Annotated in this window: 61 protein-coding genes and 2 pseudogenes (2 of these 63 cut by a window edge); 49 read left to right on the top strand and 14 right to left on the bottom strand. The window is 33.9% G+C overall.

Features of this window, described 5'->3' with window-relative positions; all coding sequences use genetic code 11:
• The 5 genes from rocR to yodN form a co-directional block, all read left to right on the top strand.
• A protein-coding gene (gene rocR / locus ACSG5Z_RS03855; RefSeq protein WP_435710707.1) for an arginine utilization transcriptional regulator RocR crosses the window boundary here: on the top strand, positions 1-710 show its 3' portion. 676 nt of this gene lie to the left of the window's left edge; the window shows 710 of its 1,386 coding nt (coding positions 677-1,386); its start codon lies beyond the left edge, outside the window; the stop codon is at positions 708-710.
• A 210-nt stretch (positions 711-920) separates the two neighbouring features.
• Complete coding sequence (kamA, locus tag ACSG5Z_RS03860; protein WP_000902134.1) at positions 921-2,342, top strand: lysine 2,3-aminomutase; 1,422 nt, start codon at positions 921-923, stop codon at positions 2,340-2,342.
• Positions 2,339-2,611 carry a YokU family protein gene (locus ACSG5Z_RS03865; RefSeq protein ID WP_000995761.1) on the top strand — a complete coding sequence of 91 codons (273 nt, stop codon included), beginning with the start codon at positions 2,339-2,341 and terminating at the stop codon, positions 2,609-2,611. The genes kamA and ACSG5Z_RS03865 overlap by 4 nt, the downstream gene beginning before the upstream one ends.
• Positions 2,612-2,683: 72 nt before the next feature.
• Positions 2,684-2,899, top strand: a complete 216-nt coding sequence (locus tag ACSG5Z_RS03870) for a YozE family protein (protein WP_000750728.1) — start codon at positions 2,684-2,686, stop codon at positions 2,897-2,899.
• 190 nt (positions 2,900-3,089) lie between these two features.
• Complete coding sequence (gene yodN / locus ACSG5Z_RS03875; protein WP_000101496.1) at positions 3,090-3,752, top strand: germination protein YodN; 663 nt, start codon at positions 3,090-3,092, stop codon at positions 3,750-3,752.
• A gap of 4 nt (positions 3,753-3,756) precedes the next feature.
• Here yodN and ACSG5Z_RS03880 read toward each other — a convergent pair whose 3' ends face one another.
• Complete coding sequence (locus tag ACSG5Z_RS03880; protein ID WP_000456535.1) at positions 3,757-3,924, bottom strand: DUF3930 family protein; 168 nt, start codon at positions 3,922-3,924, stop codon at positions 3,757-3,759.
• 150 nt (positions 3,925-4,074) lie between these two features.
• Here ACSG5Z_RS03880 and ACSG5Z_RS03885 point away from each other — a divergent pair, with 150 nt between their 5' ends.
• The 5 genes from ACSG5Z_RS03885 (at position 4,075) to ACSG5Z_RS03905 (ending at position 6,818) form a co-directional block, all read left to right on the top strand.
• Positions 4,075-4,254, top strand: coding sequence for a YozD family protein (locus tag ACSG5Z_RS03885; RefSeq protein ID WP_087982478.1), 180 nt, complete (start codon positions 4,075-4,077; stop codon positions 4,252-4,254).
• Between the two features lie 110 nt (positions 4,255-4,364).
• Positions 4,365-4,547, top strand: coding sequence for a hypothetical protein (locus tag ACSG5Z_RS03890; protein ID WP_000473373.1), 183 nt, complete (start codon positions 4,365-4,367; stop codon positions 4,545-4,547).
• Complete coding sequence (locus ACSG5Z_RS03895) at positions 4,547-5,368, top strand: serine/threonine protein kinase (protein ID WP_088063277.1); 822 nt, start codon at positions 4,547-4,549, stop codon at positions 5,366-5,368. The genes ACSG5Z_RS03890 and ACSG5Z_RS03895 overlap by 1 nt, the downstream gene beginning before the upstream one ends.
• On the top strand, positions 5,350-6,108 hold the full coding sequence (locus tag ACSG5Z_RS03900; protein ID WP_435710708.1) for a sporulation protein: 759 nt from the start codon (positions 5,350-5,352) through the stop codon (positions 6,106-6,108). Before ACSG5Z_RS03895 ends, ACSG5Z_RS03900 begins: the two co-directional genes overlap by 19 nt.
• Positions 6,109-6,182: 74 nt before the next feature.
• Positions 6,183-6,818, top strand: coding sequence for a phosphatase PAP2 family protein (locus tag ACSG5Z_RS03905; RefSeq protein WP_000833364.1), 636 nt, complete (start codon positions 6,183-6,185; stop codon positions 6,816-6,818).
• Here the strand turns inward: ACSG5Z_RS03905 and ACSG5Z_RS03910 are convergent.
• On the bottom strand, positions 6,808-7,689 hold the full coding sequence (locus ACSG5Z_RS03910) for a cation diffusion facilitator family transporter (protein ID WP_137014608.1): 882 nt from the start codon (positions 7,687-7,689) through the stop codon (positions 6,808-6,810). The genes ACSG5Z_RS03905 and ACSG5Z_RS03910 overlap by 11 nt on opposite strands.
• A 295-nt stretch (positions 7,690-7,984) precedes the next feature.
• Entirely contained in the window at positions 7,985-8,299 is a 315-nt protein-coding gene (locus tag ACSG5Z_RS03915; RefSeq protein ID WP_000658777.1) for a thioredoxin family protein, read from the bottom strand.
• A 586-nt stretch (positions 8,300-8,885) separates the two neighbouring features.
• Here ACSG5Z_RS03915 and ACSG5Z_RS03920 point away from each other — a divergent pair.
• The gene (locus tag ACSG5Z_RS03920; RefSeq protein WP_000922286.1) at positions 8,886-9,056 is read left to right on the top strand and encodes a hypothetical protein; all 171 of its coding nucleotides are present in this window, start codon (positions 8,886-8,888) and stop codon (positions 9,054-9,056) included.
• Here the strand turns inward: ACSG5Z_RS03920 and ACSG5Z_RS03925 are convergent.
• Positions 9,039-9,647: a hypothetical protein gene (locus tag ACSG5Z_RS03925; RefSeq protein ID WP_431070392.1), complete on the bottom strand. Its 609-nt coding sequence runs from the start codon at positions 9,645-9,647 to the stop codon at positions 9,039-9,041. The genes ACSG5Z_RS03920 and ACSG5Z_RS03925 overlap by 18 nt on opposite strands.
• Positions 9,648-9,812: 165 nt before the next feature.
• Between ACSG5Z_RS03925 and ACSG5Z_RS03930 the strand changes: the two genes are divergently transcribed.
• Together ACSG5Z_RS03930 and ACSG5Z_RS03935 are read left to right on the top strand one after the other, a co-directional pair.
• The gene (locus ACSG5Z_RS03930) at positions 9,813-9,938 is read left to right on the top strand and encodes a hypothetical protein (RefSeq protein WP_255288454.1); all 126 of its coding nucleotides are present in this window, start codon (positions 9,813-9,815) and stop codon (positions 9,936-9,938) included.
• A gap of 574 nt (positions 9,939-10,512) precedes the next feature.
• Positions 10,513-10,866, top strand: coding sequence for a hypothetical protein (locus ACSG5Z_RS03935; protein ID WP_048546623.1), 354 nt, complete (start codon positions 10,513-10,515; stop codon positions 10,864-10,866).
• A 220-nt stretch (positions 10,867-11,086) separates the two neighbouring features.
• Here the strand turns inward: ACSG5Z_RS03935 and ACSG5Z_RS03940 are convergent.
• Positions 11,087-12,541: pseudogene (locus tag ACSG5Z_RS03940) on the bottom strand (YVTN family beta-propeller repeat protein).
• A 407-nt stretch (positions 12,542-12,948) separates the two neighbouring features.
• Between ACSG5Z_RS03940 and ACSG5Z_RS03945 the strand changes: the two are divergent.
• Together ACSG5Z_RS03945 and ACSG5Z_RS03950 are read left to right on the top strand one after the other, a co-directional pair.
• On the top strand, positions 12,949-13,605 hold the full coding sequence (locus ACSG5Z_RS03945; RefSeq protein ID WP_435710709.1) for a DUF6944 family repetitive protein: 657 nt from the start codon (positions 12,949-12,951) through the stop codon (positions 13,603-13,605).
• A gap of 236 nt (positions 13,606-13,841) precedes the next feature.
• Positions 13,842-14,120, top strand: coding sequence for a hypothetical protein (locus tag ACSG5Z_RS03950; protein WP_000539238.1), 279 nt, complete (start codon positions 13,842-13,844; stop codon positions 14,118-14,120).
• Positions 14,121-14,241: 121 nt separating this feature from the next.
• Here ACSG5Z_RS03950 and ACSG5Z_RS03955 read toward each other — a convergent pair whose 3' ends face one another.
• Entirely contained in the window at positions 14,242-14,379 is a 138-nt protein-coding gene (locus ACSG5Z_RS03955; RefSeq protein WP_086408676.1) for a DUF3956 family protein, read from the bottom strand.
• A 201-nt stretch (positions 14,380-14,580) separates the two neighbouring features.
• On the opposite strand from ACSG5Z_RS03955, the gene ACSG5Z_RS03960 reads away from it, so the two are divergent.
• The 4 genes from ACSG5Z_RS03960 (at position 14,581) to ACSG5Z_RS03975 (ending at position 16,677) form a co-directional block, all read left to right on the top strand.
• Entirely contained in the window at positions 14,581-14,979 is a 399-nt protein-coding gene (locus ACSG5Z_RS03960) for a CHRD domain-containing protein (protein ID WP_000464548.1), read from the top strand.
• 341 nt (positions 14,980-15,320) lie between these two features.
• Positions 15,321-15,572, top strand: coding sequence for a DUF3947 family protein (locus ACSG5Z_RS03965; protein ID WP_033656336.1), 252 nt, complete (start codon positions 15,321-15,323; stop codon positions 15,570-15,572).
• 80 nt (positions 15,573-15,652) lie between these two features.
• Positions 15,653-15,907: a hypothetical protein gene (locus ACSG5Z_RS03970; RefSeq protein WP_435710710.1), complete on the top strand. Its 255-nt coding sequence runs from the start codon at positions 15,653-15,655 to the stop codon at positions 15,905-15,907.
• Positions 15,908-16,140: 233 nt separating this feature from the next.
• On the top strand, positions 16,141-16,677 hold the full coding sequence (locus ACSG5Z_RS03975; protein WP_435710711.1) for a C1q-like domain-containing protein: 537 nt from the start codon (positions 16,141-16,143) through the stop codon (positions 16,675-16,677).
• A gap of 905 nt (positions 16,678-17,582) precedes the next feature.
• Here ACSG5Z_RS03975 and ACSG5Z_RS03980 read toward each other — a convergent pair.
• The gene (locus ACSG5Z_RS03980; RefSeq protein ID WP_060488666.1) at positions 17,583-17,777 is read right to left on the bottom strand and encodes a hypothetical protein; all 195 of its coding nucleotides are present in this window, start codon (positions 17,775-17,777) and stop codon (positions 17,583-17,585) included.
• A gap of 275 nt (positions 17,778-18,052) precedes the next feature.
• Between ACSG5Z_RS03980 and ACSG5Z_RS03985 the strand changes: the two genes are divergently transcribed.
• The 6 genes from ACSG5Z_RS03985 to ACSG5Z_RS04010 all read left to right on the top strand — a co-directional run bounded on the left by ACSG5Z_RS03985 (position 18,053) and on the right by ACSG5Z_RS04010 (position 23,396).
• Positions 18,053-18,640 carry a hypothetical protein gene (locus ACSG5Z_RS03985; protein WP_435710712.1) on the top strand — a complete coding sequence of 196 codons (588 nt, stop codon included), beginning with the start codon at positions 18,053-18,055 and terminating at the stop codon, positions 18,638-18,640.
• A 555-nt stretch (positions 18,641-19,195) separates the two neighbouring features.
• Positions 19,196-20,209 carry a glycoside hydrolase family 25 protein gene (locus tag ACSG5Z_RS03990; RefSeq protein ID WP_435710713.1) on the top strand — a complete coding sequence of 338 codons (1,014 nt, stop codon included), beginning with the start codon at positions 19,196-19,198 and terminating at the stop codon, positions 20,207-20,209.
• 177 nt (positions 20,210-20,386) lie between these two features.
• Positions 20,387-21,238: a peptidylprolyl isomerase PrsA gene (locus ACSG5Z_RS03995; protein WP_431070398.1), complete on the top strand. Its 852-nt coding sequence runs from the start codon at positions 20,387-20,389 to the stop codon at positions 21,236-21,238.
• A gap of 461 nt (positions 21,239-21,699) precedes the next feature.
• On the top strand, positions 21,700-21,918 hold the full coding sequence (locus ACSG5Z_RS04000; RefSeq protein ID WP_087980343.1) for a hypothetical protein: 219 nt from the start codon (positions 21,700-21,702) through the stop codon (positions 21,916-21,918).
• Between the two features lie 277 nt (positions 21,919-22,195).
• Positions 22,196-22,603, top strand: a complete 408-nt coding sequence (locus ACSG5Z_RS04005; RefSeq protein WP_087980344.1) for a hypothetical protein — start codon at positions 22,196-22,198, stop codon at positions 22,601-22,603.
• A 457-nt stretch (positions 22,604-23,060) separates the two neighbouring features.
• The gene (locus tag ACSG5Z_RS04010; RefSeq protein ID WP_435710714.1) at positions 23,061-23,396 is read left to right on the top strand and encodes a YolD-like family protein; all 336 of its coding nucleotides are present in this window, start codon (positions 23,061-23,063) and stop codon (positions 23,394-23,396) included.
• Between the two features lie 217 nt (positions 23,397-23,613).
• Here ACSG5Z_RS04010 and gerPF read toward each other — a convergent pair whose 3' ends face one another.
• Entirely contained in the window at positions 23,614-23,829 is a 216-nt protein-coding gene (gene gerPF, locus ACSG5Z_RS04015; RefSeq protein ID WP_001141565.1) for a spore germination protein GerPF, read from the bottom strand.
• 209 nt (positions 23,830-24,038) lie between these two features.
• Between gerPF and ACSG5Z_RS04020 the strand changes: the two genes are divergently transcribed.
• The 5 genes and pseudogenes from ACSG5Z_RS04020 (at position 24,039) to ACSG5Z_RS04040 (ending at position 26,739) form a co-directional block, all read left to right on the top strand.
• On the top strand, positions 24,039-24,374 hold the full coding sequence (locus ACSG5Z_RS04020; RefSeq protein ID WP_435710715.1) for a hypothetical protein: 336 nt from the start codon (positions 24,039-24,041) through the stop codon (positions 24,372-24,374).
• Between the two features lie 41 nt (positions 24,375-24,415).
• A pseudogene (locus ACSG5Z_RS04025) lies at positions 24,416-24,609 on the top strand (hypothetical protein).
• A 132-nt stretch (positions 24,610-24,741) separates the two neighbouring features.
• Positions 24,742-25,449 (top strand): SDR family oxidoreductase, encoded by a 708-nt coding sequence (locus ACSG5Z_RS04030; protein ID WP_435710716.1) that lies wholly within the window; start codon positions 24,742-24,744, stop codon positions 25,447-25,449.
• A 209-nt stretch (positions 25,450-25,658) separates the two neighbouring features.
• Positions 25,659-26,318 (top strand): DUF6944 family repetitive protein, encoded by a 660-nt coding sequence (locus ACSG5Z_RS04035; protein ID WP_435710717.1) that lies wholly within the window; start codon positions 25,659-25,661, stop codon positions 26,316-26,318.
• 208 nt (positions 26,319-26,526) lie between these two features.
• Positions 26,527-26,739, top strand: a complete 213-nt coding sequence (locus ACSG5Z_RS04040; RefSeq protein ID WP_000990228.1) for a YqaE/Pmp3 family membrane protein — start codon at positions 26,527-26,529, stop codon at positions 26,737-26,739.
• Positions 26,740-26,807: 68 nt separating this feature from the next.
• Here the strand turns inward: ACSG5Z_RS04040 and ACSG5Z_RS04045 are convergent, their stop codons facing one another.
• On the bottom strand, positions 26,808-27,017 hold the full coding sequence (locus tag ACSG5Z_RS04045) for a KTSC domain-containing protein (RefSeq protein WP_131933606.1): 210 nt from the start codon (positions 27,015-27,017) through the stop codon (positions 26,808-26,810).
• Between the two features lie 466 nt (positions 27,018-27,483).
• On the opposite strand from ACSG5Z_RS04045, the gene ACSG5Z_RS04050 reads away from it, so the two are divergent.
• Positions 27,484-30,012: a PBP1A family penicillin-binding protein gene (locus ACSG5Z_RS04050; protein WP_087982450.1), complete on the top strand. Its 2,529-nt coding sequence runs from the start codon at positions 27,484-27,486 to the stop codon at positions 30,010-30,012.
• A gap of 79 nt (positions 30,013-30,091) precedes the next feature.
• Here ACSG5Z_RS04050 and ACSG5Z_RS04055 read toward each other — a convergent pair whose 3' ends face one another.
• Entirely contained in the window at positions 30,092-30,373 is a 282-nt protein-coding gene (locus ACSG5Z_RS04055; protein ID WP_060488674.1) for a hypothetical protein, read from the bottom strand.
• Positions 30,374-30,610: 237 nt separating this feature from the next.
• Between ACSG5Z_RS04055 and ACSG5Z_RS04060 the strand changes: the two genes are divergently transcribed.
• The 7 genes from ACSG5Z_RS04060 to ACSG5Z_RS04090 all read left to right on the top strand — a co-directional run bounded on the left by ACSG5Z_RS04060 (position 30,611) and on the right by ACSG5Z_RS04090 (position 40,241).
• Complete coding sequence (locus ACSG5Z_RS04060) at positions 30,611-31,756, top strand: MFS transporter (protein WP_435710718.1); 1,146 nt, start codon at positions 30,611-30,613, stop codon at positions 31,754-31,756.
• A gap of 633 nt (positions 31,757-32,389) precedes the next feature.
• Positions 32,390-33,511, top strand: a complete 1,122-nt coding sequence (gene mmgD / locus ACSG5Z_RS04065; RefSeq protein ID WP_137036222.1) for a citrate synthase — start codon at positions 32,390-32,392, stop codon at positions 33,509-33,511.
• A gap of 98 nt (positions 33,512-33,609) precedes the next feature.
• On the top strand, positions 33,610-35,046 hold the full coding sequence (prpD, locus tag ACSG5Z_RS04070; RefSeq protein WP_000598118.1) for a 2-methylcitrate dehydratase: 1,437 nt from the start codon (positions 33,610-33,612) through the stop codon (positions 35,044-35,046).
• 18 nt (positions 35,047-35,064) lie between these two features.
• Entirely contained in the window at positions 35,065-35,973 is a 909-nt protein-coding gene (gene prpB / locus ACSG5Z_RS04075) for a methylisocitrate lyase (protein ID WP_097857151.1), read from the top strand.
• A 154-nt stretch (positions 35,974-36,127) separates the two neighbouring features.
• Positions 36,128-37,837, top strand: a complete 1,710-nt coding sequence (locus ACSG5Z_RS04080) for an acyl-CoA dehydrogenase FadE (protein ID WP_088609407.1) — start codon at positions 36,128-36,130, stop codon at positions 37,835-37,837.
• A gap of 16 nt (positions 37,838-37,853) precedes the next feature.
• Positions 37,854-38,744 (top strand): NAD(P)-dependent oxidoreductase, encoded by an 891-nt coding sequence (locus tag ACSG5Z_RS04085; protein ID WP_435710719.1) that lies wholly within the window; start codon positions 37,854-37,856, stop codon positions 38,742-38,744.
• A gap of 36 nt (positions 38,745-38,780) precedes the next feature.
• Positions 38,781-40,241: a CoA-acylating methylmalonate-semialdehyde dehydrogenase gene (locus tag ACSG5Z_RS04090; protein WP_435710720.1), complete on the top strand. Its 1,461-nt coding sequence runs from the start codon at positions 38,781-38,783 to the stop codon at positions 40,239-40,241.
• 71 nt (positions 40,242-40,312) lie between these two features.
• On the opposite strand, the gene ACSG5Z_RS04095 is transcribed toward ACSG5Z_RS04090, so the two are convergent.
• Entirely contained in the window at positions 40,313-40,945 is a 633-nt protein-coding gene (locus ACSG5Z_RS04095) for a LysE family translocator (RefSeq protein ID WP_435710721.1), read from the bottom strand.
• A 227-nt stretch (positions 40,946-41,172) separates the two neighbouring features.
• A complete protein-coding gene (locus ACSG5Z_RS04100; protein ID WP_435710722.1) occupies positions 41,173-42,228 on the bottom strand; it encodes an enoyl-CoA hydratase/isomerase family protein in 1,056 nt (351 codons plus the stop codon).
• Positions 42,229-42,544: 316 nt separating this feature from the next.
• Here ACSG5Z_RS04100 and ACSG5Z_RS04105 point away from each other — a divergent pair, with 316 nt between their 5' ends.
• The 4 genes from ACSG5Z_RS04105 (at position 42,545) to ACSG5Z_RS04120 (ending at position 47,484) form a co-directional block, all read left to right on the top strand.
• Entirely contained in the window at positions 42,545-42,802 is a 258-nt protein-coding gene (locus ACSG5Z_RS04105; protein ID WP_046955733.1) for a hypothetical protein, read from the top strand.
• A gap of 183 nt (positions 42,803-42,985) precedes the next feature.
• Entirely contained in the window at positions 42,986-43,225 is a 240-nt protein-coding gene (locus tag ACSG5Z_RS04110) for a DUF2584 family protein (protein WP_000667347.1), read from the top strand.
• Between the two features lie 15 nt (positions 43,226-43,240).
• Positions 43,241-44,398, top strand: a complete 1,158-nt coding sequence (locus ACSG5Z_RS04115; protein ID WP_060488683.1) for an exonuclease SbcCD subunit D — start codon at positions 43,241-43,243, stop codon at positions 44,396-44,398.
• Positions 44,395-47,484: an AAA family ATPase gene (locus tag ACSG5Z_RS04120; RefSeq protein ID WP_435710723.1), complete on the top strand. Its 3,090-nt coding sequence runs from the start codon at positions 44,395-44,397 to the stop codon at positions 47,482-47,484. Before ACSG5Z_RS04115 ends, ACSG5Z_RS04120 begins: the two co-directional genes overlap by 4 nt.
• A 123-nt stretch (positions 47,485-47,607) precedes the next feature.
• On the opposite strand, the gene ACSG5Z_RS04125 is transcribed toward ACSG5Z_RS04120, so the two are convergent.
• The gene (locus ACSG5Z_RS04125; protein WP_001142749.1) at positions 47,608-47,781 is read right to left on the bottom strand and encodes a hypothetical protein; all 174 of its coding nucleotides are present in this window, start codon (positions 47,779-47,781) and stop codon (positions 47,608-47,610) included.
• Between the two features lie 330 nt (positions 47,782-48,111).
• Here ACSG5Z_RS04125 and ACSG5Z_RS04130 point away from each other — a divergent pair, with 330 nt between their 5' ends.
• Positions 48,112-48,411 carry an ArsR/SmtB family transcription factor gene (locus tag ACSG5Z_RS04130; protein ID WP_000214798.1) on the top strand — a complete coding sequence of 100 codons (300 nt, stop codon included), beginning with the start codon at positions 48,112-48,114 and terminating at the stop codon, positions 48,409-48,411.
• A gap of 58 nt (positions 48,412-48,469) precedes the next feature.
• Here the strand turns inward: ACSG5Z_RS04130 and ACSG5Z_RS04135 are convergent, their stop codons facing one another.
• Positions 48,470-48,655 carry a YkvS family protein gene (locus tag ACSG5Z_RS04135; protein WP_000646791.1) on the bottom strand — a complete coding sequence of 62 codons (186 nt, stop codon included), beginning with the start codon at positions 48,653-48,655 and terminating at the stop codon, positions 48,470-48,472.
• 478 nt (positions 48,656-49,133) lie between these two features.
• Between ACSG5Z_RS04135 and ACSG5Z_RS04140 the strand changes: the two genes are divergently transcribed.
• The 6 genes from ACSG5Z_RS04140 to ACSG5Z_RS04165 all read left to right on the top strand — a co-directional run.
• On the top strand, positions 49,134-50,336 hold the full coding sequence (locus ACSG5Z_RS04140; RefSeq protein WP_048546673.1) for an L-lactate MFS transporter: 1,203 nt from the start codon (positions 49,134-49,136) through the stop codon (positions 50,334-50,336).
• Between the two features lie 645 nt (positions 50,337-50,981).
• On the top strand, positions 50,982-51,767 hold the full coding sequence (gene dhbA / locus ACSG5Z_RS04145) for a 2,3-dihydro-2,3-dihydroxybenzoate dehydrogenase (protein ID WP_435710724.1): 786 nt from the start codon (positions 50,982-50,984) through the stop codon (positions 51,765-51,767).
• A gap of 26 nt (positions 51,768-51,793) precedes the next feature.
• On the top strand, positions 51,794-52,993 hold the full coding sequence (gene dhbC / locus ACSG5Z_RS04150; RefSeq protein ID WP_435710725.1) for an isochorismate synthase DhbC: 1,200 nt from the start codon (positions 51,794-51,796) through the stop codon (positions 52,991-52,993).
• Positions 52,994-53,005: 12 nt separating this feature from the next.
• A complete protein-coding gene (locus tag ACSG5Z_RS04155; protein WP_435710726.1) occupies positions 53,006-54,622 on the top strand; it encodes a (2,3-dihydroxybenzoyl)adenylate synthase in 1,617 nt (538 codons plus the stop codon).
• Between the two features lie 29 nt (positions 54,623-54,651).
• A complete protein-coding gene (locus tag ACSG5Z_RS04160; RefSeq protein ID WP_435710727.1) occupies positions 54,652-55,545 on the top strand; it encodes an isochorismatase family protein in 894 nt (297 codons plus the stop codon).
• Positions 55,546-55,578: 33 nt separating this feature from the next.
• Positions 55,579-57,671, top strand: partial view of a non-ribosomal peptide synthetase gene (locus ACSG5Z_RS04165; protein WP_435710728.1) — the start only. Its footprint extends 5,065 nt past the window's final position; the window shows 2,093 of its 7,158 coding nt (coding positions 1-2,093); its start codon is at positions 55,579-55,581; the stop codon falls past the right edge of the window.

Raw genomic sequence — 57,671 nt, forward strand, 5'->3', positions numbered from 1 at the left:
CGACGAAAGGTAGCTATACTGGGGCAATTGAACGAGCGGGATTATTTGAACTTGTAGATGGTGGGACATTGTTTTTAGACGAACTGAATTCAATGCCTCTCGATTTACAAGCGAAAATGCTACGTGTATTAGAAGATGGTGTTATTCGTCGAATTGGTGATAATAAGACGAGAAAAGTAGATGTTCGCGTTATTACTGCAATGAATCAGCCACCAGAAATATGTTTAAGAGAGAATAAAATTCGTACTGATTTATATTATCGATTAAATGTCTTTTCATTATATATTCCGCCGCTACGTGAAAGAACTGAGGATGTATTATTATTAGCGTCTTATTTTTTGAACGAATATAATAAAAGTTATAAAAAAGGTGTACTTCAAATGGATAAGGAAGCGAAAGAAAGACTACAAGCTTATCAATGGCCTGGCAATGTTCGTGAGCTAAAACATACGATTGAACATGCTGTCATTATTGCAGAAGGGGATACACTAACAGCCAGTTGTTTACCGCGTACATTTCGGAAAGAGAATCTGCCAAAGAATAAGAGTATATTGCCACTTAGAGAAGCACTTCATCAAACGGAAAAGGAATTAATAGATCAAGCGTTAATTGAAACGGAAGGGAATATATTACAAGCTGCAAAAATGTTAGGTATCCCTCGCCAAACGCTTCAATATAAATTGAGTAAGTACGACAAAACCGCCGAATAATTGGCGGTTTTTGTGTGTTTGCACCAATAAAAGAGCGTTTACATATATAAAAAGTAATGAATATGATAGTATGTATGGATTTTATACAGTGCTTACAAATATTTTTTCGTTTATGTAATAGCGTTCACCGTACATTTACTTATCAATAATGTAAAGTTGGCATAACTATTGCTTATATAAAGGATGAGCGTATAAAAAGGGGGAATAGCAATGTTACATGATGTATACAAACCAAATCGTCACTGGAAGGATATCGAGTTGTGGAAGGATGTTACTGAAGAGCAATGGAATGACTGGGTTTGGCAATTAACGAATACGATCAAAACTTTGGATGACTTAAAGAAAGTGATTAATTTAATACCTGAAGAAGAAGAAGGCGTTAAAATTTCAACAAAAACGATCCCGTTAAATATTACACCGTACTATGCTTGGCTAATGAATCCTGATGACCCACGCTGTCCGATTCGGATGCAATCTGTACCGATCTCGGAAGAGTTATATAAAACAAAATATGATTTAGAAGATCCGCTTCATGAAGATGAAGATTCACCAGTTCCAGGTCTAACACATCGTTACCCAGACCGCGTATTGTTCTTAGTAACGAATCAATGTTCTATGTATTGTCGTTACTGTACACGCCGTCGTTTTAGTGGACAAATTGGAATGGGTGTGCCGAAGAAACAATTAGATGATGCAATTGGTTACATTCGTGATACACCACAAGTACGAGATGTATTAATTTCTGGTGGAGACGGTCTTCTTATTAACGATAAAATTTTAGAATATGTATTAAAAAATTTACGAGAGATTCCGCATGTCGAGATTATTCGTATCGGAACGAGAGCGCCGGTAGTATTCCCGCAGCGTATTACAGAAAACTTATGTAACATTATTAAAAAATACCATCCAGTATGGTTAAATACACATTTCAATACTTCTATTGAAATTACAGAGGAATCGAAAAAAGCATGTGAAATGCTAGCGAATGCTGGTGTTCCAGTCGGAAACCAAGCAGTAATTTTAGCTGGTATTAACGACAGCGTTCCAATTATGAAAAAACTTATGCATGACTTAGTAAAAATCCGTGTACGTCCATACTACATTTATCAATGTGATCTATCTGAAGGTATTGGTCATTTCCGTGCACCAGTATCTAAAGGTCTTGAAATTATTGAAGGTTTACGCGGTCATACATCTGGTTATGCGGTTCCAACATTCGTTGTAGATGCACCAGGAGGCGGCGGGAAAATTGCGCTTCAACCAAACTATTTAATTTCGCAAAGTGCAGATAAAGTTGTGCTTCGTAACTTTGAAGGTGTTATTACAACGTATCCAGAGCCAGAGAGCTATATCCCAGGAAGAGCAGAAGGGTACTTTAAAGAAATCTATCCAAACTACGAAGAAAAACGTTCAGATGTTGGTATCGCAGGTCTTATGAGTGATAAGAAATTTAACCTTGTTCCAGACGACTTACAGCGTATGAGCCGTCGTAAAGACTATGAAGATAATGACACTCATGCATCACTAAAAGATAAACGTGATAAGCGTGATCAACTTAAAGATAAAAAGTATCAATCGCAAATGGCTAAATTAGAAGAAAACGACAAAAAAAATGAGGGTGATGCAGTATGAATTGTATGTGGTGTGACAGTACAGAAGCGAAAGAAAGCTTGAATACTGTATATTGGGAATTACCAGATGGTACGAAAGCCATTGAAATCCAAGAGACACCATGCATTTCTTGTTCCTCATGTGGTATGGACTATCAAGCAGATCAAACAGTGAAAGAAATAGAAGATCAATTGTTTCTAATTTATACGAAAGATTTACCAAAACAACTAACATATGAAGAATTAATGGGAAGACCACGTCTATTAAAAAGAAATTATTTCGACTTTTAACCAGCTTTTATGCTGGTTTTTTTCTTTTTTGCCTTGTATAATGTATCCAAGTTAGAAAGGCAGGGAATATTTTTGAAAAAGACATTTTACCACTATATGATGAAGCATCGTGCAGCTTTATTTAGTAATGAAGTATCGAATTTAGCAGAAGCAATGTATGATGATTTAAGCTTTCCAAAGCAATCTGAAGATTATGATGAAATTAGTTCATACTTAGAGTTAAGTGGATTGCTAGAAAGTATGTCTATATTTGATGAAGCTTGGGATTTATACATACAAGAGAGATAAGAACTATATGAATTTTTTGACGTGAAGCTAGTCTATTTGCTAGCTTTTTTTTACGTTGTAAATAATTTTTTTATACGGTGATATTTTTTATTGAAAAAATTTATGAATATACGCTTCTGTGATAAGCGTTTTTATGTAGGTTGCATATACTGTTATCAAAATCACGACGTCAAAAAAAGGAGAGATATAGATGGCGAGAAAAAAGCAACCTAAATATAACGTAGGGGACATAGTCGTGATTACGCTATATGGAACCGTTGGTAAAATCACAAATATGAAGGTTTTAGATGGAGTTTACGTTTACGAAGTCAATAATCACGATGGGTTTTACGTAGAGCAAACGTTGCAGCACGTTTCAGAGCAAGATATGAAAAAAGGTGAAACTGAGTGGATTGAATTAAATTATAATTTCACATTTGGTGATCTCGTGCAAGTAACAGGATACGATAAAGATGTGTTTCGAATTGTTGGTTTTCGTACAGAAGTATGGAGATATAAAAATGACGCATGGGAAGATACTATATACGAATTGTCACGAATTACGGATGGTGAATGGTTAGAAGCGGATGAGTCAGATTTAACGTTACTTGCTAATGCTCAAACGGCAAATGCAATTTTGAAGAAAATGAAACAAGATAAAGCTGGTATGAATAAATTAGATTTAGGAAAATTAAAGTCAATTAACAACTCAAAAAAAGTGAGTGTTAAGACAAATCGTCAAGAGATCATTGATGGATTACTTGATATTTATAACGATTATCAATTGTTATTCGATACATTTAAAGATGAAGAATACAAAATTGTTATGGATGTTGTTCATAATTATTTAGTTAAATTGACAGAGAAAAAATAGTTAACTAGAAAGAGAGAATGAATTGAACAACAACATATGCAGTATAAGGTATGCCTACAATTATTAAAAAAATAAAAAGCCATTTAATAAGAGAGTCTGCCCATTGATCTTCATGCATGAACTCTTCTTTTGTTTGCCCTACTTCTTGTTCTACCTCATATTGGTATTCCATAATTAAATCCCCCTTTTTGATAGCTTGTACTACCATCGTATGCATCTCGTCCAAAGGATATGACCTATAAAAAAAGAAAAACTATTTTTCTAATCTCATATACATAATTTTGAGATTTTTTCATAAAACAGAAATAAAGGAGTGATGCTCATGAAGGAAATTGAGGTCGTAATTGATACGGAAGAGATTGCGGAGTTTTTTTATGAGCAACTAATTGAAAGAGGGTACGTCCCAAAACGAGAAGAAATTGAAGATCTCGCAGATATTACATTTGAGTATTTATTAGAGAAATGTATGATTGATGAAGTTTTTGATGAAGATGACGAGTGAAAGTAACGGCGGGCTTAACTCGTCGTTTTTTACTCTTTACAAACTTGTCACAAATATAGTCGGAAATTATTGGTATAATTAAAAGAAAATTTTACTCAAGAGGTGAAGGGATGTTCAAAAAAATTATTGATTCTTTATTAGGTAGGAAAAAAAATCGTTCGTATTCTAGTAGTGATTATCGCCATAGAGGTCGCTCTTATTCAAGTAGCGATTATAAACGACGTTCATCTGGTTATGGGCATCAGCATTATAAAAGAAAACGTAAAAGTCGTAGCTTCTTTTCAAGTAGCTGATGAAATGGCGTCGTATACTAGCTTTATTTGATAGACCACTGCGAAAAAATACAATCGTTGCAGAACGTTATAAAATTGAATCAGTAATTGGAATGGGCAGTTATGGGGTTACATATGTCGTTAATGATTTACAAATAAATAGAAATAAAGTCTTAAAACAATTAAGACAGAGTAAACAAAGGTATGAGTCAGGTAGAAAATCATTTGAACAAGAGAAAATGATTTTACAAACATTAAATCATCATGCAATTCCTAGTTTATATGATCATTTCGTATGGGAGAAAAAAAGCTTTTTCGTGATGGAATATATGCCTGGTAAAAATTTCGAAGATTATATTTTCTTAGATGGGCATGTATATACAGAACGTGAAGTTTTAAAAATTTTATATGAAATATTAGAAATTGTATCGGTGTTTCATAATAAAGGTATAATTCACCGAGATTTACGCATTCCAAACATATTAATGAAAGAAAACCAAATTAGTATTATTGATTTTGGATTAGCTAAATTGAAGGGTGAGGGTGATGAACGAGCTACAGCTTATGAAGGTGAACAAGCTTTGATGCGAGAAGTTCACTTTCGTAGCGATTTTTATGCGCTTGGTCATTTCTCGTTATTTTTATTATATGCAGGCTATGAATCTAATGAAAAACATGAAAAACCATGGTATGACGAATTAACTTTGGAAAATTATAACCGTGAAATGCTTATGCGAATGTTACAAATAAAAACGCCGTACTATGAGAATGTACAAGATTTAAAAAAAGATATAGCTTTTGCTTTAGAAAGGATGGAGGTTCCGTGTTTCAAAAGTTTTTAGCAAGTGTTGGTATTGGTAATGCAAAAGTAGATACAGTTCTTGAAAAAGATGAGTATATTGTTGGAGAAGAGATACTAGGGAAGGTTCATATAACTGGTGGTTCAGTTAGCCAACAAATTGAAAGCATTTACTTAACATTATCGACGTCGTATGTACGAGAAGTGGATGATAAAAAAGTAACAGCAACATATGATTTAGAGCGAGTTCGTTTAACAGAACCTTTTTCTGTTGAGCCGAATGAAAAAATAGAAATTCCATTTTCATTTATAATGCCAGTTGAAACCCCGCTTACACTTGGAATGAAAACAGTTTGGGTGCATACAGGTCTTGATATTAAACGCAGTATAGATCCAAGTGATCGTGATTACATTCAGGTGTTGCCCAATGCACTATTAAATAGTGTGTTAGAGAGTGTAAATCAATTAGGTTTTAAAGCGCGTCATATAGAATGTGAAGAATTACCGTATCGATTACGTAAGCAAGTTCCGTTTGCACAAGAATTTGAGTTTGTTCCTGTTTCCGGAGAGTATTATGGGAAATTAGATGAACTAGAATTATTAATCTTACCAAGCGCTTACGATCGCCTAGAGATTATTATGGAAGTAGACAGAAAATCTCGCGGATTAGCAGGTTTATTTGCAGAAGCGCTTGATCTTGACGAGAAAGTGATTCGCTTTACAGTAACGAATGAAGATATTCCAATAATGCAAGAAAAAATTAACAATTATATTTTTAAATAAACTATGCATAAAAAAGAAATGGAGAGGAAAACTAAAACAACCGCTCCATTTTTTTGTATAGTGAGGTTATGTATGTGAAACGATATCGACATTTATACTTGTTAAGTTTTACGCTACTCATCTGTTTTGTCGTATTATCACTTTCGTATCATACCGCTTGTATTGAGAAATTTGACAATATAGTCGCGCATTTTATTCAAAGCTTTCGAAACGATTACTTGACAGCTTACTTTACTTGGGTGTCTTTTATCGGTTCCAAAAGAATATATTTTCCGTTACTCATCATTCTTGTAATGTATTTTCTCGTTAGAAAAAAGTTGCTTAGTGCATTACTTCTAACAATTAATTATTATGGATCTCGTTATTTAAACAGTATGCTTAAACTATGGTACGAACGAGCAAGACCTGATGTAACGCAGCTTGTTACGGCAACTGGATATAGTTTTCCGAGCGGTCATACGATGAATGCTACTGCTTTTTTAGGATTTATTGCATACGTCACAATTACTGAAGAACGTATTACATTGCATAAAAAATTGTTGATTATTTTTATAGCGAGCTTTGTTGTATTATCTATTTCAGTTAGCCGAATATATCTTGGCGTTCACTATCCATCTGACATATTAGCAGGATGGGCAGCTGGCGGTAGCTGGCTCGTTTTATGTGTTATATTTCATAAAGCGTTCATTAAAAAAGAACCTATGTCATAATAGGTTCTTTTTTCATTGGTTCAACATGAATGTGTGCATGGTAAATGCCAAACTTTTTCCGGAGCATAGCCTCGATGTTATCAGTAATACAATGACTTTCACCAACATCCATACGAGCATCTACTTCGATTGTAATATCAACGTACGTTTGATTCCCGTACATACGCGCGCGAATATCTACTATGTTTTCCACGCCACCAATATGTTCAATAGCACCAGCGTACTCTTCCATCTTATCTGGATCGATTCCATCCGTTAACATATGAGAAGCTTCAACGAAAATCTCCCATGCAGTTTTACAAATAATAAGGCCGACAATTAAAGCGGCAATAGGATCTAAAATAGGCATTTGGAACTGCGAACCGACAATACCTACTACTGTACCGATACTTACGAGAGCATCTGATAAATTATCCTTTGCAGCGGCTTCTAATGATTTACTTTTTGTTCGTGCTGCAATCTTTTTCGTATACAAATACACAAAGTACATAACGACAGCAGAAAATAAGGCTACCCATGCAGCAAGTACATTAGGCGCTACTTGTTTCGGATTTAAAAAAGATTGAATAGCACTAATAATAACTTCTAATCCGACCGTTGCCATAATAAAAGAAGCAACAAGTGATGCAATTTGTTCTGCGCGTGAATGCCCATAAGGATGATCTGGGTCACGAGGTTTACGAGAGATTTTTAGTCCAATTAATATTGCTAAAGAAGCACCGATATCCGTTAAGTTATTTAAACCGTCAGCACGTAATGCGCTAGAGAGGGTAATATAACTGATGATAATTTTCATAGAGGATAAAAATATGTAGGCCATAATGCTGACAATAGCACCTTTATCAGCTTCTTTATGAGAAAGAGTATCCATTTTAATCACTCACCTTTCTACAAGGAATTTCTTTCTATAAATAGAGTACCAAACGAAACTCGTGTGGGTCTATACAAACATTGTTGACGTTTTTTAGGTTTTTAAGAAGGGGATAACAAAGTTTCGTGAAGGAAAAATATGTTGTAAAGTGCAAAGTTAGGGTGTGAACGCGATTTGGATCGAGGGGATAGGGAAAAGGATAGATGTATTATGATGAATCCATATACTACACCGCTCAAAGGTGATTGGGCAAAATAAAAACCCTCTAGAAAATATATTTTAGAGGGTCTTCATCTTAGTATGCTTCTAAAAACTCAGTAACTTGCTCTTCAGTTTTTGCGTTAGCACTATGTAAGTGGCCTAGTTTCTCACCATTTTGATATACAAGTAAACTTGGAATACCCATTACTTGATACTCTTCAGCGATACTTGGGAATTCATCTTTGTTAATAGAATACCATTCAAACTTATTGAACTCTTCCATTACATCTCCGATAAAGTTGTCCATACGCACACAATCAGGGCACCATGTAGTAAAGAACTTAACAACTACTGGCTCCTCACTTGCGATAATGTCTTTGAATTCCTGTTCAGATTTGATTTCTTTCATGTTTTGTTTCTCCTTTTTCACTATTAATATTTTAGGTTGGAACCTCACTTTTCTTTATAAGCTTTTTCTAGGGTTGTGTCAAACTTCTGAATTGTAAGGTTACTATTATAAGTAGGGTAATTCAAATTGTATTCATGATAGCCATTGCTATAACGTTCTTTTCCTCACATATTTTTATGAGATGTTTATGAAGCGACTGAAATGTAATGTCGGATAAAACAAGCAATCTCTTTCTGGTACTTAGAGAAGGTAAACGGTGGATAATCATTACTCATAAATTTTATGAGTGAATTAAACAACAAGCAGGAAATTCAAAAAAAGATGTAGGGGATGCATGTATGAATTTAGAGGAATCGTTATAAGAACGTATTCGTGAAGTTGTGAGAGAAGAGATTAGGGCGGCGTTATATGAGTTCCAGCAATAATCACAACCCCAAAAAGTAATATGGGTGAAAGAAGCGTGACTAACAAGAGGGGAAATTGCTGCACTGTATAGAGTGAAAGAAAAAACATGATGTGGAACGCGAAAGGGATCATAAGAACATCTTAGGAATTATTTAGCGGTTAAGAAGTCAGGGGAATTAGGATGTTGAAATGGGTGAAGAAACAAAAACGCCCACCTTGCATTGTTTGTGAGAAACAAGAAGGTGAGCTTCAATTAAAAGAAACGAATTGGATTTGTGAAAATTGTGCCCAAATTACGCATGAACAAGGTATTGAAAGAGATACCTATACCCTTTTACACCTTATTCCATAAATAAGAAAGCTGGTGGGCTTCTGATTCAAGAGCTATTAAATGATCATTATTAATAGAGTTATTCGTATACATTCTGTTCTTTTGGATGTTAAGGACAGTATAATTCACATCGTTATATTCATTTGAAAATGTTGATTCATTTAATAATGTCAGTGTTGAGTTGATGTTATATTTATCAATTCGCTCTTTTTTTCCTTTGAAAAATAGTTTAATAAGATGCGGCTCATCATTAATGAGCAAACCGAGTTCAGGTGATGAGCGGACGATTAAATTATCTGATAACCAATGTGATTTACCTGGATCAAACCAAGAGACTTCTTTGTTTTTAATAAATTTTTTGTACTGCTTTATAACATCAATGTAGTTTTGCTTTTTCTTCTGATCAACAGTTTGTACTAATGTTTCAAAACAATCAAAAGGTAGTTCGTTTTTATGAAATTTAATAACAGTTTCTCGTAATTGTTTCCAGTAATCAAAAACCGGGTGATATTCAGGTTGAGATTTTAAATTCTTTACAAAATTTGTTTTAGCTGCACTACTTTTCAGTGTGAAGTCTAAAAATTGTGTAAGTCCCACTTTAATTTCCGCCATGTTACACCTCCTTTCCAAATGTTACTAATTCAATATTGGAAAGGGAAATCCTGCATTTTTAAGGAGGTGAACTAGATGCTAGAAAAACCGACGTTCATACACAATGGCTATTGTATTTCTTGAGCTTGGTATTCATGGAATACTTTCTAAGAGGAGGAAACTGGAATGGATCTACACCCACTAAATGATAATAATCCGAAAAAAGCATTGGAAGGGTTTTTAAAAGCAGTGGAGAAAGCCCAGAAAGAAGAGAATGAAAAATCAAAGAAAGCAAATAAAGAAGATGAGTGAAGCGCGCTATCGTTAAAATGACGAATAACGTGCTTTTTTATTTTTTTCATAAAGCGCATGCATATTCATGGATTTACAGATATTTGTTACGTGGGCATAGTGTTTTTGATAAATAACATTATGGAAATAAATGGAAATGTAATTATATGAAAAAAGGTCCTGTTGTTTCCAACAGGACCTTTCCTAAAATGGCAAAGAGTAACTCTTACCTTACTCTTCTCGTATATAATACATGAAAAAGATAGATGTGTATACAACAAGAAATTCCAATATAATTATTTGAATATAGTGTTTAAGAATAATAAGGTGGAATTTTAAATAAGGAATTAAATTACAAATGTTGATTTGTCAGGTGATTCAAATGAATTTCTATCAAATTGTAGTTAATAAAGTGATATTGAGATAATAAGATATGTAATTTTGCATACCAGATTTTTAAAGCGAACAAGGGTATGGAATATTTAAATAATACGGAAGTTGAGGGAGAGTAATACTAAAATTTCATTTGTTTTTTACTGTAATAAATAAATTCATTTGAATAGAAGCGAAAAATAGAGGTTTGCCTTAGTCATTTATGAAAGTCAAGAATATTTATAACCATAGGAGTAAATACACAGGTCCGATTTTTGTAATGATGGAGGGAATTGATGTGGACATAACTCAAAGTATGGCAAGAATAGTGGTAAATGGAAAGGATCTTCCGTTTATTTCAGTTAGAACTTCTGTATGGAATCAAGGACCTGTAAATGATTTAATTGTTTCGACAAACTTGAGAGCCGAGGAGCTTTATCAGTTTATGTGGTCACAAGTGCCAGTAATGCTTGCGATGTATTTTCTTCAAGGAGCGGACTTAATGCGGTTTGCTAGAATTAATGGGATTAATCAAAGTGTAACGGGAGAATATATATATCATTTCTCTTGGGGATAAAACGAATGTAAAGTAGCTTAACAGCTGCTTTTTTATTTTGTAAAAGAATTTTAGAAGATTAGAAAATATGATTAGAGCGTGATATAGATAATTTGTGACTGTTTTTCACGTTCGTAAAGTTAAGCAGTTACTTCATTTCATACAAGGGGGGACTTTGAATATGAAGTTTTTAAGGAACGAAAAAAACAGAGAGACATATATTTTTGTCTCTCTGTTTTTTTTATTCACAAATAGTTCCAGTTGCTATACCAGTTGGAGCAACGCCTACTGGAACAGTATCTATAACCATATTTGTAGCAGTATTGATAACAGAAACAGTATTGCTACCTTGGTTTATAACGTAGGCGAGAGTGCCATCTGGTATGATGGTTACTTGATCCGGGGATAAGGCAACAGGAATTGTATTAATTACAGTATTTGTCGCCACGCTTATTACTGATACATTATTACTAACTTTATTTACAACGTAAATACGTGTGCCATCTGGTGTAATATCTATACCAACCGGTTCAGTACCTACGTTAATTGTATTAATTACGGAATTAGTAGCGGTGTCAATAACAGAAACAGTATTGCTGTTTTGATTTGTGACATAGGCACGAGTGCCATCTAGTGTAAAGACGATTATTCTAGGACGAATGCCAACAGGAATAGTAGCGCTAACTGTGTTAGTAGCAGTATTAATAACAGAAATTGTGTTGCTTAATTCGTTTGCGACATATGCAAAGGTTCCATTTGGAGAAACAGTGATTCCTTGCGGAGCGTTGCCAACGGGAATGGTAGCAACAACTGTGTTAGTAGCAGCATTAATAACAGAAACTGTATTATTTCCATGATTTCCAACATAAACAGTTGTGTTATTTGGAGAAACAGCGACACCAATCGGGTCGCTTCCAACAGGAATGGTAGCGATAACGGAATTTGTAGAAGTGTTAATAACAGAGACGGTATCAGAAAAAATATTAGTAACATAAGCACGAGTCCCATTTGGTGAAACGGTTACTTCGAGAGGTGCATCATCTACAGTAATTGTAGCAACAACTGTATTTGTTCCGGTATTAATTACAGATACTGTATCATCTGTTGGATCATCTATGGCTCCTGCAAGTCCTTGAAGCCCTTGCACACCTTGAGGACCAGTAGCTCCTTTAGGTCCTGGAAATCCTCTAGGTCCTGTCGCTCCAGTAGGACCGGGTATTCCGATAATATTTAATAGAGAACTATTCAATATTCCTTGCAAAATTAAGTTGAATGTTTGTTGTAACAATGGGTCCGATATATTGGAACAACTAATGAGCGAAGATAAATTTTGGAATAGAAATTGGAATAACGCAGAGATTTGAGTAAGAGATGCAGTAGGCAAAGAATTGATTAATTGAGTGATAGTTCGTATAACTAAATTTTTATTTGGAGTATTTGGTTGTACTGCAATTATTAAATCATTTAACGCTTGTAATGATGATTGGAGTATTTGTATAGTTGTCGAATTTGGCGTGGTAAAGAAAGAAAGGATAGCTTAATTTAATTGGTTAATTAGGGATAATAATTCTTGTTGCTGAGAAAATGAGAAAAAAACAGGTGTACAACAATTACTTTGATCACAAGAGGATATAGAAATAAAACAGGGAAATTGGAATTTTTTGCACGGATCGTTTGAGTTTTGATTATTTTTCATAATTACCTCCTTTTTAAAATTTTATCATCGTTAAGTATGCTTTAAGAGTTTGTATTTTCTTCTGCATTTAAAGGGTTTGTAAGTATTTGTGTAATGTTCAGGAATATTTTTCTTCTAAGTATATGTTTAGAAAATCAAGACGTTCTTATGGGACGTATAATCAATATTTGGTTATTAACAAGAAGTGTAAGTAAGGCTAGAAAACAAAATGGAAATATATTTTTATTAACTTAAAACATAAAAGAGTAATTTATTAAGTGTTCTAGTGAAGAAATCATCTATTTGCAAAAACTACTTAGTTTAATAGGGAAAGTAATATAAATAGATATCTATGTTTGAATTTTTAACAGGTAGATGTGGGATTGAATAAGATGAAAGTAATTACTTAATGTTGGGATAGGTTATAAATGGAGAACCAACTAAAAGAAATATTTGGTGCATTGATAGCAGCTATAGGTACAATAACTGCCGCTATTGGAAGTACACCTTTTTATTTTATAAGCAGTAATGTAAGGAAAGATTTGAGTGTATACGGGAACGTATTACAAGCAGTTGGAAATGCTTTAGAGGCTGATGGACAAGGGGAAATATCTCTTGAAAAAATTGGGAATGAAATTCAATCAATTGGTAATGTAACTGTAATATCTGGATTGGTTATTGAGTTTAAAGATGAAACAAAAATTAAATTAGTGATTGCTGGGAATTGGACACAGGCTTTAGGAGGACTTACAGCATTAGCAGATGAATTTGAGGATACTTCAGATAAAGATGAATCTTTAAATATAGTAGGAAACTTAATGCAAGCTATAGGGAATTCATTGCAAGCAATTGGAGGTATTTATGAACTGAAAACTAATAGAGAAGAGAGACAGTATGGTAAAGGAAATCGATTAAATGATATTGAAAAAAATTCAAACATTCAAGTGAATAGCGAACCGAATGAAAAAAATAAAGAGGGACAACTGATAGAAATAACAGGAAGTTGGATACAAGCCGTAGGGTCCGTAATTTCATTAATTGGACAAATACGTGAAGAAAGTGAGGAGTTGGAAGGGAGCGATTGATAGACTAGTTTAAAAAATTAAAATGTAACTATTTTCTAAAATGAAAATGAGTAATTTTTACCTTGTTTTTTGATGAACCATTTTTATATGAAAATCATATAATATATTGTAGGACAAGCAACTAGTTTATAATCTATTAAATACTCCAAGAGCTTACCTTTTATATATCTTCGCATCTACTGATCTAGATGCTCTTTTTTATTGAACAAAACACCCATTTGGAAAGGAGGTTAATAATGGGAGTGACATTAGAAGAATTAGAAAAGTGTTATAATAAAGCCTTTATTGAGGGAGCAGAGTACGTAGCTGTTCAGATTGAAATGGATGGATTTCATAGCGATGAAGTAATTATTAACGACAAATACAGTATAGATTCTAAATTAAAGTATTATAAGAAAACATACAATGAAAATTTAGAACATAGATGGATTCCAGGGATTCGTATTGTAGGTTTTGCATATGGTTATTCGTTCTCAGAAATTCTACATGAATTAGGGTTGCTAGTGAAGAAATGATTAAACAAATAGCAGTTATTTTACGCGATGCCGTGCTTTTAGTGGTGTCTTTTTTTGTTGTGAAGGAAAGATATAAATAAAAAAGAGAGCCTAAGCTCTCTTTTGAATAGATACCTAACGTTTATGCACAGATTGGAATTCCTAATGCTATTAAGGTCAATGCTACTTGAAGAGAAAGTTCTAATCTAGCAATTTCGATTCCAGCGACTGAGACCACTAAAAGAGGTTGTCCATTAATGAACAAAACACAGCTTTCCATACTTTCGCCTCCTTCCGAGTAATCTAATATAGTATATGAATAAAATTTAAATACGTAATAGTCAGATTGATGAATTTAATAGAAATTGATAATTTAACCTATGGTATAAAAAAATTAAGTAAACTAATAGCTGATTTATTAACACTATATATGAAGGACAAGAATATATTAGGAGTATATAAAAATGTAGGAGTGGTAAATATGTTCTTTGCAAAGTTACGCGGTAGGAATGAAGTTCCACCAGTAGAAACAGGTGCTCGAGGAGAGGCTTTCTTTAAATTAAGCCCGGACAAGCTTAGCTTAAAATTCAAGCTAGATTTATTCGATATAGAGGATGTAGTAGCTGCCCATCTGCATCTTGGGTCAAAAGGAACGAACGGTCCTGTTGTAGCTTTTTTATTTGGACCTATAACAAATCCAGTTTCAATAGAGTGTGCAACTCTTACGGGAATGATTACTCAAGAAGATTTGGTCGGGCCGTTAGCGGGTCAAACATTAGGTACTCTTGTAAATGAAATCATATCTGGAAACATATATATTAATGTTCATACAGTACAACATTCTAATGGTGAAATACGAGGACAATTGAATTATTGTTAATGAATAAAAGTAGTGAAAAATAAAGCATCCGTTTAGGGTGTTTTTATTTTGTGAAGGTTGTATAGATAAGTAATCTATTTTTAGTAATCTTAAACATTTATTTCTAAAATTTTGAAAGTGGTCGAATTTAAAAAATAGTTATCAGAAACTTGTTAATGAAATGCCCCTTCAAAAATTAAATTAGTATTAGTAGATGAACCTTGTAAATGAAATATGAAAGTGTAACAGATAATAAAAATCTTTAAACCTAATCAAAGCTAATAGATTAACTCTCCGCACCCACTGAAATAAAGGATCATAACATAACTTGTAATTACTTTTAGGGAAGTGAGATGAAAGTAATGTTTTATTCTTATTTTGCTACTCAAGCTGGTATGCGACCAGCGTATGGTACATCAATAACGTTTAGTGGAGCACAAAGTACAGTTCAAGCTGTTCAACAAGCATTACAAATGCAACAACAAATGCAAATGCAGCAACAAGGTATCCAGCCGTATTATTCATCTATGGAGTATTTTTACCCAGTGCATCAAATCACACCGTATGGAAGTTCTTTTCTTACTATCCCATATGGAACTGTATTTAATCTATAAATTGAAAGTAGGTGAAGTGAGGTTATGGAATTGGCATTCTTAAAAAAAGAAAGAATCATATTTACAAACAGGAAACATGGATGGGGACTATTTCATTAATTATTGCCTTTCTAGCGTTATTGTATTTAAACATTATATTGCTTATTCAAGAAACATTTATAGGGAAAGGTTTTCTGCAAATAGTTGGTATTGGAGTGGTGTGCTCAGTTGTAGGTATGATCACAAAAAGCAAAAGCCGAAAATATGCATTGTGGGCATGTAGTTTATTTGTTTTTATGCTGCTGTTTTCTGTATTTGGATTTATGCTAGGTTGGATGATAAGCTTTGGGCCATAAAAAAGAGCGAATGTAGATTCGCTCTTTTTTGTATTGAAAGTAAAATAAATAAGAGAAGAATCTATCAAATTTGAATGGAGTGCACTATACATCTAGATTGTGGTTTTATTGATATGTTTCCGCTCACTTGTATATAAATAGGCGACAAGCATAGTGCTAAAGCAATAGCTCGTCCAAACATTGCGAATCCTCCTTACATAATATGTAGTAATAAGCATGAAAGGGGAACTAGTATGTCTTGCTATTACTACTGTAAGTATTGTAAAGAGTATAAAAAGAAACACCATGATTGTCGTAAGTACACGAGTAAGTGTAATGACAACGAGGAGAAGCTTGTTAGGGCATCTGCATTTAGAGCTAGAAATACGGTGAATCAGACGGTTCCTGCCAATACTTTTGTAAAGGTATTGTTCCAAAATGAACAATTTGATTTAGCAAATGAGTATAATCCAGTAACGTCTATTTTTATTCCGAAGACTAGGGGAGTTTACTCTATTATTGGAACGATTGGTTTCTTTCCAAACGATCCTAGTTTAAATTATAGAGCTCGTGTAGAAATTCGTGTAAATGGAAACGCAGCAATAGCTATAGATAATGACTTTTTCGGTCCAATAGGTTTTGGAAATGTAGTAAGTGTTTCGACGATTATTCAATTGAATGAAGGAGATCAAGTTGAGGTTTATGCACAAAGTAGCATAGACGGAGTTTTAAGTCCTTCAGAAGACGGCTCACATTTTGAAGCTGCAAGATTTCCTTCTCCAATTAAATAACGAAGAGAATAAAATACTTTTCAGTAGGTTTAGTTAATCCCCTACACCAAATAGTGGGGGATTATTATTATTTTTCTAAAATATATAAGTAAATAGGCTAAATATAGTTTGTTTCAGGAGAATTTCACATGCTAGGATGTAAGGTTGAAAGTGCTAGCTTATTATGAGTATTAGATATTCTGCAGGTAATAAAAAGAGTACAACGAAACAAGTAACATGGTTGTGAAAGTTCTTAGGCATTACATTTGCTAGTAGTCTTATGGAATAGAAAAGATATCTAAATTTATTAATACATAAAAGGCCGTATAATTACGGGCTTTTTCTTTACTATATAGAAATTACATATTTAACATAGGTTTGTGTAGGTATTGCTATTGTATAGAAAGGAAAAACATTAAGACGATTACACTATATAAAAATAAAATAAATCCTAAGATGAGTAGTATGGGATGCAACTTGAACATTTTTGACCTCCTTGAGTATATAAAGAATTTTAATACATATTTGGTCAATTTAGAAGGAGAATATATTAATGAATGATGATTGAATCAATACACTAATTTAACAGAGTAGTGAACGTATAATAAATAAAGGAGTATTGTTGATTACACATTGATTAAATTGTTTATAAGCAGCAGATAGGTTGATCGCCCGTGAAATATAAAAGTGAGCAGGTTTATGTGTACAGAATGAGAGATAAATAAAAAAGAGCATACATAAAAAGTACGCTCTAAAGAAAGATAGGTTTTATGAGTGGATAATCTCCATACGATAATATATGCTCGATTAATAAAAACGTGTAAAAAATCAATAGATTATCAATGAAATAACATGAAATGAGTAATTTTGGTCTATTCCCGTAGTCGCGGAGCTAACCAAATTGTAAGGATTGTGAATAGAATGGATTAACAACTGGATAATGATCGTACTTCAGTTTCGTATTTCTTATAGTTTGGATATTGCGTAATAGTTTGACACTTAGGTGTGGAAAGTTGGTTAATTATAGAAACATTTGTAATTACCTCGTTACATGGACCGAAAAATGTGATTTTTAGTTTTGAGTTTGGTGGAACTTTAACCACGATAGGTTTTTTTTTCATAAAATCAGCTCCTCATATGCAGCATCTTATTCTGCACTTTTTCGTTCAGATTATAAAGGCGTATTAATATAATATGAAATTTTAGTTGAGTTGATAATAATATGGGGTTTTATGCCGTGGTGAAAATGTGGGAAATGCATTGGAAACTGAGTATGTTCTATAAAATGTTTAATCGATATAATAGGTAAAAGCAAAAAATAAGTAATTTATCTAATACACTTTTTTCCTTGATACATATTGTGGTAGTAAGAATTGTATTAGGAGGTAATGAAAGAGTGCAAGAAAATGTACAAGCTCAGCTTTCACCACCGTGGATCACATATTTCAATGAGTTAAAAAATTCAATTGGTGCTGATCCAACTGTTTCAGTTGGTCCGCTAATTCCAGTTGGCGGGAATTATATTATTTTAGTGCATGCGTTAAGTAATGAAAAAGCGATAGCGTTAGCAACGCTTCTAAAATCTTTTGTAGAATTTGGGAATGTAAGTGTAACAGTTATTGTAACTAATAATGAAAATAACATTGTAAATCCACTTCCATGTCCACTAGATGCATTTGAAATTGCTCATTTATTTCAAGTGGCGTTAGAAAATACTCCTTATTTTGAACAAGTTGTTGTACAGCCGCAGCTTCCTGGTGGATCAAATGTTGTCTTTCCAGTTTTTATTGCGCAAGTGATTCAATTTTTTAATGATGATATTTCAAATTTATGTCAAACATTTACTGGTGTTGCTGCAAATGTATTTCATGATGTAATGAAATACATTTGTGATATCCCAATTTTATTCTCCACAAGCTGTGTTCCGAGCGGTGAGAGTGCACAATTACAAAATACAGAGTTGACACCAAAACTGTTTTACTAAATTGTAAGAAGACATTTTCATTAATAGAAAATGTCTTTTTTGTATGCATAAACGTTACTTTGTCTAGCTAATTACAGGTTAACAAGCTGTGAATCATGAACGAAACTGCCACTGATGAAAGAGTTACAGAATTTCATATAGCATGTAAAAGTAGTCTGTTTGAATTGAAAATATATAAGAAATGTGAGGGAAATCATTTTCGTGAATATAGAATAATCGCAAGAAACACAGTAAGTTAGCTGTCATACATATGTTTATTAGTCTAAAGAAGATTAATATCGATGAGTAGTAATAATGAAAACGTTTCTAATAATAGCGCTAATGAAAGGTTAATTAATTGATATTATTTACTAATAGAAGATAGTGCATATCTCGAATTTGTGAATGAGCTGTATGAAAAATAAATAAAATTAGTGGAAGTGTAATTAAAAGATTATATGTTTTGAAAAATAATATAGATTCTCCTTATTTATATTATAGATAGCTAGTATTAGGCATAAGGGGCTTTCAATAAGACAAGCTTTGAATATGATATTAAAAAGGGGATGAATTGTAGTGGGGTATATTATCGATATTTCAAAATGGAATGGAACTATTGATTGGGATATTGCAGCATCTCGGCTAGATTTAGTTATTGCTAGAGTTCAAGATGGCTCGAATACGGTAGATTTTATGTATCAAAATTATGTGAATGAAATGAAGAAACGCAGTATTCCATTTGGTAATTATGCATTTTGTCGCTTTATATCTATTGCTGATGCAAGGAAAGAGGCACAAGATTTTTGGAGTAGCGGCGATAAATCTGCTAAGTTTTGGGTGGTGGACGTAGAAATTCAAACGATGATGGATATGCAAGGAGGGACACAAGCGTTTATAGATGAATTACGCCGTTTAGGTGCGAAAAAAGTAGGGCTATATGTGGGGCATCATACGTATATATCATTTGGAGCACGTAATATTGAAGTTGATTTTGTATGGATTCCTCGTTATGGAGGGAATAAGCCAGCATATCCGTGTGATATTTGGCAATATACTGATGCGGGAAATGTTCCTGGTATTGGGAAATGTGATTTAAATCAATTAATAGGAAATAAGTCGCTTTCTTGGTTTATAGGTTCGAATCAAGTAAATCAATCTATTCAATTTAACAAAGAGAATACACAGCAATCAAATGGCATTGGTATTGCAGTTTCAAAATATCCTGATGGATATGGCATAAACGTATATGAAAATCCTACGAATCCTCAGTTTACAGGTACAATCACTCAAAAAAATCCATATTTAGTCTTACATGGTTATTGGGAAGACGCAGATAAAGATATGATTTGCTTAGGCAATGATAAACAGTGGGTATATGTAAAACATTTTGATGTAGAATGGTTTTATGCAGTTTCAAAATATCCTGTTGGGTATGGAGTGAATTATTATGCAGAGCCTGAATGTATAAATTATAAAGGAAATATTGATGGATCAAAATCTTTTCGTGTGTGGGGAAGAGCCAAAAATGCAGTAGATATCGGGCAAAATAATTGGATACTGGAAGAACATGTAACTATTAAGAATCTATAGGAATACGTAAAGGGTCATTTTACTGATAAATAGTAAGATGACCTTTAATATTTGAACAAAAAAGAACAAGATACATAGTTTATTCAAATGAAATGAATTACATGTGGAAAACACATTGTTAACACAAGTATATTGTATAGTTATTCTTATATAATAATAAAAGTGAGGTATTTTGAATTGAAAAAGAAAAAGTTATTTTTAGGAACAATTATTTCATGCGTAGTACTGGCATTATCGGCATGTGGTTCCTCAGACAACGTAGTAACATCAAAAGTAGGAAATGTTACAGAGAAAGAGTTAAGTAAAGAATTAAGACAAAAATATGGGGAAAGTACTTTATACCAAATGGTGTTAAGTAAGGCGTTACTAGATAAATATAAAGTTTCAGATGAGGAAGCAAAAAAACAAGTAGAAGAAGCAAAAGATAAAATGGGTGACAACTTTAAATCGACTTTAGAGCAAGTTGGATTGAAAAATGAAGATGAATTAAAAGAAAAAATGAAGCCGGAAATCGCATTTGAGAAAGCGATTAAAGCGACTGTCACAGAAAAAGATGTAAAAGATAACTATAAACCAGAGATTAAGGTAAGTCATATTTTAGTGAAAGATGAAAAGACTGCTAAAGAAGTGAAAGAGAAAGTAAATAATGGTGAAGATTTTGCAGCTTTAGCGAAGCAATACTCAGAGGATCCTGGTTCAAAAGAACAAGGCGGAGAAATAACTGGTTTTGCTCCAGGGCAAACGGTGAAAGAATTTGAGGAAGCTGCATATAAATTAGATGCAGGACAAGTAAGTGAGCCAGTAAAAACAACTCACGGTTACCATATTATTAAAGTGACAGATAAAAAAGAATTGAAGCCATTTGATGAAGTAAAAGATCAAATTCGTAAAGATTTAGAACAGCAAAGACTACAAGATACGACAGGTAAATGGAAACAGCAAGTAGTTAATGATTTATTGAAAGATGCGGATATTAAAGTGAATGATAAAGAATTTAAAAATACATTTGAATTTCTAGAAAAGAAATAATGATTGCAATTAGAAAAAGGAACCTATATAGGTTCCTTTTTCTAGTTAGTGTGTGTGTTATAAATAGATAGTAAGACAATATAATATTACATTTAAATATTAAGAATTTCAATGGGAATTTATGTATTTTTTTAAAATTGGAATGATCAATACTTCATAGAATGTTGATATTATAATGTTTCGTTTGCTTAATTTCATTCCACTATTTGCATGTAGTCTGATTGGCGCGGGCTAATTAAAACTTGAAGTGATTTAAGTTTTTCTTTATTGAAGTGGATAAACATAATTTGCAGAATGAAACATACAATAGTATTGAAAAAATATTGATGTTAAATGAAGTGAAAAGCAGAACATTCTACTAAAAAAGAATGTTCTTTTTAGTATGAAATTTTCAGGGAAAAGAAAGAATGCTTTTAAAGAAATTATTTAATAGATAAATATATTACGTAGGAGGAGAAAATATGAAAGTAATTTTTCAAAGAGAAGGTGGAGGGAAGGTTTTTGAATCGTATGATGAAGATATAAGCAACTTATTAGCTATTTTAAAAGAAACGAAAGGGATCAAGATTGGGATGGTTGAGTATGAAGTATTAAAATATGAATTAGAGTATTTTCGTAACCCAAAAAAAGCAGTAACAGAGAGGGAGTTACATATAATAGTACAACCAAAATATATGTAATAATAAGGGGCAATTATTTATAAATAGTTTTATACATTATGTACGAAAAGAGAGTGTTTAAATTGCTCTCTTTTCATAGAAATTCATAAGGAATGAATTGTGGTTCGTTATAAATTCCTTAAATTTTGTGAGTTCGTTCTTTATAATATATGCTTTCATTTATAGTTGGTTAATAAACTTGAAAAATTAAAACTTTTTAGTTTAGGCAGGGATTTTACATTCGAGTAGATAAATATTCATATAAAGTATTTTGTATATGAATATTGGAGGAGTAAAAATGAGTTTAGCAAGTTATATAGGGTGCAATGTAGAAATTCCGTTAACGGATCCAGATTCTAATGATGTAATTGTTTTTGGGTCGTGCTTTTCAGATGAAAGTATGCTTGAAATTGTACAAGAGTTTCAATTTCAAACAAGTTACACGTATGAAGTTTCAACGAGCTGGGGCATTGAACTTGTTGAGTGGCAAAGTGAAAAGGAGAAGAAAGAAGCTAAAAAAAAGCTATTAGCTTTATGCTCGATTATGGAAGGTTATTTAAATGAGGGGGACTATTTTGAATTATTCAGTTGTTGGGTTGGTGATGAAGATCAGGAACGAGTGGGAGAATTAAAATTAAAAATAAATCATTTTAATATAGATGAGATTTGTATCCCGGAAAGAACGCTTGTCAGGATAGAAAAATAAATATGGAAATATACGTTATTAGAAAAAAGCGACTTCACTTTGTATGAAGTCGCTTTTTCTGTTGATATGTGGACGGCCTATTATATAAGAAGTGAAAAGCTCACTTGATGAAGAAAAAATAAATGATGGATAAAAATATAATTTAAATCATTCCAAAAGAACGTAAGTTCGTGTATAATTAGAACGAATGTTCTTGTATGTGTAGATAGTATACGAATAAGAAATAAAGTGAAACTTTAATAAGCAGGGTGTTCATCGTCCGTTATTTATTAGCTTTCACCAATTAAGCGTTAACGGGCAGTTGATTTTCGTCTTACCTCCTCGCATATAGCGGATTTTGAGGTAGGAGCTTCACTACCTGTTAATGCCGGATAAATATGAGCCTAGCATTATGAAAGAATAATTGAGTACCATTATGTGTGAAATTGAATGGATAAATGATCAAGGAGATAAAGAAATGAATGATGTAAAGATGCAGAAAATAGAAAGAGAATGGGTTCCATTTACAGTAATGTCGGAACAGTTGTTAAGTTTGCGAAAGGTTATTGGAGAGAAGTTTAAAGTACAAAAACCGCTCTTAACAAACGAAGCAAAAGAGAGAATTTCTGATAAATTATTAACGTCATTATTGTCTGAGAAAGAAATATTGGTGACATATTTTGAAGATGGTTACATCCTTACAAGTTATATGACAGTAGTGCATATAAACCCGCTAAAGCGCATTGTAATATGTACGGACGCATTTTATAAAACTTACGTATTTAATACTTCTGATATTATTGAAATAACGTAAAGGAAGCTGAAATTTCAATTTTAGCTTCCTTTACGTTATTTTAGATGAGGGATATAAATAATGAAACGAAAAAGCAGCTAGCTTCATACTAGCTGCTGAGCCCCAGGGAAAGGGAGAAAAAGATAGGGTACTCCAAAAATCAATAATAGCTGTGTAACAGCCTAATTATAGTATAGACAAATTTAAAATTCCTAAACAGAACGATGAAAAAATAGGATTAGGCTGTACCCACTTGGTTTTGATCTGCAAGGTCAGAATCAAACGTATTAGTCGCGCTCACGCCATTAAAAGTATTAACAACAAAACCAACGTTTGAAGCACCAGATCCATTATAAGCCTTCGTATTTTCTTTCGGAGAAACGTTGTAGAAATCGCCTAAGTTAAATGAACCGTTACTATTTTGTACAACTAAATTCCCTACAACTGAGGGCATAGTTTTCACCCGCTTTACAATCATTTGTTAACATTACTATATGGCCTTATAGTCCAAATGGTTCATGTAACAAAAATTGTGGAATAGTAAAACGTTTGAAGTGTAGCTTAATCCTACAATAAAAGTATGTTAAAATTAATGTAAGGTCGATTAATTTTAAAAAACAATTGTATAATTAATATATACAAAATCAAAGGAGGCAAAATGTAATGAATAATGTTATAAAAAAAGTAGATTTAACAGATGCAAAATCAAGTAATCTTGTTGCACTTATTTATAGCAATGAAGTTATATTGGTTGAAGAAGCATTTTGTCCAAATGAAATAAAATTAAAGTTTAATGAAATTGCAATTTTATCGGCTATTAAAACAGCACATATAATGAAAGTATCCATCAGAAAAGAACTGGAAGCAATTTTTCATGACACTGGTATTTTATTTGTGAAGCATAGTGTTGATTATGGAAATAGTCAATCTATCACTATGCATTTTGAACAATTCAAAAAGTTGCAAAATGAGATTGAGAATTTAAATAAAAATCGGTAATCAGAATAGATGAAGATTCTTTCATAGAGGTTAACTGTTCTATGTTGAAAAAATGGTTTAAAAATTTTTTAGATGAATCTCACTGTAAGCATAAATATGGTTTTATTAAGGATAATGAAGATTTTAAAAGAGGTAATCTAGGTGTAACTTTTATATATTGTGTGAGAAATGCGGGAAAGAGAAGCTGAAATATAAAAGCAATAACGAAATAAATAATGACTTTTTTGATATATAAGCAAGAGTAACTGTTATGGTTACTCTTTTTGCTTACATAAAAACTCCTACTAAAGTATGAAATGAGTTGATACTTTAGTAAATGGCTGAATGAAAAGGGAGAGTGTAAAATTTTATAAAGGAGGAGAGGTATATGCAGCGAAACGAAACTGGAAAAGTTGTAATGATTACAGGAGTGACGCAAGGATTAGGTCGTGCAATGGTTGATCGATTTCATGAATTGGGATGGAATATATATGGCTGTGGACGTTCAAAAGATAAAATTGAAGAATTGAAAAAATATTACGGTAATATACATGATTTTCAAATAATCGATGTTTCAGACTCCCAGCAAGTAAGTAATTGGGCGAGTTATATACTTCATAGATATAGAGCACCTGACTTGTTAATAAATAATGCATCGATTGTTAATAAAAATGCGCCACTGTGGAAAGTAACAGCTCAAGAATTCGAAAATGTAATGAATGTAAACGTAAATGGTGTAGTAAATGTAATTAGGGCATTTGTCCCAGCGATGGTAGCTAGGAAAGAAGGAATGATTATTAATATGAGTTCTAGTTGGGGCCGAGAGGGAGAAGCTGAGCTGGCGCCATATTGTGCCTCAAAGTTTGCAATTGAAGGTATCACGAAATCTATGGCACTTGAATTACCCTATGGTATGGCTGTAGTTGCTTTAGATCCGGGCGGAAGTATTAGGAGCCCAATGCTGTATTCATGTGCACCACAGTATGTAAATGAATCACCCACACCTGAAATGTGGTCAGATCATGCGATTCAATATATATTAAATATAACAATAGATAAAAATGGAGCTTCATTGACATGCCCAGAATGTATGTAAATATATTTTGAATTGTATACGTATCTTTTAATTAGCATATTTTCAGTGATATACGCTTTGTCTAAAAAAAGTACCTTAAAGGTGCTTTTTTGTATGATTAACACATTTTAGAATGCACAAAATTACATATAGAAAATAAATATGAGATAAAGGATGTCATTTGTGTATGGCGAAAAAAGCACTAGAAAATTTCTAAATAGGTGATAAAAATGAATCCAAGCGGTTTAAAAGTGACAGGAGCATGGTTTCAAGTAGGAGGAAATCTTACTGCGGCTATTGGGACGACAAGAGGATTTATTGGAGAAGAGAAAGTTGAATCAGATCTTGTAATTGTAGGAAGCTCATTACAAGCCCTCGGTTATATATTACAAATAATAGCGAGTAATGATACCGGAAATGAAGCTGAAAGAGAAAATCAAAATATGTGTTTGGAGAATAAAAGTGAAATGCTTGATAAAATGGGCATTGAATTATTAGCATTAGGGAATATATCAAATGTAATAGGAACATATTTTAATATAAATAAACAATTGAAAGAGAATGATCATCTCATAATTATCGGGAACAGTTTACAATCGATTGGTGCTTTTTTAGGAGTAGAAGCAGCTTTACTTCAGATGAAAGCAATACAGAGAATTATAATACTAGGTAATTCTTTGCAAAGTTTAGGTGCTGGACTTCAAGCGTATCAAGGTATTATTAATGTATCAAAGAACGAAATAGAAAATGAAGGCAGTATGGTTGATAAGAAGAATGAGAAGATAATAGCACTCATTGGTATTTGGATACAAGCAATAGGAACTATTATTTCTGCGATTGGATTAACTATAATAGAGAAAGAAGACAGATTAGAAAAAATAAAAATATGAAAATACACATTTGATAAAGGAAGGGGGATTTTAATTTTACATACGTGGTAAGATTGAAGTAGTAGGTTTTTAGGCATTTGAATAGAATATATAAGAGTAGAAAAGTTTTTCATGCTTAATTGGAATTTATGAAATATAAAAATAATTGGTTTTGTGAGCGTATGAAAAGAAGAGAGATAAAAAATACAAAACAAGGAGTTTTCAAGAGATGATGTATTTATTGGCAATTCTACTACCACCAGTAGCCGTATTATTTTGTGGAAAACCATTTCAAGCAATAATTAACTTCCTATTAACATTAATATTTTGGGTTCCAGGAGTTATACATGCGATATTAGTTGTACATGATAAAAAAGCAGACCGGAGATTAAAAAAACAAATTGAAGCATATGATGAAATGAATAAGAGGAATAGAAGATAGCTAAGTCGTGAAATGATTGTAAAAAGAAAGGGGGACTACCTCCTTTCTTTTTTTCATTCTGTTTAAGTTTAAATTTTAGTATAGCGGTAAGAATTTTTAATATAAGTATTGTGATAATTAGTTTTAGATTGTGCGCTTAATAAACCGGTGTAAATGTTTTCAGGCACGTTAAAGAAATCATACATTCCATTCTTTAATTGAATGCGCAAAATCATAGAAAAAGGATTATAGCCAACAGCAACTATATTTTTTGAAATCACGGGAGATAGTTTCATCATTACGCAACTCCTCACTTCTCATTTTTAATAATTTCTTGTAGATGTTGAGGTTGTGGTGTTGAAATCCTTATAATTAAAGAGGTATTATACTTATATGCAATATATTAAATGTTCGTTATACGTAATTATAAGGAAGTTCACACGAAGTACATATCGTTGTGCTATTTTTATTTCACCTTTGATTTATAAATAAGAAAATATTGACCATTTGAAAAAAAGGTATATTATTTATACGAGGTATTAAAAATTCACTTTTTACATTCTATGCTTAAAGGGGCAGCATTATTAGGAAAAATAGAAGTGAAAATAGTTTGTATAAGAAGTATTCTAAAATTTATAATCTGTGAATTAGGAAAATATTGAATGCTCCAGGTCGATATACTTTCTTAATTAACTTCAGTTTAGAAAGTGACCTCAATATTTTTAAGTAAATCAACGGGAGAATTGAAAGGCAGGAGAAAGTAACATGTCAGAAAATTATCGTTCTCGAGAGGAACGACGACAAGTTAAAAAGAAAAAACAGCCAGCTTCTAAAACACAAAAACCAAAAGGGAAAACTTCATTCTTTCGTAAGTTTTTAATTACTTGTTTATTACTTGGTATTGTTGGTTTAGTGGCAGGGGTTGCTACCTTCTTCGTAATGATTAAGGATGCACCGAAACTTGAGAAAGCAAAACTTGTTAATCCGTTATCCTCAAAAATTTATGATAAAAATGGCGATTTGGTATATGAATACGGGAAAGAAAAACGGACGAATGTTACGTATGATCAAATTCCTAAATTAGTAGAAAATGCATTTTTAGCAACAGAAGATTCACGTTTTTATGAGCATAGTGGAGTAGACTTTAAAGGTACTGCCCGTGCTGTCTTGGTGAGTCTTAAAGGAGATTACGGTTCACAAGGTGGAAGTACAATAACGCAACAGGTTATTAAAAACTACTTCTTATCGATGGAAAAAACATCAAAACGTAAAGTTCAGGAAATATATTTAGCGTATAAGCTAGAACAACAATATTCAAAACATGAAATTTTAGAAATGTATTTAAATAAAATTAACTTAGGAAACCGTTCATATGGTATCGCAACAGCAGCACAAAACTACTATGGTAAAGAATTAAAAGAGTTAACATTACCAGAAGTTGCGATGCTTGCAGGTTTACCGAAAGCACCGAATAACTATGATCCAACAAAAACGGAAAATATTCAAAGGGCAACAGAAAGAAGAAATGTTGTACTAGGATTAATGAATCGACATGGATATATTACGAAGGCAGAAATGGAAGAAGCTTCGAAAGTTAAAGTTACAGATGGACTTAAGACTGCAACTGTTCAGGCAATGCCATATCCTGCATTTATGGATGCGGTTGTGAAAGAAGTTGAAAAAGAATTGCCAGATGCTAACATTGGTTCTGACGGTTTAGAAATTTATACAACTTTAGACAAAGATGCACAGATTGCTGCTGATAGGATATTAAATGAAAATATTATTAATTATCCAAATGATAAATTCCAAGGTGCATTCACATTTATGGATACGAAAACAGGAGAGGTTCGTGCTATAGGTAGTGGCCGTGGTGAAAATAAGGCAGTATTTAAAGGGCATAATATGGCAATTGATTTAGATCGTGCAGCTGGTTCAACTATGAAGCCAATCTTTGATTACGGTCCTGCAATTGAATACTTAAAATGGGCTACGTATCATCAAATTGATGATTCTCCATTTAAATATTCAACTGGACAAGAACTTCGAAATGCGGACAGAAGTCACCTAGGCCCAATTACTATGCGTGAAGCGTTAAAAATGTCACGTAACGTTCCAGCAGTTAAAACTGCAAAAGAAGTAGGACTTAATAAATCAAAGGAATTCTCTGAGAAATTAGGTATTACATTTAATAAACCGCCGGCAGAATCTACAGCTATTGGTACAAATGAAGTATCACCAACTGAAATGGCGGGTGCTTATGCGACATTTGGTAATGGTGGAAAGTATGCAAAACCGCATTTTGTTAAGAAAGTAGTTTATCCAGACGGTAAGTCACAAAGTTTTGAGCAAAAACCAAAACAAGTTATAGCTGACTCTACAGCATATATGATTACTGATATGCTTCGTTCAGTAGTAACATCTGGTACTGGTACAGCGGCAAATATAAGTTCTTTAGATGTAGCTGGTAAAACAGGTACAACAAACTATGATTCAAAACAACTAGCAAAATATAACATTCCAGAAAGTGCAACCCGGGATAGTTGGTTTGCAGGTTATACGCCGCAATATACGATGGCGGTATGGACTGGATATATGAAAGATGGTAAGGACGAGTATATTAGTAGTAAAAATACGAAAATTGCACAGTTGATCTTTAAAGAAATGATGAGTGAGTTTGCTACTGACAAATCACGCTTTAAAATGCCAAGTAGTGTTATTCAAGAAGGTAGTGAGCTACGTATAAAAGGTGAAAAACGTGATTCTTCACCAAATACGAGCGTACCGGATACAACGGAACAACCAAAACAAGATCAAAAGCAAAAAACTGAAGAAGAGAAAAACAAAGAAGAATTAAAGAAACAAGAAGAGCTTAAAAAACAAGAAGAACAAAAGCAACAAGAGGAACTGAAGAAGCAAGAAGAACAAAAGAAACAAGAAGAAGAAAAGAAACAAAATGAACAAAATAATGGAAATGGCCAAGGAACGACACCTCCAGCAAATAACGGAGGAGGCCAAGGAAATACAACACCTCCAGCGAATAATGGAGGAGGCCAAGGAAATACGACACCTCCAGCGAATAACGGAGGAGGCCAAGGAAATACGACACCTCCAGCGAATAATGGAGGAGGCCAAGGAAATACAACACCTCCAGCGAATAATGGAGGAGGCCAAGGAAATACAACACCTCCAGCAAATAATGGGGGAGGTCAAGGAAATACAACTCCACCAGCGACCACACAACCAGAGACTGGCGGGAATGCAGGAGAAGCCCCTGTCAATAATGGACAATAAGAGAAGTTAATAAAAAGTACAAAAAAGCACTTAAGATTTGTGAAAATTACAATCTTAAGTGCTTTTTTATCGTTTAAATTTAAATGTTAAAAGTACCGTAGAAATTTTGAAAATAAATTGATGGAAAATGATAAAAAACTTGAGCCTGAGGCAATGGAGTATAACTGGGGTTGTAAAAGGTAGTACTACTTGGATGTGCGCCATGATGCCAAAATGAGGGAGTAACTTGACCTGGAATTTGATATTGTTGCCAAGTTGCAGGAAGTTCAATTCCTACATCGGAACTAGCTGTATGAACGGCTGGAACGTGTATCCCAGGAGTCGAAGGAACGACGGCTGTTACTCTTGAAGATACCCACATAACATAATCACTCCTAAGTTGTGATAATAAAGTAGTATATTCTTTTCACGCGTATAAAGGTACATATAGATAGGACTTTAGGCTAATGTATACTTATAAAGTTGTAAGACCAATTTATATTGATGGTGGACCATTTATTATAAAAAGTTACGTCTATTTACGGAGGGAAAAGGGACTAAGAAAATGTAAAATGGAGGTGTTAATTGCAAGAATATACGTGTTTATGGAGGAATTTTAATGGAACGATTATGGACGAAATCATTTATTCAAATGACTTTCGCAATGTTATTTTTTTTTACAGGATTTTATTTACTTGTACCAACGCTCCCGCTCTTTATTAAAGAGATAGGCGGTAATGAATCACAAGTTGGACTTATGATGGGAATGTTTACAATAGCAGCAGTTGTAATACGACCGATTATCGGAGGAATGTTAGATCAATATGGGAGAAGATCTTTTATTATTTTCGGACTCGTCTTTTTTGGGATAACGATGTATTCTTATAATTTAGCATCGACTATTGTTCTTTTAGCTGTTTTACGGGTTATTCATGGCGTGACATGGGCTGTTTCTACAACAGCTGTTGGAACAGCGATAACTGATATTATTCCAGATTCACGCCGTGGTGAAGGTATGGGTTGGTACGGGATGGCTATGACAATTGCAATGGCGATCGGCCCAATGATTGGATTATCGGTTGTACAACATTATTCATTTCACGGCCTATTCTTGTTGGCAACTCTTTTATCCTTTATGGCAGTCCTATTATCGTTCATGACGAAAATGCCATTCACACCACAAAAAGAAAAAGGGAAAATGCAGTTGTTTGAAAAATCGGTTCTCTCCATTACAATTGTAGTTTTCTTTTTATCATTTGCATATGGAGGAATTACGACGTTTTTACCGCTATTTGCATCTTCAATCGATGTGAATCCTGGGACATTCTTTCTTGTATATGCAGTTGCTTTAACGATTGTAAGACCAATTTCAGGAAAACTATTAGATAAGTATGGAGAAGTATTTATTATACTCCCGGCACTATGTATTACGATTATCGCGATAGTTGTATTAACGATTTCAAATAGTTTAATAGGGGTAGTTATCGCAGCTGCATTATACGGTGTTGGATTCGGTTCAGCACAGCCCGCATTACAAGCAGCGATGCTTACAATTATTGATCCGAGTAAAAGAGGAGTTGCTAACGCTTCATTCTTTACCGCATTTGATTTAGGGATTGGACTTGGTGCGATTTTACTTGGAGTTGTTTCGCAAATGTTCGGTTACCGTATTTTATTTGCAGGTAGTGCAATTTCAGGACTAATCGCTTTCATTATTTTTGTCATTTTTGTAAAACAGCGATTAGGTAAAAAAGAATTTGCGTAAACGAGAGGAACAAAGATCAAAATTTCAATTGAACATGACGCTCTACAATGGTTTAAGGAAGAATTCTGAATATAGCATGTTAATAGTCCAATTCAGCCTGGATATTCTTTAGGAATAGTCTTTAGGAAATTATATGGCAAATTATGTAAGTTGATGATCTTTAGCACTTTCAAAACTATCATTTAGTTGTAGGTTAGTACGGGGAAACGTAGGAATTTAATTTAATTATGTAAAATAATAACTTTTTTAAAAGTAAATAAGTTTTATATAAGAATTATATTGAAGAGATAGTGAAATAAATATTATGAAGAAACGAGTTGTATATGTGTACAGCTCGTTTTTTTATTTTCTTAAAAAAAATGGGAGAATGATATGTTCTGTAGGATTTTCTGATTCATCCTTATATTTTGTTTTAATAAGGCGAACAAAGAAGTCTGTCCTTTCTTTATAAAATATGAAAATTATTTTTGAAAAATTGTATTGTTACATCGGTAAAAGTATAGGAAACTTATCATTATAAAATAAATTGAAATCTTCTAAAAACTCTGATACATTGAAATAGAAATGTAGTTTCACGATTTTGTAAAGGCTTACAGTTATGTGCACGAAGATCTATTAGGATTGGAGGAAATAATGATGAAAGCTGAAGAAAAATTTTCCCCGGGATTAGATGGTATAGTGGCAGCGGAGACGAAAATTTCGTTTCTTGACACAGTGAAAGGTGAAATTGTAATTCAAGGGTATGATTTAATCGAACTCTCAAAAACAAAAGAGTATTTAGACATTGTGCACCTTTTATTGGAAGAACATCTACCAAATGAGGATGAAAAAGCAAAACTCGAAAAGAAATTAAAAGAAGAATACGCGGTACCAGAAGGTGTATTCAACGTATTAAAGGCATTACCGAAAGAAACGCACCCGATGGATGGATTGCGTACAGGTGTGTCCGCATTAGCTGGTTATGATAATGATATCGAAAACCGTTCGTTAGAAGTAAACAAAAGCCGCGGGTACAAATTATTGAGTAAAGTACCAAACATTGTAGCGAATAGCTATCATATTTTAAATAATGAAGACCCAATCGAACCTCTTAAGGAATTAACATATAGCGCGAATTTCTTCTATATGTTAACAGGTAAAAAACCAACTGAACTTGAGGAGAAGATCTTTGATCGTTCCCTTGTTTTATATAGTGAACATGAAATGCCAAACTCTACATTTACAGCGCGCGTTATTGCATCAACGCAATCGGACTTATATGGTGCTTTAACAGGTGCAGTTGCATCTTTAAAAGGTAGCTTACACGGCGGTGCAAACGAAGCGGTTATGTACATGCTTTTAGAAGCTGGTAATGTTGAGAAGTTTGAAGAGTTGTTACAGAAGAAACTATATAACAAAGAAAAAATTATGGGCTTTGGACATCGTGTGTATATGAAGAAGATGGATCCAAGAGCACTGATGATGAAGGAAGCTTTAAAGCAGTTATGTGATGTAAAAGGCGATTATACACTATATGAAATGTGTGAAGCTGGAGAAAAGATTATGGAGAAGGAAAAAGGAATTTATCCGAACCTTGATTATTATGCAGCTCCAGTATATTGGATGCTTGGTATTCCAATTCAACTTTACACACCAATCTTCTTTAGCTCTAGAACAGTAGGACTATGCGCGCACGTAATTGAGCAACATGCGAACAATCGATTGTTCCGTCCACGTGTAAATTATGTTGGCGAGCGACATGTACTTAGTAAATAAGAACAACTGGGGAGTTGTTAGCGCCGCCCGCTAGATGGGTGTTTGACCGACACCCATCATTAATAATAACGAATTTTCGACAGAAAGGGAAGAATAGTATGATTAAAACAAATGAAATTAAACAAAAAGATGCATTATTAGAAGAAATTGCGGATTATGTATTAAATAAAGAGGTAACTAGCGCAGAAGCATTCAGTACTGCTCGTTACGTATTACTTGATACACTTGGATGCGGAATTTTAGCACTACAATATCCAGAGTGTACGAAATTACTAGGACCAGTTGTACCAGGAACGATCGTGCCGAATGGTACACGTGTACCAGGTACGTCATATGTGCTTGATCCAGTGAAAGGTGCATTTAATATCGGATGTATGATCCGTTGGTTAGACTATAACGATACTTGGCTTGCAGCAGAATGGGGACATCCATCTGATAACTTAGGCGGTATTTTAGCAGTTGCAGATTATATTAGCCGTGTTCGTATTTCAGAAGGAAAAGAACCATTAAAAGTACGTGAAGTATTAGAAATGATGATTAAAGCACATGAAATTCAAGGTGTACTAGCTTTAGAAAATAGTTTGAATCGTGTTGGTCTTGACCATGTATTATACGTAAAAGTAGCAACAACTGCTGTAGTTGCAAAAATGCTCGGCGGAACACGTGAAGAAATCTTTAATGCATTATCACATGCATGGATTGATAATTCTAGTCTTCGTACATATCGTCATGCACCAAATACAGGCTCACGTAAATCATGGGCAGCAGGTGATGCAACAAGCCGCGGTGTTCATCTTGCAATGACTGCTCTAAAAGGTGAAATGGGATATCCAACAGCATTATCTGCACCAGGCTGGGGATTCCAAGATGTATTATTCAATAAACAAGAATTAAAGTTAGCAAGACCATTAGAGTCTTATGTAATGGAAAATGTATTATTTAAAGTTTCATATCCAGCAGAGTTCCATGCACAAACAGCTGCAGAGTGTGCTGTGAAATTACATCCAGAAATTAAAGAAAGATTAGATGAAATTGATCGTATTACGATTACAACTCATGAATCAGCAATTCGTATTATCGACAAAGAAGGTCCATTAAATAACCCAGCTGATCGTGATCATTGCTTACAATACATTACGGCAATTGGTTTGTTAAAAGGAGATATCGTTGCGGATGATTATGAGGATGTAGTAGCAAATGATCCACGTGTAGATGAATTACGTAATAAGATGGTTGTTGTTGAAAACAAACAGTACAGTTTAGATTACCTTGACCCGAACAAGCGCTCAATCGCCAACGCTGTTCAAGTTCATTTCAAGGATGGCACTGTAACAGAAAATGTGGAATGTGAATATCCACTTGGTCACCGTTTCCGTAGAGACGAAGCAATTCCAAAAGTTGTTCAAAAATTCACTGCAAATATGGCAGGTCATTATTCTAGTAAGCAACAAGAACAAATTCATGAAGTTTGTCTAAATGAAGAAAAACTAGAAAATATGAATGTAAACGAATTTGTAGATCTATTCTTAAATTAATAATAGGGGGAATATAGAATGGCTTGGGTTGTGAATAAACAGTCAACACAAGAGGAGCTTGCGAATCGCTTCCGAGCTTTAGTAGAAGCAAATGGGATTTTGCAAATTCCAGGTGCTCATGATGCAATGGCTGCTCTTGTTGCGAAAAATACAGGTTTTTCAGCTTTATATTTATCGGGAGCTGCTTATACTGCAAGTAAAGGTCTACCAGATTTAGGAATCGTGACGTCTACTGAAGTAGCAGAGAGAGCAAGGGATCTAGTAAGAGCTACAGATTTACCAGTTCTTGTTGATATTGATACAGGATTTGGCGGTGTATTAAACGTAGCGAGAACAGCAGTAGAAATGGTGGAAGCAAAAGTTGCGGCTGTTCAAATTGAAGATCAACAATTACCGAAGAAATGTGGACATTTAAATGGTAAGAAACTTGTTACTACAGAAGAGTTAGTTCAAAAGATTAAAGCGATTAAAGAAGTTGCACCAAGTTTATATATTGTGGCACGTACAGATGCTCGCGGTGTAGAAGGCTTAGATGAAGCGATTGAAAGAGCGAACGCCTATGTAAAAGCAGGTGCAGATGCAATATTCCCTGAAGCACTTCAATCAGAAGAAGAGTTCCGTCTATTTAATAGTAAAGTAAATGCGCCTTTACTTGCGAATATGACTGAGTTCGGGAAAACGCCGTATTATAGTGCAGAGGAATTTGCGAATATGGGCTTCCAAATGGTTATTTATCCTGTAACTTCACTTCGTGTTGCAGCGAAAGCATATGAGAATGTGTTTACTTTAATTAAGGAAACAGGTTCTCAAAAAGATGCACTTTCAAGTATGCAAACGAGAAGTGAGTTATATGAAACAATTTCATATCATGACTTTGAAGAACTAGATACTGGAATTGCAAAAACAGTATTATCAGAGGATCAATAGATAAAACAACTAAGGCGATGAGAATACATCTTTGGCAAAACGAACTGCTTGATGTGACAATTCATCGCCTTCTGTTTTCAAAAATAAGAAATTCCACTCATCGTAGACGAGCATACGTAGTAGCAAGTAAGGCCGAAATGATAGGGGGATTCAGATGGAGAAAACAAAGTTACCGTGGGATGAATTTTTTTCACTTAATAAAGATGTGAATTATACTTTCTTTACGCCAGAAGATTTTTCAGGAGATGAAGATTTAATCGCAAAAACGACAGAACAATTCGTTAAACAAGAAATTGTTCCACAAATGGAGAATATAGAACAACATAACTATAAAATTTCTCGTCAATTATTTGAGAAAGCTGGAGAACTTGGATTATTAAGTATCGAAGTCCCAGAAGAGTACGGCGGATTTGAGTTAGGAAAGGCAGTTTCAGGGCTTGTAGCAGAAAAAATGGGATACGCTGGTGCATTTAGTGTTTCCTTTAATATACACGCTGGTGTAGGTACATTGCCTTACATATATTACGGAACGAAAGAACAAAAAGAAAAATATTTGCCGAAAATTGCGTCTGGAGAATGGATTGGGGCTTATGCTTTAACTGAGCCAAATGCTGGTTCTGATGCTTTAAGTGCAAAAACAAGTGCAGTATTAAATGAAGATGGTACTGCTTGGAAGTTAAATGGTGAGAAGCAGTGGATTACAAATGCTCATATGGCAGATGTATACGTTGTTTTTGCGAAGACAAATAAAGGAATGACAGCGTTTATTGTCGAAAGAACATGTGAAGGTGTATCCATTGGACTAGAAGAAAAGAAAATGGGGATTAAAGGTTCTTCAACGGCTACCCTAATTTTAGAAGATGTTGTCATCCCTGCTCAAAATGTTTTAGGGGAAGTTGGAAAAGGGCATCACGTAGCTCTTAATATTCTTAACTTCGCTAGACTAAAGCTGGCTTTTGGAAATATTGGAACAGCAAAACAAGCAATTGGTTTGTCGGTTCAATATGGAAAAGAGCGAAAACAGTTCCAAACGGAATTAGTAGATTTTACGATGATTCAAGAGAAAATTGCAAATATGATCATTGCTACATATGGTGCAGAAAGTGCAGCCTACCGTACAGCAGGTGTAATTGATGAAGCAATTCATGAGAGTGATGAAGATCTTATGAAGAAAATGTCTCAATTTGCAATTGAATGTGCACTTAATAAAGTAAATGCTTCTGAAACACTTGGTCATATCGTAGATGAAGCTGTACAAATCCATGGTGGTTACGGTTATATGCAAGAGTACGAGGTAGAACGATTATATCGTGACGCTAGAATTAGTCGTATTTTTGAAGGAACAAACGAAATTAATAGATTAACAGTTGCTAAAATGTTAATGAAGCAAATGGAACAAATTGAAGATACTGAAGTAGAAGTTGATGTAGCAAATGTTGAAAGAAACCATCGTTACATTTTATTAGCGAAAAAATTGTTGAAACAATCTTTGAAAACGCTCTCTAAAACTCCAGGGTTAAAAATTGACCAAGAACAAGAATATTCACGTGTATTATCAAATATGTTAACGGACGTGTACGTCATGGAATCAGCATTTTTACGCACGAGTAAAGCAATTAGTAAAAATGGTGAAGAGAAAGAGCGTACGAAACAAATGATAACTGATGTTATTTGTGAAGAAGGCTATCGTAAAGTAGAAGAAGCAGCGATTTCTATACTTGCAGCGGCTGTCACAGAAGAACAAGATAGACACGTAATTTTAGCTGAAATTCGTCAATTATTAGTGCCTTTATACACGAACGTATTTACAAAAAAGAGAGAAATTGCGAAAGCTATTATAAATCGCGGAAAGTATATTGTGTAAATAGGAGGAAAGCGATATGAAAAAGATTGGCTTTATCGGTTTAGGTAATATGGGTCTTCCGATGTCTAAAAATTTAGTTAAATCGAGTTACACAGTATACGGTGTGGATTTAAATAAAGAGGCCGAAGCTTCCTTTGAAAATGAAGGAGGAATTATTGGCTTATCAATCTCAAAACTAGCAGAAACATGCGATGTGATTTTTACAAGTTTACCTTCACCTCGCGCTGTTGAAGCGGTGTATTTTGGGGAAGAAGGATTATTTGAAAATAGCCACTCGAATGTAGTTTTAATTGATACAAGTACTGTATCTCCACAATTAAACAAACAGTTAGAGGAAGCTGCAAAGGAAAAGAAAGTAGACTTTTTAGCAGGGCCTGTTAGTGGTGGGGTAATTGGAGCTGAAAACCGTACATTAACGTTTATGGTTGGTGGATCGAAAGAAGTATATGAGAAAACGGAATCTATCATGGGCGTACTAGGCGCGAATGTTTTCCATGTTAGTGAGCAGATTGATAGTGGCACAACAGTTAAATTAATTAATAACCTATTAATTGGTTTTTATACAGCTGGTGTGAGTGAAGCTTTAACATTAGCGAAAAAGAATAATATGGATTTAGATAAAATGTTTGATATTTTAAATGTAAGTTACGGTCAAAGTAGAATTTATGAGCGTAATTATAAAAGTTTCATTGCAACTGAAAACTACGATCCAGGATTTACTGTGAATTTATTAAAGAAAGATTTAGGATTTGCAGTAGATTTAGCGAAAGAAAGCGAACTTCACTTACCAGTAAGCGAAATGCTATTAAACGTATATGAAGAAGCAAGTGAGGCAGGATATGGTGAAAACGATATGGCTGCTTTATATAAGAAAGTTAGTGAACAGTTAATTTCTAATCAAAAATAATAGACTTATATACATCATAAAAAAGGAGAGAATATAATGATTACAACTGAAATTAAACGAGTAAAAAATCATATTAATGGTGAGTGGGTAGAATCTACTGGTACAGAAGTAGAAGCAGTTCCGAATCCGGCGACTGGAAAAATTATCGCTTACGTTCCGCTATCTCCGAAAGAAGATGTTGAAAAAGCTGTTGAAGCGGCAAAAGCAGCATACGAAACATGGTCTAAAGTACCAGTTCCGAATCGTTCAAGACAATTATATAAATATTTACAGCTTTTACAAGAAAACAAAGAAGAGCTTGCTAAAATCATTACGCTAGAAAATGGTAAAACATTAACGGATGCAACTGGTGAAGTGCAGCGAGGGATTGAAGCGGTAGAACTTGCAACATCAGCACCAAATTTAATGATGGGACAAGCTCTTCCGAATATTGCTAGCGGCATTGATGGATCGATTTGGCGCTACCCAATTGGAGTTGTTGCTGGTATTACACCGTTTAACTTCCCAATGATGATTCCATTATGGATGTTCCCACTTGCAATTGCTTGCGGTAATACGTTCGTATTAAAAACATCGGAAAGAACGCCACTTTTAGCAGAGCGACTTGTAGAGTTATTCTATGAAGCTGGTTTTCCAAAAGGGGTATTGAATTTAGTACAAGGCGGAAAAGATGTTGTAAATAGCATTTTAGAAAGTAAAGATATTCAAGCTATTTCATTCGTTGGATCTGAGCCGGTAGCTCGTTACGTGTATGAAACAGGTACGAAACACGGGAAACGTGTACAAGCGTTAGCTGGTGCAAAAAACCATGCGATTGTAATGCCTGATTGCAATCTTGAGAAAACAGTGCAAGGTGTAATTGGATCTGCATTCGCAAGTAGTGGAGAGCGCTGCATGGCATGTTCAGTAGTAGCAGTAGTTGATGAAATTGCTGATGAATTCATCGACGTACTAGTAGCAGAGACGAAGAAGTTAAAAGTAGGTGACGGTTTCCACGAAGATAATTATGTTGGACCATTAATTCGTGAATCTCATAAAGAGCGCGTATTAGGCTATATTAATAGCGGTGTAGCAGATGGAGCAACTTTATTAGTTGATGGTCGCAAAATTAAGGAAGAAGTTGGAGAAGGTTACTTTGTAGGTGCGACAATCTTTGATGGTGTAAATCAAGAAATGAAAATTTGGCAAGATGAAATTTTTGCTCCAGTATTAAGCATTGTACGAGTTAAAGATTTAGAAGAAGGTATTAAATTAACAAATCAATCTAAATTTGCAAATGGCGCGGTTATTTATACGTCAAATGGTAAACATGCACAAACGTTCCGTGATAATATCGATGCTGGTATGATCGGTGTAAACGTAAACGTTCCAGCACCAATGGCATTTTTCGCATTTGCAGGAAATAAAGCTTCATTCTTTGGGGATTTAGGTACAAATGGTACAGATGGTGTTCAATTCTATACACGTAAAAAAGTTGTAACAGAGCGCTGGGTTTAATAGAGAGTAAACAGCCAAAACAGTTGTTAAATGAAAAACACCACTCTGAAGATGTGGTGTTTTTCGTCTTGTTAATTATTTTTTTCAAAAGCTAGTTTAATACCAAAACCAATTAAGACGATTCCTGTTAAGCCTTGAATATAACGTTGCGTCCTCGGTTTTTTCATAAAAGCACTAATTTTATCAATTAAAAATATATAAAAAGCGAACCAAATAACTGTTAATACGAGGTAAGTAAGACCCATTACGAGAAGTTGAATAAACGTATTATGATTTGGATTTAAAAATTGAGGTAAAAACGTTAAAAAGAAGACTGCAACTTTAGGGTTTAATAAATTCGTAAGAAACCCTTGGCGAAAGCAAGAAGTGTGTTCATCTTCATTATTTAAAGGTATATCGTTCGTATCAAAGCCTTCTTTGTTTCTTACCGCTAAAAGGGCTTTAATGCCAATATAAATTAAATACAGAGCTCCAACGTACTTGAAAATAGAAAATAAAAGAGCTGACTTTACAATAATTGCGGAAAGTCCGATTACTGCTGCTAAAGTATGAATTAAAAGTGCAACACATGTACCGAACACTGTTTTCACTCCACCGACCTTACCGGCAACCAATGTATTTTTCGTCGCCATTGCAGTATCAGGACCGGGTAAAATAATAAGACAAATAGACATAATGATGAAAAGAAAATAATTTTCAATCATAGTTGCTCCTCCTTTTTATTTTTAGAATATTTGATTAAAAATAGTGTAGCACACATTTTTGATTTAATAAAATTAAATTTTATTAAAAATTATTAAATGAGAAAGAGGCTATATAGTAGTGAAATTCCACTACTATATAGCCTCAATTTTATCCCGCATGACCGGACGATCGGTGAGGGCTAATAATAAGCGGGTAATGAATCCCCACTTATTAATGTTTCACCTTATTATGCATTAAGTAAGTTAAAGAACCGATTTACATCTTCTTCTGAAACATCACTTAATTGCTTATATTTATAATTCGGATTTTGATCTTTATCAACGACAACGGATCGTACTCCTTCGAAGAAATCTTCATGTCTCATGAAATTTTTAGCAAGTACAAGGTCGGTAGCGAAACATTCTTCAACGGATTTATCTTGTCCATCAATAAACTGTTTTAAAGTTACTTTTAATGAAATAGGGGATTTTGATAATAGCGTTTCTTTTGTTTTTAAAGCAAAGGAACTTTGAGCTTTCTCCAATGAATGGACGATCTCTTCAATTGTATCGAAAGCAAAATGAGTATTCATTTCTTCTAATGAAGGAGCAAGCTCGCTTTCTAATTTTGGAGCAGTTGCAAATGTACGAATGACTTCTTTTAAATTAGTATGTACATCATCTTGTTTATGCCAATTTACACTTTCAAGTTCAGTAAGGAAAATTGGTAATGAATCAGATGTCATAAAGTAATCAGCAGCGTTTATAAATAATACGTCAGAAGCTTTTAAAACAGATGCTGTTAAAGCAACATAGCGGCCAGCAAACCCTGGAGCTTTATTTAAGAAATAAGCAGCACCGACATCTGGGAAGAAGCCGATATTCATCTCTGGCATTGCCCATTTCGTACGCTCAGTTACAATTCGATATTTCGCACCATTTGTAATACCGACACCACCGCCCATTACAATTCCATCTAAACAAGCGATGATCGGTTTTTTATATTGATAAATATATGTATCAATTTCATACTCTTCTTCAAAAAAACGTTCCGCATGCTGCAATGCAGCTTCATTTGAACGCGCTTCATAAAGAGTTTTAATGTCGCCGCCTGCACAAAAACCTTTTGTGCCAGCTCCTTTTAATACGATAAGCGCAATTCGCTCATCATGTTCCCATTCTTTCAATTTTTGCCCAATTGGTTGCAACATGTCATAAGATAAAGAATTAAGTGCTTTTGGGCGGTTTAAAGTAATTGATGCAACGCCGTTTTCGCTAACAGAAAATAAAACGTGTTCAGTCATAATTCATCCTCCCTTACATATCTTCTTATTCTTAATTCTTGATACGTACTGAAATGTCCTTTATAAAGTTTGTCTAAAGTTGACGGTACGTGTTAATTTGTATACCGCATATTTTGACGAGATATATTTGCAGGATTTCTGAGGTTGAAAATGAATATTACAACATTACTGTAATTGTAATTATTTGAAATTATCATGATAAACACGCTATTATATATGTGTAAATTGTGCATAATCACTTCAAAAAGAGTATTTGAAGTGATTATGATGAAAGAAAAATTGCTTTTCATTAGAAATAGAGAAAGGAGAAATCGGAATGCCAGGACCTTTACTATTGTCGGTGATTATTTTGTCTTCTTTAATGATAGGGATAACGCAGTATTTTCATCATACAGATACGACAGAGGAAGTGAAGGATAAAGTACGACTTGTATTTCCGATTTTTATCATATCTATTTCTTTTTGCATTTTATTAAATAAGGATGGGTACATTATCGCAGTATTTTCATTTTTTGTAGCGATCGTTTTCATTACAGTTTTATATTATGTAATGAAAGACTTTATACAAAAATAAAGATGTCACATTAGACATTTTTATTTTTACAATAAATAAAATTTCACATACCGTATTATATATAAAAATAAAAAACATATAGCGATAGAAAAGTGTGTACTTTGCCGTGTATTTACTTGTCAATCTTGCATAGCCAATATACTATTAATAGTGTAGAGATTAGAAAAAGGGGTTGTATCTGTCATGAAATTTGAGATGCACACAAAAATTATTTCAAATGAAAAAGAAGTAAGATTACATATAGAAGAAAACATATTTCAATTAAAATTGGATGGTTATCACTTATTTACAGTTCAAGAAATATTGCCTTTATATAAATCAAATGAAGAAAGAATTGGTAGTGCAATGATACAAAAGTTAGAGTGGGAAAACGGAAAAACTACAATAAACTATCAACTCGTATCACTAAAATCAGTAAATTAAAAGGAGCAGGAAACTATGAAGTTATTTCATACAGCGGATTGGCATTTAGGAAAGCTCGTTCATGGCGTGTATATGACTGAAGATCAAAAGATTGTATTAGATCAGTTTGTACAAGCTGTTGAAGAAGAAAAACCAGATGCCGTAATTATTGCAGGGGATTTATATGACCGAGCAATTCCACCTACGGAAGCAGTAGACTTATTAAATGATGTTTTACAAAAAATAGTCATTGATTTACAAACACCAGTTATTGCGGTTGCAGGAAACCATGATAGTCCAGATCGTATTCATTTTGGAAGTAGTTTAATGAAGAAACAAGGATTATTTATTGTGGGACAATTTCAATTTCCATATGAGCCAATTATATTAAATGATGAATATGGCGAGGTTCACTTCCATCTCGTTCCATATGCGGATCCAAGCATAGTTAGACATGTTTTGAAAAACGAAGATGTACGTTCTCATGATGATGCGATGCGTATTTTTATGAATGAGCTTTCTGAAACAATGGATAAAGAAGCGAGACACGTATTTGTTGGTCATGCATTTGTAACTTCTGCGGGAGAAGCGGAAGAGAATACAAGTGATGCAGAACGACCACTTTCAATTGGTGGTGCTGAATACGTAAATAGTCATTATTTTGATAAGTTTCATTACACAGCGCTTGGACATTTACATCAAGCGCATTTTGTACGTAATGAGACAATTCGATATTCAGGTTCTCCACTTGCATATTCTATTTCTGAAGAAAAACATAAAAAAGGATATTATATTGTGGAACTGGACGAGCAAGGTGAAGCAACAATTGAAAAAAGGTTACTTGCACCACGTCGTAAAATGCGAACAGTAGAAGCGAAAATAGATGAATTATTACAACATCCAGTAAGTGAAGATTATGTGTTTGTAAAATTATTAGATGAAAATCCTGTCTTGCAGCCAATGGAAAAAATACGATCTGTATATCCAAATGCAATGCATGTTGAAAGATCTATTCAAAGACGAGAGTTCACAGAGTCAAATGAAGTAACTGTTTCAAGACATAAAACGGATGATTTATCGTTATTAAAGGCTTTTTATAAAGAAATGAAAGGCTTAGATTTATCAGAAGAGAAAGAACGTCTATTTGTAGAAGTACTACAAACAGTGCAAGAACGGGAAGGTGAACGAGGATGAGACCGATTCAACTAATTATGACAGCATTTGGGCCATATAAACAGAAAGAAGTAATCGATTTTAATGATCTTGGAGATCATCGTATTTTCGCCATTTCTGGGAATACAGGAGCTGGAAAGACAACGATTTTTGATGCGATTTGTTATGTGTTATATGGTGAGGCAAGCGGAGAAGAACGTAGTGATACGAGCATGCTTCGCAGTCAATTTGCTGATGATAATATGTATACAAGTGTAGAACTAACCTTTCAGTTAAAAGGGAAACGTTATGAAATAAAACGACAACTTGGACATAAAAAACAAGGGAACAAGACAATTACGGGACATGCAGTAGAACTATATGAAGTGATTGATGAAGAGAATGTTCCAGCTGTTGATCGTTTCCATGTAACGGATGTAAATAAAAAAGTGGAAGATTTAATTGGTTTAAGTAAACATCAATTTAGCCAAATTGTTATGTTACCACAAGGGGAATTCCGAAAACTATTAACATCTGAGACAGAAAACAAAGAAGAAATTTTACGTCGTATTTTTAAAACGGATCGTTATAAGTTAATGCGTGAGTTACTTGATCAAAAACGAAAACAATGGAAAGACGTTTTACAAGAAAAACAGAAAGAGCGAGAGCTATACTTCCGAAATGTTTTCAAATTACCAATCCGCGATGGAGCATTATTAGAGACATTGGTGGAACAAGAACATGTAAACACGCATCAAGTAGTAGAAGCATTAGAACAAGAAACAGATGTGTATAAGGCAGAGGTGGAGCAATTACAAGTAGAACAAGATGTTCAAACGAAGCAATTAAAGGATGCTGAAACACGTTTTCATGCAGCGAAATCCATAAATGAGAAATTTATAGATTTACAACAAAAGAATGAGAAATATAACACTTTACAAGAAAATCGTACCGTTATTGAAATGAAAGAAAAATCTATTAAACGTGCGGAAGAGGCGAAGCGCTTATTACCATTTGAACAATGGTACGAAGAAGCAATGCAAAATGAGCAGAAGGCTGAAAGTTTATTAAAACAAATAATCGCTAAAAAAGAAAATGTAACGAAAAGCTTTGAACTTGCTCAGGAGAAATATGAAGCGGTAAAGAATAAAGAACCTGAGAGAGAAAATGCAAAAAAACTTGTTCAAAGATTAGAAGAGTTACAACCGATTATTGCATCATTAGCTGAGAAACAGTTGAATTTACAAAATGCAGAAATTCAAATAGGGAAATTAAAAGAAAGTATGCAAAACTTAGATCGACAATTAGATGAGCATACAAATCAAAAACAGCTAATGTCTGATGAATTACAGCAATTAGAACGAGCACTTGAGCAATATGTAGCTAAAGTAGAAGAACTAACGAATATGCGAGAAGATGCCAAAGTTTTAAAGCAAGCATATGATGTTTGGCAAGAAAAGCAAAAATTCGAGAAAGAAAAAGAAGCGGCATATAATAAGATGCGATTGGCAGTTAACGCATATGAAAATATGGAACGTCGCTGGTTAAGTGAACAAGCTGGTATATTAGCTCTTCATCTACATGATGGCGAATCTTGTCCAGTATGTGGTAGTACGAACCATCCGAAAAAAGCTACAGAGCAAAGTAATGCGATCGATGAAAAAGAGTTAAATGATTTAAGAGAAAAGAAAAATGTTGCTGAAAAATTACATGTTCAATTAGAGGAGAAATGGAATTTCTATCACCTACAATATGAACAGGTAATAGAGGAGGTTAAGAAGCGAGGCTATCGCTCAGAGGAATTAGTTGAAACATACAGTGCACTTGTTCAAAAAGGAAAACAATTAGCAACTGAAGTAAATACGCTAAAAGCAAGTGAAGAAACGCGTAAGCAAACTGCTGTGAATATAAAGAGTGTAGAAGAAAAAGTAGATGCACTTCAGAAACAAAAGCGTGAGGTAGAAACAGTACAGCACCGTACAGAAATGGAGTGTATGCAGCTTCGTACGTCATATGAACATGATAAGAAAAATATTCCTGAAAACTTACAAACAGTCCAAGCTTGGAAAGTCCAGTTTGACCAAGCTATGCATGAACTCAAATTAATGGAGGACGAATGGAAGAAAGTGCAGGAAGCGTATCAACATTGGCAAAATGAAAATATACGTATTCAAGCAGAACAGGAAAGTGCTTCTAATCAATTTGAAAGTACAAAATTGAAGAAAGAAGAGACGTTTACGCGCTTTATGAAAGAGCTTGAGCAGAGCGGATTTACCGATCAAATTACGTATAAAGAAGCTAAATTAAGTGATGCTGAGATGGATATGTTACAAAAAGAAATTCAAAGCTATTATTCATCTCTTGAAGTACTTGCAAAACAAATTGAAGAGTTACGTGCTGAATTAAAAGATAAAGAGTATATGGATATTACAGCTTTAGGTGAACATATAAAAGATTTAGAAATCAATCTTGATATCATTAAAGAAAAACGTCAACGTGCGCAAAATGCGGTAACATATATTTCTGATTTACATGAAAATATTAGGCGTATTGATGAACAAATTCATGAGGAAGAAAAAGCTTTCCAGGAACTTGTTGACTTATATGAAGTAATGAAAGGCGATAACGAAAGCCGTATATCATTTGAACGTTACATCTTAATTGAGTATTTAGAACAAATTGTTCAAATTGCAAACGAACGTTTACGTAAATTATCAAATGGACAATTTTATTTAAAACGAAGTGAACGAGTTGAAAAGAGAAATCGTCAAAGTGGATTAGGCTTAGATGTATACGACGCATATACTGGCCAAACACGCGATGTAAAAACATTATCTGGTGGCGAGAAATTTAATGCATCACTTTGTTTAGCGCTCGGAATGGCAGACGTCATTCAAGCGTATGAAGGCGGTATTTCCATCGAAACGATGTTTATCGACGAAGGTTTTGGTTCATTAGATGAGGAGTCATTAACAAAAGCAGTAGACGCCTTAATTGACTTACAAAAATCAGGCCGATTTATCGGTGTCATTTCACACGTTCAAGAGCTGAAAAACGCAATGCCGGCTGTATTAGAAGTAACGAAGCAGAAGGATGGGTGTAGTCAGACGAGGTTTGTGGTGAAGTAAGTTCAAGTGTAATTCATACTTAAAGCATTCTTTGTGGGTTTCTAGTATAGAACTTATGATAAAACAAATGCCATCTCTTAATAGAGGTGGCATTTGTTTGTTATTCAATATAAAACAATTCACCTACGAGTTATCTGGAGAAGGCGGTGTATTTTCCAAACGATTATAAGCTTTAAAAGCCGAAATTGCCGATATAACACCACCTACTAAAAATAAAGCTGATCCACTGACTAATATGATACGACTGACATATGTTTCACGAGCTTCTTCAACTTCTTCTTGTAACATTGTTGGCATTTGAAATCCCCCTAAACAACATTTATTTTGTAGATAGTATATACAAACGCCTAAAATATGTTAAAATCACTGGATAGTGTTAGGAGGGAGTATATAGTTAGATGTGAATTGTTTGAAAAATCTTCATTATAAATATATGCTAACTTCACATAGAGCACATATTAACATTGTATTATGTATATGTACCAAATAAATAAAGTGAATTGTATTTCGTTCTGTTTTTAAAAATTTAAAATTCTATTATTTTTATATAAAGGTTTCACATCGGAGTTTTAAATATTTTGGAAATAGATCTAAATAAGAGGAATTCATATAAAAGGGGAATGTCTTATGACAACATATACGAGTGAAATGAGAAAAAGTTTAGTTTCAGAAGAAGATGTAGATATTTTGAAAATTATGGCGCACCCAATCCGATTACAAATTGTAAATGAATTAAGTACGAGAAAAACTTGTAATGTAACACAATTAACAGAATTACTAAATATTCCACAATCGACTGTTTCGCAACATTTATCAAAAATGAAAGGTAAAGTGTTACGAGCTGAGAGAAGAGGTTTAGAAATTTATTATCATATTAATAATTTAAAAGCGAGTAAGATTGTAAGTGTTTTAGGATATATAAACTAATGAAGTATTTTCATATAAAATAGCCCCTGCTGGTGAGCAGGGGCTATTTTTTGTTGTTTTATGTATTCGTATTTAAAATTTTATAGTTTTTATGATTTACAATCGTTCGATCAAATTCAAAAGTACCACCGCTTACATTTGTAATTTCAACTAAGACCGATTCAGTATAAAGTTTTAATACAGATCCTGTAATCTTTAAATTATTTCGTTGAAAAAGTATAGTATCCCCTACGTTTGCTTTCATAGTACCTCCTCATTAAAGACAGAAATATTTTTTATTATATATATTAAACCACGTATAGATATATTAGTGAATATTTAGTTTTGTTTATCAATAAAATATTTTTTATTTTATAAAGAATAAAGTACACTATAGTGTAAAAATAGTTTTTTTGTTGTATAGGAAAATCGAATTTTTGTAATCTAGCCATCATATAACTTGAGACATAATTTTTATAAAAGAAGATGATAAAACAGCTGTAAGTCGTATGGATGCAAAACATAATAATAACTATTTACGTATTTAATAATTCGTTTTTTGTATTTCGTCCTTCGTTTTCTGTAACTGATTCCATATTTTTGACGCTCTATCTTGTAAGTGCTTACATAAACAGAAACATCTTATACAATGAAGGTGTTAAATCAAATGAGGTGGCCAATATGAACATAAAAAAAGAAAATTTAGCGAATAGCATTGAAATAGAAAGAGGAGGCGGAAAGGTATGAAAAAATCAAATGTTAATCCATGGCTTGTTGTCCTTGGTACAGTCATAGTACAAATGGGACTTGGAACGATTTATACATGGAGTTTATTTAATCAGCCTTTAGTTAGTAAATACGGTTGGAGTCTTAACGCAGTTGCTATAACTTTCTCAATTACTAGTCTTTCCTTAGCGTTTTCGACTTTATTTGCGAGTAAATTGCAAGAAAAATGGGGACTTCGTAAACTTATTATGATAGCTGGACTAGCATTAGGACTAGGATTAATACTTAGTTCACAAGCTTCCTCATTAATATTGCTTTATGTACTAGCAGGGGTTGTTGTAGGTTATGCAGATGGTACAGCATATATCACTTCACTATCCAATTTAATAAAGTGGTTTCCAAAGCGTAAAGGTTTAATTGCTGGTATTTCTGTCTCTGCATATGGTTCAGGTAGCTTAATCTTTAAATATGTTAACGCACAGTTAATTGAATCAGTTGGCGTATCACAAGCGTTTATATACTGGGGTTTAATTGTTACAGCTATGATTGTAATTGGCGCTTGTTTAATCCATCAAGCTGCAGATCAAGGAGCAGTTCATGAAACAAAAACTCAGGAATATACAACGAAAGAAATGTTAGGCACAAAACAAGTATACTTATTATTTATTATGTTATTTACATCATGTATGAGTGGCTTATACTTAATTGGTATGGTAAAAGACATTGGTGTTCAACTTGTAGGGCTTAGCGCAGCGACAGCAGCTAATGCGGTGGCTATGGTTGCAATCTTCAATACATTAGGTCGTATTATTTTAGGACCGTTATCAGATAAAATCGGCCGTTTAAAAATCGTTACTGGTACATTTGTTGTTATGGCAGCTTCAGTCTTGGTTTTAAGTTTCGTAGATTTAAATTATGGTATCTACTTCGTATGTGTAGCAAGCGTAGCGTTTTGCTTTGGTGGAAATATCACTATTTTCCCAGCTATCGTTGGTGATTTCTACGGTATGAAAAACCATAGTAAGAACTACGGAATTGTGTATCAAGGATTTGGATTTGGAGCACTTGCAGGTTCCTTTATCGGTGCACTTCTAGGTGGATTCAAACCAACCTTCATGGTGATCGGTGTATTATGTGTCGTATCATTTGTTATCGCAATTTTAATTCAAGCACCTAAGCAGAAAAAAGAACAAGAAGAAGAGTATAGCAGCGTAGCATAAGTATATAAATCTTCTATCACACTATAAATACGAAAAAGCATCCTATTAAATAGGGTGCTTTTTTTATGAATGATTGCAAGGAGGTTATATAATCTTTGGGATTTTCGAGACAAAAAAGCGAGTGAAATACCCAATTGGATTATATTGGAATATTAAAAAATGATACATTATATCCGAAATACGTATTAAATCTTAAAATATAAACAAGACATACATCAATAATTGCAAGATATATTTTCTCGGTATTTTCAGAAAAATGTTGAGAAAATATATACTTGAGTTTTTGATAAGGCTTTGTAAATGAAGGTATCTACAGTTAGTCTTCTACAAGTTTAAAAAGAGGAGTATGAATTAAATGTGTAATGTAAGTACTTATTAATGCTTTTAGATGTAATTGTATTGAGAATCATTAAAATATTTTATCTGAAAAATAAAAATAGGTTGACAAGTTCATTGAGAAAGATTATCGTTTAGGTGTAAGAATGTTAAATGAAAAACATTATCAATGAATAATATTTTGATGAAAAGTACACTTGACCAATTAGTTTAGTAAGTGTATTATTTTTAACATCATCAGTGATAATGAAAATCGTTATCATTAATGATGTTAAACTGGATTAATTTTTATATGAAAGGATAGAGGAAATGAACATAGGGGAATTTGATGGGAAAACGGTTTTAGTAACTGGTGCAGCGCAAGGTATAGGTAGTGTTGTAGCAAACATGTTTTTAGAAAGAGGAGCTACAGTTATTGGGGCTGATCAAACTGAAGAGGGGTTAAACGTACTCTTAAATCAAAATGAATTAAATGAAACACGTGTGAAAACGTTTCGTTTAGATGTGAGTGATAGTGCCGCTGTTGAAGAAGTAGTAGAACGGATTGAAAATGATATAGCACCAATAGATATATTAGTAAATGTTGCAGGGGTTTTACGTATGGGAGCGATTCACTCTTTAAGTGATGAAGATTGGAATAAAACATTCTCTGTAAATTCTACAGGAGTTTTCTATATGTGCCGAGCAGTAAGTAAATATATGATGCAAAGAAAGTCAGGGGCAATTGTTACAGTTGGCTCAAATGCGGCAAATACTCCGAGAATGGAGATGGCTGCGTATGTTGCATCAAAAGCTGCAACGACGATGTTTATGAAATGTTTAGGGTTAGAACTTGCAGCATACAATATTCGCTGTAACTTAGTTTCTCCAGGTTCTACTGAAACTGAAATGCAAAGATTATTATGGGCTGATGAGAATGAAGCTGAAAATATAATTGCTGGTTCTCAAAATACATATAGACTCGGTATTCCGTTACAAAAAATTGCACAACCTTCAGAAATTGCTGAAGCAGTATTGTTTTTAGCCTCTGATAAAGCGAGTCATATTACAATGCACAATTTATGTGTCGATGGCGGAGCTACATTAGGAGTTTAATAAAAAATTCAGGAGGTTTTAATACTATGAATGAACTTATAGCCGTAAAGGAACTATCGGAAAAATTATTAGAAGATTATAAAACTGAATCTTCGTTCTTTTTCGCTTCACCAACTCGAACGATATTGACAGAAGGAGAGTTTACTACAGTAAAACATCATGAAATTGAAAGTTTTACAGAACTTGTACAAGCGGTATTACGTAATGCAAAACAAGCTGGAAATCCGAATCCTATCGTTGTTGGTGCTTTGCCTTTTGATCGTAGAAAAGAAGTTCAACTTATCGTACCAGAACATAGTAGAATTACTGAGCGTTTACAGTTAGAGACAACAAATGAGATAAAACGAAATGAGAAACTGGCATTTGAAATGACGCCTGTACCAGATCCTGAAGTTTATATGAATGGTGTAAAGCAAGGGATTAAAAAAATACAGGACGGCGATTTAAAGAAAATCGTTCTATCCAGATCATTAGATGTTGAATCTTCCGAAAAGATTGATAAGCAAAAACTTCTTCGAGAATTAGCAGAGCATAATAAGCGTGGTTATACATTTGCTGTGAATTTACCGGAAGATGAAAACGAGAGTAATAAAACATTAATTGGAGCAAGTCCTGAATTACTCGTTTCACGTAATGGTATGCAAGTTATTTCTAATCCGTTAGCTGGTTCAAGACCACGTAGTGATGATCCAGTAGAAGATAAGAGAAGAGCAGAGGAATTACTTTCTTCTCCGAAAGATTTACATGAACATGCGGTAGTAGTGGAAGCGGTTGCTGCTGCGCTTCGTCCATACTGTCATACATTACATGTTCCGGAAAAACCATCCGTTATTCATAGTGAAGCGATGTGGCATTTGTCTACTGAAGTGAAAGGTGAACTAAAGGATCCGAATACTACTTCTTTGGAATTAGCAATTGTTCTTCATCCTACGCCAGCAGTTTGCGGAACACCGATGGAAGAAGCGAGAGAGGCAATTCAAAAAATTGAACCATTTGACCGTGAATTCTTTACAGGAATGCTAGGATGGAGCGATTTAAATGGAGATGGTGAATGGATTGTTACAATTCGCTGTGCTGAAGTGCAAGAAAATACACTTCGTTTATATGCAGGAGCGGGAGTTGTTGCTGAGTCAAAACCAGAAGATGAGTTAGCAGAAACATCAGCTAAGTTCCAAACAATGCTGAAGGCTCTAGGGTTAAGTGATAATTCGCTGAATGAAAAATAGGGGGAAGAAAGAATGTTAGCAGGTTTCACGGAATGGCCAGAAGAATTTGCAAATCGTTATCGAGAAGAAGGATGTTGGCTTGGAGAAACATTTGGTTCGTTGTTAAGAGAACGTGCTGAAAAGCATGGAGATGAAATTGCAGTTGTAAGTGGTAATACGCATATAACGTATAGTGAGCTTGATAAAAAAGTAGATTGCTTAGCTTCAGGTTTACTGAATTTAGGAATAAAGCAAGAGGACCGAGTTGTAATACAGTTACCCAACATTATCGAGTTTTTCGAAATATGCTTTGCGCTATTTCGAATTGGAGCACTTCCTGTTTTTGCACTACCTTCACATCGAAGCAGTGAAATTAGTTATTTTTGTGAGTTTGGTGAGGCGAGTGCTTACGTTATTTCAGATAAGGCTCTCGGCTTTGATTATCGAAAACTAGCAAGAGAAGTGAAAGAGAAAGTACCAACTTTACAACATGTAATTGTAGTGGGAGAAGAAGAAGAGTTTGTGAACATAAGTGATCTGTATATAGATCCCGTTCTATTACCAGAAGTTCAGCCAAGTGATGTTGCGTTTCTCCAATTATCAGGAGGGACAACAGGACTTTCTAAATTAATTCCTAGAACACACGATGACTATATTTATAGTTTACGTGTTAGCGCTGAAATTTGTAATTTAAATGCAGAAAGTGTCTATATGGCAGTTCTTCCAGTAGCACACAATTACCCGATGAGTTCTCCAGGGACATTTGGAACTTTCTATGCGGGTGGAAAAGTAGTGTTAGCAACTGGAGGGAGTCCAGATGAGGCATTTGCTCTTATAGAAAAAGAAAAAGTAACGATTACAGCGCTCGTTCCACCATTAGCAATGATTTGGCTTGATGCTGCATCTTCCCGTAATAACGATTTATCGAGCCTAGAAGTGATTCAAGTAGGTGGTGCGAAATTTAGTGCCGAAGTTGCAAAGCGTATTCGCCCTACATTTGGATGTACGTTACAGCAAGTGTTTGGTATGGCAGAAGGGTTAGTAAATTACACGAGATTAAATGATCCGGAAGAAATCATTATTCATACACAAGGTAGACCGATGTCTACATTCGATGAAGTACGGGTTGTTGATGAAAATGATAACGATGTAAAACATGGTGAAGTAGGTAGTTTATTAACAAGAGGGCCCTATACAATTCGTGGCTATTATAAAGCAGAAGAGCATAATGCACGATCATTTACAAAGGATGGATTTTATCGCACAGGTGATCTTGTAAAAGTAAATGAACAAGGTTACATCATTGTAGAAGGAAGAGATAAAGATCAAATTAACCGTGGTGGCGAGAAAGTTGCTGCGGAAGAAGTTGAAAATCATTTATTAGCACATGATGCAGTTCATGATGTAGCCATCGTATCAATGCCTGATGATTATTTAGGAGAACGTACTTGTGCGTTTGTAATAGCTCGTGGACAAGCTCCGACAGTAAGTGAATTAAAAATGTTTTTAAGAGAACGGGGTATAGCGGCTTATAAGATTCCAGATCGAATTGAATTTATTGATTCATTCCCGCAAACAGGTGTTGGAAAGGTAAGCAAAAAAGAGTTACGTAAAGTCATTACGGAAAAACTTATTACGGTAAAGCGATAAAAAAATAAAAATTGGAAGGAAGTGATTAGATGGCTATCCCAGCTATTTCAGTATACAAAATGCCAGTTGAATCAGAACTACCAAAAAATAAAGTGAACTGGACGCCAGATCCGAAACGTGCGGTTCTTTTAATCCATGACATGCAAGAATATTTTCTTGATGCATATAGCGATAAAGAATCACCAAAAGTAGAACTCATTTCAAATATTAAGGTAATAAGAGAAAAATGTAAGGAACTTGGTATACCAGTTGTTTATACAGCACAACCAGGTGGACAAACGTTAGAACAACGTGGATTATTACAAGACTTCTGGGGTGACGGTATTCCTGCTGGACCAGATAAAAAGAAAATTGTCGATGAACTTACTCCTAATGAAGATGATATATTCTTAACAAAATGGAGATATAGTGCATTTAAAAAGACAAATCTATTAGAAATTTTAAATGAACAGGGAAGAGATCAACTTATTATTTGCGGTATTTATGCGCATATCGGCTGCCTTTTAACAGCTTGCGAAGCATTTATGGATGGTATAGAACCATTTTTTGTAGCAGATGCAGTTGCTGATTTTTCAATAGACCATCATAAACAAGCATTGGAGTATGCATCTAATAGATGTGCAGTAACGACATCAACAAACTTACTGTTAAAAGATTTACAAAGTGTAAAAAGTGATGAGAGTGAAGGAATCACTTTACAGGAAGTGCATGAACTAGTTGCACAACTACTTCGTGAGCCAGTAGAGAGTATTGATATTGATGAGGACTTACTAAATAGAGGACTTGATTCGGTCAGAATTATGAGTTTAGTAGAGATGTGGCGTCGCGAAGGGAAAGAAATAACTTTTGCAGATTTAGCAGAACGTCCAACTGTTTCCGATTGGTACAGTTTACTATCTTCACAGACAGCACAGGTGCTGTAACAAATAGACTACATAATAAAGGGGTAGTAAAGAATGCCTAATAGTCAAAAGGTTCGTCATTCGTTATCATCTGCGCAGACTGGTATGTGGTTTGCACAGCAATTAGATCCGCTTAATCCGATTTATAATACTGGGGAATATGTTGAAATAAACGGAAATATTAATCAAGAAATTTTCGAATTAGCAGTACGTAAAGTTGTAACAGAAGCAGAAGCGCTACATGTTCGCTTCGAAGAGGATGAAATTGGTCCATGGCAAGTTATTGAAGAATTACAGTTTCATATGCATTTTATTGACGTTCGTAAAGAAGAAAATCCTGAAGAAGCTGCTAAAGTATGGATGAAAAATGATTTATCTATGCCAGTCGATTTGAAAAGAGATACTTTATTTACTGAAGCACTTATTCAAGTTGAAAATAATCGTTTCTTTTGGTATCAGCGCATCCATCACATTGTGATGGATGGCTATGGATTTTCACTTCTAAGCCAAAAGGTAGCGAAAGAGTATACATCACTTATAGAAGAAACGAGAAAGAATGAAAAGCCATTTGGTTCTCTTGCAAAAATTGTACAAGAAGATATGGAGTATCGTGAGTCTAAACAATTTCAGGAAGATCGTACTTTTTGGTTAGAAAAGTTTGCAGATGAACCGGATGTCATAAGTTTAGCAGAACGAGCGCCGAGAACATCAAATGGATTTTTACGAGAAACAGCTTATTTATCCAGTTCTAGCACGAAAACTTTACTAGAAGATATCAATGTTTCTTTAACAAATTGGCCGGAATTTATTGTAGCTGTAACAAGTATTTACATGCATAAATTAACAGGTGCAAATGATATTGTTTTAGGTTTACCAATGATGGGGCGTCTCGGTTCTGCATCTATTTATACACCGAGCATGGTAATGAATTTAGTACCACTTCGTATTACAGTAACTCCAAATATAACTCTTGCGGAATGCATACAGCAAGTTTCTAAAGAGATTCGAGAAGTACGTCGTCATCATAAATATCGTCATGAGGAATTAAGAAGAGACTTAAAGTTACTAGGTGAAAATCAAAGGTTATTCGGGCCGTTAGTGAATGTGATGCCTTTTGATTACGGGCTTAATTTTGCTGGGAATCGTGGTATTACACATAATTTATCAGCAGGACCTGTCGATGATTTATCGATAAATGTTTATAAACGTTTCGATGAAAATGAGCTAATGATTCATTTTGATGCGAACCCGGAGGTATATAGTGATTCGGAACTAGCATTGCATAAAGAGAGATTTATGAATGTATTAGAATTAGTGATAAATGATTATCAAAAAGACGTGTCGATTGGAAATATAAACATTACTCTTCCAGAAGAAAATCATAAAGTTTTATTCGAATGGAATGAAACTAAGGAAGCTGAGGATTTAATCACTCTACCTTTATTATTTGAAAAACAAGTACAAAAAAATCCAAATAAAATAGCGGTTACGTGTAACGGAGTAGACCTTACGTATAAAGAGCTAAATGAACGGGCGAATGAACTAGCGCACTATTTAGTAGAAGAAGGAATAGGGCCAAATCAGTCTGTAGCTTTAGTATTTCCAAGGTCAATAGAAATGGTAGTTAGTATGCTAGCAGTTTTAAAGGCTGGTGCAGCGTATTTACCGATAGATCCAGAATATCCAGCTGAGCGAATAAATTATATAGTAAATGATGCAAAACCAATTTATATCATCACACATTCATCTGTTTCATCTACTTTAGTTATAGAAAATGATATAAAAAAAATCGAATTAGATCGAGAAGAAACAGAACTAGCATTAAAAGCATATTCTCATAGGAATCTACCATTTAGAAATGATGATTCATTTTTAAAGCCTGCGTATACAATTTACACTTCAGGCTCAACCGGAAATCCAAAAGGTGTAATTGTTCCTATGAAAGCTTTAAGTAACTTTCTATTGGCTATGGACGATATGTTTTCACTAAATGAGAACGATCATTTAGTAGCGGTTACAACATTTGCGTTTGATATTTCTGCTCTAGAGATTTATTTACCTCTTATTAGTGGTGCAAGTTTAACAATTGCACAAAAAGAGGTAATTCAAGAGCCTTCTGCGTTAACGGCACTGTTACAAGAAGAAAG

The organism is Bacillus pretiosus (assembly GCF_051294775.1).
GTDB lineage: Bacteria > Bacillota > Bacilli > Bacillales > Bacillaceae_G > Bacillus_A > Bacillus_A wiedmannii.

Coding starts and splice junctions, on each gene's coding strand:
- kamA (WP_000902134.1), top strand. CDS start 921: ATGTTACATGATGTATACAAACCAAATCGTCACTGGAAGGATATCGAG.
- ACSG5Z_RS03865 (WP_000995761.1), top strand. CDS start 2,339: ATGAATTGTATGTGGTGTGACAGTACAGAAGCGAAAGAAAGCTTGAAT.
- yodN (WP_000101496.1), top strand. CDS start 3,090: ATGGCGAGAAAAAAGCAACCTAAATATAACGTAGGGGACATAGTCGTG.
- ACSG5Z_RS03880 (WP_000456535.1), bottom strand. CDS start 3,924: ATGGAATACCAATATGAGGTAGAACAAGAAGTAGGGCAAACAAAAGAA.
- ACSG5Z_RS03885 (WP_087982478.1), top strand. CDS start 4,075: ATGAAGGAAATTGAGGTCGTAATTGATACGGAAGAGATTGCGGAGTTT.
- ACSG5Z_RS03890 (WP_000473373.1), top strand. CDS start 4,365: ATGTTCAAAAAAATTATTGATTCTTTATTAGGTAGGAAAAAAAATCGT.
- ACSG5Z_RS03895 (WP_088063277.1), top strand. CDS start 4,547: ATGAAATGGCGTCGTATACTAGCTTTATTTGATAGACCACTGCGAAAA.
- ACSG5Z_RS03910 (WP_137014608.1), bottom strand. CDS start 7,689: ATGGATACTCTTTCTCATAAAGAAGCTGATAAAGGTGCTATTGTCAGC.
- ACSG5Z_RS03915 (WP_000658777.1), bottom strand. CDS start 8,299: ATGAAAGAAATCAAATCTGAACAGGAATTCAAAGACATTATCGCAAGT.
- ACSG5Z_RS03920 (WP_000922286.1), top strand. CDS start 8,886: ATGTTGAAATGGGTGAAGAAACAAAAACGCCCACCTTGCATTGTTTGT.
- ACSG5Z_RS03925 (WP_431070392.1), bottom strand. CDS start 9,647: ATGGCGGAAATTAAAGTGGGACTTACACAATTTTTAGACTTCACACTG.
- ACSG5Z_RS03930 (WP_255288454.1), top strand. CDS start 9,813: ATGGATCTACACCCACTAAATGATAATAATCCGAAAAAAGCATTGGAA.
- ACSG5Z_RS03935 (WP_048546623.1), top strand. CDS start 10,513: ATGAAAGTCAAGAATATTTATAACCATAGGAGTAAATACACAGGTCCG.
- ACSG5Z_RS03945 (WP_435710709.1), top strand. CDS start 12,949: ATGGAGAACCAACTAAAAGAAATATTTGGTGCATTGATAGCAGCTATA.
- ACSG5Z_RS03950 (WP_000539238.1), top strand. CDS start 13,842: ATGGGAGTGACATTAGAAGAATTAGAAAAGTGTTATAATAAAGCCTTT.
- ACSG5Z_RS03955 (WP_086408676.1), bottom strand. CDS start 14,379: ATGGAAAGCTGTGTTTTGTTCATTAATGGACAACCTCTTTTAGTGGTC.
- ACSG5Z_RS03960 (WP_000464548.1), top strand. CDS start 14,581: ATGTTCTTTGCAAAGTTACGCGGTAGGAATGAAGTTCCACCAGTAGAA.
- ACSG5Z_RS03965 (WP_033656336.1), top strand. CDS start 15,321: ATGTTTTATTCTTATTTTGCTACTCAAGCTGGTATGCGACCAGCGTAT.
- ACSG5Z_RS03970 (WP_435710710.1), top strand. CDS start 15,653: ATGGGGACTATTTCATTAATTATTGCCTTTCTAGCGTTATTGTATTTA.
- ACSG5Z_RS03975 (WP_435710711.1), top strand. CDS start 16,141: ATGTCTTGCTATTACTACTGTAAGTATTGTAAAGAGTATAAAAAGAAA.
- ACSG5Z_RS03980 (WP_060488666.1), bottom strand. CDS start 17,777: ATGAAAAAAAAACCTATCGTGGTTAAAGTTCCACCAAACTCAAAACTA.
- ACSG5Z_RS04000 (WP_087980343.1), top strand. CDS start 21,700: ATGAAAGTAATTTTTCAAAGAGAAGGTGGAGGGAAGGTTTTTGAATCG.
- ACSG5Z_RS04005 (WP_087980344.1), top strand. CDS start 22,196: ATGAGTTTAGCAAGTTATATAGGGTGCAATGTAGAAATTCCGTTAACG.
- ACSG5Z_RS04010 (WP_435710714.1), top strand. CDS start 23,061: ATGAATGATGTAAAGATGCAGAAAATAGAAAGAGAATGGGTTCCATTT.
- gerPF (WP_001141565.1), bottom strand. CDS start 23,829: ATGCCCTCAGTTGTAGGGAATTTAGTTGTACAAAATAGTAACGGTTCA.
- ACSG5Z_RS04020 (WP_435710715.1), top strand. CDS start 24,039: ATGAATAATGTTATAAAAAAAGTAGATTTAACAGATGCAAAATCAAGT.
- ACSG5Z_RS04030 (WP_435710716.1), top strand. CDS start 24,742: ATGCAGCGAAACGAAACTGGAAAAGTTGTAATGATTACAGGAGTGACG.
- ACSG5Z_RS04035 (WP_435710717.1), top strand. CDS start 25,659: ATGAATCCAAGCGGTTTAAAAGTGACAGGAGCATGGTTTCAAGTAGGA.
- ACSG5Z_RS04040 (WP_000990228.1), top strand. CDS start 26,527: ATGATGTATTTATTGGCAATTCTACTACCACCAGTAGCCGTATTATTT.
- ACSG5Z_RS04045 (WP_131933606.1), bottom strand. CDS start 27,017: ATGATGAAACTATCTCCCGTGATTTCAAAAAATATAGTTGCTGTTGGC.
- ACSG5Z_RS04050 (WP_087982450.1), top strand. CDS start 27,484: ATGTCAGAAAATTATCGTTCTCGAGAGGAACGACGACAAGTTAAAAAG.
- ACSG5Z_RS04055 (WP_060488674.1), bottom strand. CDS start 30,373: ATGTGGGTATCTTCAAGAGTAACAGCCGTCGTTCCTTCGACTCCTGGG.
- ACSG5Z_RS04060 (WP_435710718.1), top strand. CDS start 30,611: ATGGAACGATTATGGACGAAATCATTTATTCAAATGACTTTCGCAATG.
- mmgD (WP_137036222.1), top strand. CDS start 32,390: ATGATGAAAGCTGAAGAAAAATTTTCCCCGGGATTAGATGGTATAGTG.
- prpD (WP_000598118.1), top strand. CDS start 33,610: ATGATTAAAACAAATGAAATTAAACAAAAAGATGCATTATTAGAAGAA.
- prpB (WP_097857151.1), top strand. CDS start 35,065: ATGGCTTGGGTTGTGAATAAACAGTCAACACAAGAGGAGCTTGCGAAT.
- ACSG5Z_RS04080 (WP_088609407.1), top strand. CDS start 36,128: ATGGAGAAAACAAAGTTACCGTGGGATGAATTTTTTTCACTTAATAAA.
- ACSG5Z_RS04085 (WP_435710719.1), top strand. CDS start 37,854: ATGAAAAAGATTGGCTTTATCGGTTTAGGTAATATGGGTCTTCCGATG.
- ACSG5Z_RS04090 (WP_435710720.1), top strand. CDS start 38,781: ATGATTACAACTGAAATTAAACGAGTAAAAAATCATATTAATGGTGAG.
- ACSG5Z_RS04095 (WP_435710721.1), bottom strand. CDS start 40,945: ATGATTGAAAATTATTTTCTTTTCATCATTATGTCTATTTGTCTTATT.
- ACSG5Z_RS04100 (WP_435710722.1), bottom strand. CDS start 42,228: ATGACTGAACACGTTTTATTTTCTGTTAGCGAAAACGGCGTTGCATCA.
- ACSG5Z_RS04105 (WP_046955733.1), top strand. CDS start 42,545: ATGCCAGGACCTTTACTATTGTCGGTGATTATTTTGTCTTCTTTAATG.
- ACSG5Z_RS04110 (WP_000667347.1), top strand. CDS start 42,986: ATGAAATTTGAGATGCACACAAAAATTATTTCAAATGAAAAAGAAGTA.
- ACSG5Z_RS04115 (WP_060488683.1), top strand. CDS start 43,241: ATGAAGTTATTTCATACAGCGGATTGGCATTTAGGAAAGCTCGTTCAT.
- ACSG5Z_RS04120 (WP_435710723.1), top strand. CDS start 44,395: ATGAGACCGATTCAACTAATTATGACAGCATTTGGGCCATATAAACAG.
- ACSG5Z_RS04125 (WP_001142749.1), bottom strand. CDS start 47,781: ATGCCAACAATGTTACAAGAAGAAGTTGAAGAAGCTCGTGAAACATAT.
- ACSG5Z_RS04130 (WP_000214798.1), top strand. CDS start 48,112: ATGACAACATATACGAGTGAAATGAGAAAAAGTTTAGTTTCAGAAGAA.
- ACSG5Z_RS04135 (WP_000646791.1), bottom strand. CDS start 48,655: ATGAAAGCAAACGTAGGGGATACTATACTTTTTCAACGAAATAATTTA.
- ACSG5Z_RS04140 (WP_048546673.1), top strand. CDS start 49,134: ATGAAAAAATCAAATGTTAATCCATGGCTTGTTGTCCTTGGTACAGTC.
- dhbA (WP_435710724.1), top strand. CDS start 50,982: ATGAACATAGGGGAATTTGATGGGAAAACGGTTTTAGTAACTGGTGCA.
- dhbC (WP_435710725.1), top strand. CDS start 51,794: ATGAATGAACTTATAGCCGTAAAGGAACTATCGGAAAAATTATTAGAA.
- ACSG5Z_RS04155 (WP_435710726.1), top strand. CDS start 53,006: ATGTTAGCAGGTTTCACGGAATGGCCAGAAGAATTTGCAAATCGTTAT.
- ACSG5Z_RS04160 (WP_435710727.1), top strand. CDS start 54,652: ATGGCTATCCCAGCTATTTCAGTATACAAAATGCCAGTTGAATCAGAA.